Here is a 54,275-nt window from a genome sequence, read left to right as displayed (position 1 = left end):
GATCGGCAAGGGCATGTGGGCCATGCCCGAGCTGATGCACGACATGCTCGAGCAGAAAATCGGCCACCCCAAGGCCGGCGCCAATACCGCCTGGGTGCCCTCGCCCACCGCCGCTACGCTGCACGCGCTGCACTACCATCAGGTAGCAGTCGAGGCCATACAGCGCGAGCTGGAAGGCAAGGGCGAAACCGATCTGCTGGACGACCTGCTCAGCGTGCCGGTGGAAGCCGACCCGAGCTGGGGCGCCGATGCGATCCAGCAGGAGCTGGATAACAACTGCCAGGGCATCCTTGGCTACGTGGTGCGCTGGGTCGAGCACGGCGTCGGCGTTTCCAAGGTGCCGGACATCCACAACGTTGGCCTGATGGAAGACCGCGCCACGCTGCGCATCTCCAGCCAGCACATTGCCAACTGGCTGCACCACGGCATTGCCGATGAAGCCCAGGTCAAGGAGACGCTCGAGCGCATGGCGAAAGTAGTCGACGAGCAGAACGCCGGCGACCCCAACTATACGCCGATGACCTCGCACCTGGACGACTCCACAGCGTTCAAGGCCGCCTCCGACCTGATCTTCAAGGGGCTGAAGCAGCCCTCGGGCTACACCGAGCCGCTGCTCCACGAGTGGCGCCGGGTAGAAAAGACAAAAGCGGATAAGGGCAAAGCGCAGTAAAACGCGCCAACCGCCAAAGCCCCCTCAAGGCCCTGCCTTGAGGGGGCTTTTTTACGGCTGCCGACAGCCGGCTCCGGCCCGCCAGGCCGTCACGCCAAGCGTCAGCCACCCGGCAATCAGCGCAAGGCCGCCCAGCGGCGTCACCAGCCCGACGCCAAACCCACCCAGCGCCATGGCGTACAGCGAGCCCGAAAACGCCGCAACGCCCAGGATCCAAAGCGCCATCACCGGGCGCAGGTTAATCGTCGGCTCGAACCGCTGCCAAACCAGCAGCGCCAACAGCGCCAGGGTGTGCCACATCTGGTAGCGCACCGCGGTATTGACCGCGGCCACCGCTGCCTCGTCGGCCCGGGCGGCCATGCCGTGGGCGGCGTAAGCGCCCAGCGCCACCGCCACGGCGCCGGACAGCGCAAGCGCACCCCCGAGCATTCGGTATCTAGGCGCCCGGCCGGGACTCGGATGGAACGGTTCTGCTGCTGTCGACGGCTGTTTCCTCATAACCGAAGGCTCCCTGGCAGGCCGACTGCCCGCGGCGCGTCGGCTGAATAAAAAGGTGGAAAACGCTATAATAGCGCCACGTTAAGGCAGAGCGCGCGGAAATCCATGATTTTCGCGCGCAGCGCTTGCGACATCCACCCAAGCGGTAGGAAAATGACGGATATGACAGAGTATGCCATTCAGCTCAACGGCGAACCCCACTCCCTGGCGCCCCGGACCAGCGCTGCCGATCTGATCGAGCAGCTGGGACTCGGCGGCCGTCGCATTGCCGTTGAAATCAACGAAGAAATCGTCCCCCGCAGCCAGCTGGCCGAGACGCACCTGGCCAACGGCGACAAGGTCGAGATCGTCCATGCGATTGGCGGCGGCTAGGACGCTATCCAAGGAAGCTTATGACATCATTCCACGACGCTCCGCTGACCGTTGCCGGCCGCGAATTCCATTCTCGCCTGCTGATAGGAACGGGCCGCTACAAAGACTACGATGAGGCCCACGCCGCTATTACCCAGAGCGGTACGGAGGTCGTCACCTTTGCCGTGCGCCGCACCAACCTGGGCCAGGATACCAGCGAAACCAGCCTGCTCGACGTCATTCCCCCCGAGCGCTTCACCCTGCTGCCCAATACCGCCGGCTGCTACAACGCCAAGGATGCCGTGCGTACCTGCAGGCTCGCCCGGGAGCTGCTGGACGGCCATAACCTCGTCAAGCTCGAGGTGCTGGGCGACGACGATACGCTCTACCCCAACGTCACCGAAACGCTCAAGGCCGCGCAGACGCTTCTTGACGAAGGCTTCGACGTCATGGTCTACACCAGCGACGACCCCATCGTTGCCCGGGAGCTTGAAGCCATGGGCTGCGCGGCCATCATGCCGCTGGGCTCGCTGATCGGTTCCGGCCACGGCATCCAGAACCCGCACAACCTGCGCCTGATCGTCGAGCGCAGCCGCGTCCCGGTCCTCGTGGACGCCGGCATCGGCACCGCCTCGGACGCCACCATGGCCATGGAGCTTGGCTGCGACGGCGTGCTGCTCAACTCTGCTATTGCCCACGCCAACGACCCCGTGCGCATGGCCCACGCCATGCAGCAGGCCGTGCGGGCCGGCCGCCACGCTTTTCTGGCGGGACGCATGCCCCGCCGCCAAAGCGCCGACCCCTCCACCCCCTTTGCCGGCCGTATCAACGGCTGATGGATAACCGCCGCCCATGACAGACGCATACTCGCCAGATCAGCCGCCCGACCCGCAAAACGCCGAGGCGCCGCTGCACCGCCCCGGGATCAAGAGCTACGTCATCCGCGCCGGGCGGACCACCCAGGCCCAGACCCGGGGGCTCATGGATATCTGGCCGCGGCTGGGGCTCAACGTTGCCGACGGCCGTCAGGATCTTGATGCCCTGTTTGGCCGCCGCGCCCCCCGGGTGGTGGAAATCGGCTTTGGCATGGGCGGCTCGCTGGTCGAACAGGCCGAAAGCCATCCCGACACCGACTTCATCGGCATCGAGGTGCACGCCCCGGGCGTGGGCAAGCTCCTTGACGAAGCCGACAAGCGTGGCCTTACCAACCTGCGGGTGTACCGCGAAGACGCCCTGACCGTGCTTGAGCAGTGCCTGCCTGCCGACAGCATCGACACCCTGCAGCTATTCTTCCCCGACCCCTGGCCGAAGAAGAAGCACCACAAGCGGCGCATTGTGCAGCCGGCGTTTGTCGAGCTGATACGCTCGCGGCTGGCCGTCGGCGGGCACTTCCACCTGGCAACGGACTGGGAGGCCTACGCCGAGTGGATGGCGGATACCCTGGCGGCGGCCCCGGGGTTTGCCAATACCGCCGGCGCGACCACCGCGCCTTACGTGCCGCGCCCGGCTTTCCGCCCGCTGACCAAGTTTGAAGCCCGCGGGGAAAAGCTTGGCCACGGCGTCTGGGACCTGATCTACCGCCGCGCCGATTGACTTTCTGCCAAAAAAAAGCCGCTCCGGGAGGAGCGGCAGCAAGACCGTGACTAGCAATCTTGAATAGCAATCTTGAATAGCAATGAGAGGGAGAACCATGGCAGTTAACTGGCGGTTGCTGCCATGGCTGCGGCGTCTCATCCAACGCCACGCCTTTAATATAATCATTCTCATTTGCCGCGTCAATACAAATGCGAATATTTTTTGTTTGCTGCCTGTCAGGCAACCAGCCGCAGCCATAGCGGCAGGGTCAGCATCGCCAGCAGCGTCTGCCCGGTGATGATAGCCGCCATCAATTCGGCATCGCCGCCCAGCTGGCGCGCCAGAATATACGCCGAGGTGGCAGTCGGCAGCGCGGCAAACAAAAGCGCCACGTCGCGGCTGACGGGGTCCAGCTGCAGCGTCCAGGCAAGCGCCAGCGCGAGCGCCGGCATCAGCACGAGCTTGATAACCAGCGCCGCCAGAACGCCCAGGTTCAGCCGCATCAGCGCCGACAGGCGCAATGCCACCCCCACGGCCAAAAGCCCCAGGGGCAGCGCCGCGCGCCCCGTCAGCGATACCGCCTCTGCGGTCCAGCCGGGCAGCCCCAGGCCGGCAAGGTTCAGTCCCACGCCCAGCAAACAGGCAATAATCAGCGGGTTTTTCAGCAGCGCCAGCGCGCTTTTCCTGACCCCGCCGGGCCCCAGCGTGCCCGCCGCCACAAACCCCGTCACGCAGATCACGTTGACCGTCGGTACCATCAGCGCCAGCGCCACCGCCGCCACCGTCGCCCCCGGGCCTGCGTGCAGCGCCGCCGCGCCGGCTACGCCCACGTAGCTATTGAAGCGCAGCGCGCCCTGAAACACCGAGGTAAACGCCGCTGCGTCAAGCCCCAGCCGGTGGCGCAGATGCCAGAGCCCCCAGGCAAATATTGCCATCGCCCCCAGCAGCACGACGGCCAGGCGGGCAACGGGAACCCGGCTGATCTCGGCCGTGGCAAGCGTCGCCACCAGCATCGCGGGAAACAGGACGAAATACACCAGCCGCTCCAGCTGCGGCCAAAAGCCGGCCGGCAGAAAACGGCTCCTGCCCAGCACCACCCCCAGGCCAATCAGCGCAAACAGCGGCAGCAGCGCCTCCATGATGCTCGTCATGGGCACCTCCCGTTCGCCTTGGCTCGCCTGTCGCCGGCCGGTGCCCTGCGACATCCCAGCACAGGGGAGCCGGCATAATAGCTGCTACTATGTGGCAATTGATGCTGCCTCCCAGGCGCCACTTTACTTTCCGAGATTTGGGTAGCCGCCAATGTTGAATCCGTCATGAGTTCTGTCACCAACCCTGGCACCAATCCCGCCACGAAAAAGACGCCAGGTCCCGCCGGCAGCCCCCCTTTTCCCGTGCTGACGACGCTGATTCTGGTGACCGGTATCGCGCTGGCGGCGTTTGGCTGGTACGCCCTGTCACACTGGATACGCGGGGGCGACGACGTCACCTGGTATCCGCCGGAGCAGGAATGCAACCTGCACCAGGAGAACTGTACCGCCACCCTTGGCGACCGCGGCAACGTCGCGCTCAAGGTCGATACCGACGGGCGCATCGAGGCGCTCGAACCGCTGCCGCTGGAAGTCGCCGTAAAGGGCATCGACGCCCGCAGCGCCACGGTGGATTTTATCGGCCGGGGCATGGACATGGGGCTTAACCGCTTTGCGCTGGAGGCAGACGGCCCCGATCGCTTCAGCGGCCTGGGGCAGCTCGGCGTCTGCACCCAGGACGTCATGCCCTGGCGCGCCCGGATCATTCTGGAAACGCCCAGCGGGCGCATCGGCAGCTGGTTCGACTTTGACGTGGCGCGAAGCTAAGGCGTCAGCGCCGGTCGGCGTCGGGCGCCTTTTGCAGGCGATCGAGCATCTTGAGCAGCGCACCGGCCTGGGTGCCGTCCCGGGTATCGTGGAGCGGGTATAGCTGCCAGGAGCTTTCGGCAAAGCCCCACCAGTCCCAGCAGCCCCGGGGGTTGGCAAGCGTGCTTTCGGCCTGGGGGTAAAGCACCACCTCGTCGTGGGCAGCCGCCCAGGCGTTAAGCCCGCTCTTCCGGGCAAAGGCGTCGTCTAGCACCTCGGCCCCCATGCGGCAGCCGTGCAGGGCAAGCGTTGTCCCGCAGCCGCCGTCGGTGCAGGCGTCGGGGACGTAGACGTAGCCGGTATCGGCCAGACCCCGGGCGTCAAAATCGCTTTGATCAAACTCGCGCAGCTCGCCTGCCGAAGGTTCAGACCGCGACGCCCGCGCCGGGTACAGCCAGTCCATCATGGTCTTGGCCACGTCCTCGCCGCAGGCGAGCAGGCCGGCGTCTCCGCCCTCGTTGGAGCACGAAGCAAGGCGTGACGCTTCATCGGCGCTGCCTGCCGCTACCGGCCAGCCGTGGCCGGCCTCCTCATCGCGCACCGCTCTGAGCGACTCGTCGCCGCCCAGCCAGTCGGCCAGCTGCTCGCCGAGCAAGTCGCCCAGCACCGGGTCGATCACACCATCCTGGCCGCCGTGCCAGACAAAGGCGCGCAGCCGGCCCAGATCGGCATCCTTGCCGACCTGCCCCCGGGACTGATAGTCCGCGCGGCGGGTTTCCAGCGCGGTCAGGGACGGCTCGCCGCGCCGGGTCATCATGCACTGGTTGAGCGCCAGGCTAAGCTTGCCCTGGGCGCAGCCCCAGGGGCCGGCGGCCAGCACGCCCAGGCCGTGAAAGCGCTCGGGCCAGGCCACCGCCAGCTGGGTGGCCATATAGCCGCCGGACGACACGCCCACCACGCTTGCCCGGTCATCCGCCGCGCCCAGCGCCGGCAGCGAATCGGGCGGGGCGACGTCATCCGCCACGCCGGCCAGCGGCACGGCAAGGCCTGCCGCCAGCAGCAGCCGGGCTAGCATGGCTTACTCGACGTCCAGCAGTTCAACGCGGAAGGTAAGCACTTCATTGGGGCCGATGGGGCCCTGGCCGCGCTCGCCGTAGGCCAGATCCGCGGGGATGTAGAGCTTCCACACGTCGCCTTCGCTCATCAGCTCAAGCGCTTCCTGCCAGCCTTCGATCACCTGATTGACCTTGAAGCTGACCGGCTCGCCGCGCTCGATTGAGCTGTCAAAGACGGTGCCGTCGCGCAGCGTGCCTTCGTAGTCCACCTTGACGGTGTCATCGGCTGCCGGCGTTTCGCCGTCGCCGGATTCAAGCTCTTCATACTGCAGGCCGGACTCGGTAACGGTCACTTCATCGCGCTCGGCGTTGTCTGCCAGAAACGTCTCGCCCTGCTCGAGATTTTCCTCAGCAAGCTCGGCGGCCTCCGCTTCGCGCTCTGCCATGGCGTTTTGCTGGAACGCTGCCAGCGCTTCAGCCATTTCCTCCTCGCTCAGAGCCAGCTCGTCTTTCTCGAACACGTCGCGCATGCCCCGGGTAAAGGTATCGATATCCAGCTCTTCGATATCGGCGTGCATGCTTTCGCCAAGGGTAACACCCAGGCTGTACGCCAGGCGCTCGTCTTCGGTTTCCGGCGCGGCAAAGGCCAGCGGTGCAGCCACCAGGGCAGCCAGCGGAACAGCGGTCAGCAGTGTTTTCATCGAAGGTACCTTTTCATCGCAACGTTGTGGTCGACAACACGGAAATACGCGCATCGCGCTACCATAACAGGGCCGGCGTTCAGGCGCACCCAAGTACCCGACTTAACGGCGAAAGCCCAAGGCTTCAACCTTGACATGTCGCAACGAATCCTCTTCTCTAAGGATGACACTACAAAAAGGAGAGCATAATGAAACTGCATAAACTGGTTGTCGGCATTACCGCATGCGGCCTGCTCAGCGCCGCCGCTACGGCGAACGCAGAAACCTGGCGTTTCGGCCTCGAGGAAATCGAAGGCAGCGTGCAGCACGGTTATGCTGAGGAATTCAAGAAGCTCGTCGAAGAAAAGACCGACGGCGACGTCACCGTCGAGCTACTGCCCTACGGCACTTGGGGGTCCACGTACTCCTCTCTTTATGATGCCGTTCAAAGCGGCTCCATTCCGCTGGGCTTTGGCTCCGGCGCCCTGGGCGGCACCGTGCCGGAAAGCCAGCTGCTGAGCCTCAACTTCGTCATGCCGGCGGACCAGATGGAAACGGCGAAGGTGCTCAACTCCGATGAGTTCCTGAAAAGCGACGCCTGGCAGGAGTCCTTCCGCCAGCGCGGGCTGGTACCGATCGCCGAGCTTGCCGAAGGCTATCAGGTATGGACGTCCAGCAAGGCGATCCACGAGCCCAAGGACATGAAAGGCCTGAAAATCCGCGTGATGGACAACAGCCTGCTGCGCGAAGGCTATAAGGCCTACGGCGCCTCCCCCATCTCGATTGCCTACGGCGAGCTTTACAGCGCCCTGCAGCAGGGTCAGGCGGACGCCAACATCCAGCCGGTCTTCGCCCACGAGGAAATGGGCTTCTACGAAGTTCAGGACTACATGATCTTTGCCAAGCAGGCGCAGTTCGTAGCCACGCTCATGGCCAACGAAGACTGGTACGAAGACCTGAGCGACGACCAGCAGAGCATGCTTGACGCCGTGACTGAGGAGCTCGTCGAGAAGGGCTACAGCATCCAGGACGAGTTCAACACCGAGCGCCTGGAAACCATCAAGGAAAAGAGCAACATCGAAATCATCGAGCTTGATGACGAGCAGCGCGACAAGTTCCGCGAGCTGGCCAAGCCGGTACGCGAAAGCTTCGTCGATGACGTAGGCGAGCGCGGCGGCGAAGCGCTGGATATCCTGCTGTCAGCCTTTGATAAGACAGACGGCGACAGCGCCGATGACGCAAGCGCGGACGAAGACGAAGAGAAATAACGCGTCGTCATCAGCCGCAACAGCCTAAAGCAAAGCCGAGTGGTTTTTACCACTCGGCTTTTTTATCGCCGGCTGATGGCTCTCAGGCGGTATCGCCAAGCGAGGGTAGCAGCAGCGAGATCTGCGGGAAGAGGATAAGCAGCACCGTTGCCAGCAGCAGGATGGCGATGAACGGTGGCGTACCGCGTATTACGTCCATGTAGGGCCGGCGGAACACGGCAATGGCGGTAAAGATGTCGCAGCCGAAGGGCGGCGTGGCCGAACCGATGGCCGCCTGCAGCGTGACGATGACGCCGACGTGGACCGGATCAAGACCGGTGGACATGATCAGCGGCTTGAAAATCGGCACCAGGATCAGGATAACCACGATGGGGTCAACAAACATGCAGCCGACAAAGAACGCCGCCGCAATCAGCGCCAGGGCCAGTATCTGGCTGTCGCCAATGCTGTCGATCAGCGGCCCCAGCACCTGCTCGGGCACGCCGGCCGTCCCCAGCGTTTGCGAAAACGCCGCGCCGATGGCTACCAGGATGAATACCACCGCGGTGATCATCCCGGTCGACAGCGCCAACCCACCCAGGTCGCGGATCGAGACCTGGCGGTAGATCACCACTTCCAGAATCAGCGCGTAGGCCACGGCCACCGCCGAGGCTTCTACCGCGCTGAAAAAGCCGCCGTAGATGCCGCCGACCACCAGCACCGGAAAGCCCATCGGCAAAATCACCTTGCGCACGGCCCGGGCACGCTCACCCCAGGTGGAGCGCGGCTCGGGCTCGATGCCCTTGATGCGCGCATCGATATAGCAGTAGATGGCAAACAGCATCAAAATCATCACCCCGGGCAGGACACCCGCGAGGAACAGATCGCCGATGGACTCCTTCATCACCACGCCGTAGATGATGAAGCCGATGCTCGGCGGAATCAGCAGCGCGATATCGCTGGCGTTGATGATCAACGCCAGGGTAAAGCTGTCGGTATAGCCCTTGGCCAGCAGCCGCGGGCGCATGGGGCCGCCCATGGCCACCACCGTCGCCTGGGTAGAGCCCGATACCGCGCCGAACAGCGCACAGGAGGCCGCCGTGGTAATCGGCAGGCCGCCGCGGATATGCCGGGTGAAGGCATCCACCACGTCGAGCAGTCGGTTGGCCGTATGCCCCTTGGTCAGGATATCGGCGGCAAAAATGAACATGGGCACCGCCGCCAGCACCCAGCTGCCGACGCCGTTGATCATCCAGCTTATCGCCTGATCCGGGCCGAAAAAGGTCATGTCGGCGAACATCATGTAGAACGTGCCCACTGCCAGCGGCACCATCATGGGGAACCCCATCAGCAGCAGCACCAGCATTAAAATACCGAGTCCGGCTAGCATGCGCTTATCCTCAGTGTTGTTATTGGGTCAAGTATCCATCGGGGCGTGCGCCGGGGCAGACGCCGCCGGCGCATGACGGCACCGTCATTGTTCGTCGGGCACATCGGAAAACTCTTCTTTCTCCCGGAAGTTGCGATAGAGCTCCTTGCTGATCATGTTGCGCACGGCCGTCAGCACGTACTGCACGCCGGCCAGGGTAAAGCCGACCGGTAGCGACGTGTATACGATCCATAGCGGAATGTGTAGCGACGAGCTGGTGCGCCCCCGGCTATATATCGTATCCACATAGCCCAGGGAGAGATAAGCGAAGTAGAACATCAGCGCCGCGCTGCCCAGGCACAGGAGGATTAACATCCCCTTGCGCAGCCGGCCGCCGACCTGCTCATAAATGGCCGACATGCTGATATGGCGAGCGTGTCGCGCCGCATAGCTTACCCCCACGAAGGTGATCACCACGATCAGCATTTCGGTGACCTCATAGGTGCCGGGGATGCCTCGGTTGAACACCAGGCTGCTGACCACGTGGGCACTCATCAAAAGGGCCATACCCAGAATGCTGACGGTAATAATCCACTTTTCGATAGCGCCCAGGGCCGAGTCAAACGCGCTGAGCGCGCGCAACAGGCCGTTTTTTTGCGGCTGCTTGGTTAAAGGCTTGTCAGTCATAAGAGAGTTACCTTGTGCCGTGCCGCCAAAGCGCGGCGGCGATATCAAGCCGATGCCCGGAATACAGCGGCAACCGGACAACGGAAAGGCGCGCTGCTAGCGCTTGCATTATTGTGGATCCCCGCCGGTCCGCAGCTACCGGGCCTCCAGGCCAGCACTACCGGGCACGCGGCAAACGCAGATAATTCATCATACTGCACTTTTCACGTTAGCGTACTGGGGAAAGCGCTTCAACGCGACCCGGCGGCGCCGGCCGGAAGCTCCGCCCGCAGCGCGGCCAGCGTCGCCGCCTGGTCTGCCGTCGGCCGCAAGGCGGGCTCACCGGCCAAGGTGACCCTGGCGCCGGCAGGCAGCGGCGCCACCCGCCCTGCCCGGCGGGAAAGCGCTTCCAGCTTCGCCAGCGCGGTCTTTTCCGCCAGCAGCTCGGCGTCCTTGAGGGTCTGGCGCAGCCGGGCCAGCTCGGGGTCGCAAGCCGCCGCCGGCTTGAGCCAGCGCCGCCTTTCGCGCAGCGGCCAGGTATAGTCGCGCTGCCAGTCGGCCACCTCGCCAAGGGCCTGCTCGGCGCTCGGCGTCGGCGCCAGGCCAAGATGGCCAAGCCACAGGCGCCACAGCAGCACGCACACGTCCATGCCGGCCTCGTCCTGCAGGAAAAGCAGCCGCCGGGCCACGCCGGGGCGGCCATAAAAATCCAGAGCAAAGTCCCAAAGCGAACCCTGCTGAACGGCGGCCAATGGGGTAGAATCGCGCATCACACTGCCTAACGGTTACGGGAGAACGCATGATCGCACTGCGCGAAGTCGCGCTGCAACGCGGCACGCAAACGCTCTTGCAAAGCGCCGACCTGACCCTGCACGACGGCGTCAAGGCCGGCATCATCGGCGCCAACGGCACGGGTAAAACGAGCCTTTTCAAACTGCTGCTCGGTGAGATCGGCGCCGACGCAGGCAGCGTCGAAATGAGCGGCGGCCAGCGCATCGCCCACATGGATCAGGAAATCCAGGCGCTTAAGTGCTCGATTCTCAACTACGTGCTCGACGGCGACCGCGCCCTGCGCCAGGCCGAGGCCGACCTTGAAGCGGCGCAGCGGGCCGACGACGCCCACCGCGAAGCCGAGCTGCACGGGCTCATCGACACCCTGGACGGCTACACCGCCGAGGCTAGAGCCGCCCAGCTGCTGGTCGGGCTGGGGTTTGTCCAGGCCGATCTGGACCGACCGCTGTCGGATTTTTCCGGCGGCTGGCGGATGCGCGTCAACCTCGCCCGCACGCTGTTCATGCCGTCCGACCTTTTGCTGCTCGACGAGCCCACCAACCACCTGGATCTGGACGCCCTTTTGTGGCTCGAGCAGTGGCTCAAGCGCTACCCCGGTACCCTACTGCTGATTTCCCACGACCGCGACTTTCTCGACGCGGTGTGCGACCACATCGTCCACATGCACCACCAGACCGTGGAGCTTTACCGCGGCAACTACTCGCGCTTTGAGCGTACGCGGGCGGAAAAACTCGCCCTGCAGCAGGCCGAAGCCGCCAAGCAGCAGGCCCGGCGCGAAGAGATCGAGCGCTTCATCACCCGCTTCAAGGCCAAGGCCACCAAGGCCCGCCAGGCCCAGAGCCGGGTGAAGATGCTTGAGCGCATGGAAGAGATCGCCGTGGCCCACGTGGACTCACCCTTCCACTTTTCGCTTCCCGCCGCGGACAAGACCTCGCACCCACTGCTGGTGCTAGACCAGGCCCGGCTTGGCTACGCAGCCGACTCAGGCGAGCGCACCCAGCTCGACCACGTCAACCTGACGCTTCTGCCCGGCAGCCGCATCGGCCTTCTCGGCCCCAACGGCGCGGGCAAATCGACGCTGATCAAGTCGCTCACCGGCGAACTTGACCTGCTCGGCGGCGAGCGCGTACCCGGCGAGCACCTGTCCATCGGCTACTTCGCCCAGCACCAGCTCGAAGGGCTGGATACCAGCGCTACGCCGTTCCTTCACGTGCAGCGGCTGTCGCCCAACGCAAGCGATCAGGCAATCCGCAACTTCATCGGCGGCTTCGGCTTCAAGGGCGACAACGCCTTTGCCACGGTGGCGAACTTTTCCGGCGGCGAAAAGGCCCGGCTGGCGCTTGCGCTGATCGCCTGGCAAAAGCCCAATCTTCTGCTGCTGGACGAGCCCACCAACCACCTGGACCTGGAAATGCGCGAGGCGCTGACCCAGGCCATCGCCGGCTTTGACGGCACCGTGATCATCGTCTCCCACGACCGTCACCTGCTGCGCGCCAGCGTCGATGATTTCTGGGTTGTGGCCGATCAGCGAGTCGAGCCCTTCGACGGCGACCTGGACGACTATCACGCCTGGCTGAAGCAGCGCCTGGACGCCCAGCGCCGGGAGAGCAAGCGCAAAAGCCAGGGCGACAGCGCCCCACAGGACCCGGTAACCGCCCCCCAGGCGCCTTCCGCCGGCAGCAGCAAGGGCCAGGGCGCCACCGCCGACGAGCGCAAGGCCGCGCGCAAGGCCGCCGCCGAGGCGCGCGAAAAACTCCGCCCGCTGAAAAAACAGCGCGACCGAGCGGAAAAGACCATGGAAAAAGAGCAGCAGGCGCTTGAAGCGCTGGAGGCGACGCTTGCCGACCCCGAGCTTTACACCGACGCCGCGCGCAAGGACGAGCTTGACCGCACCCTGGGCCAGCAGGCCGACGCCCAGACCCGGCTGAACGCCGCCGAGCAGGCGTGGCTGGAGGCCGAAGAAGCGCTGGAAGGCAGCGGCGCGTAACGCTCAGCTTTCGAGCAGAAACGTCACCGGCCCGTCGTTGACCAGCGCCACCTGCATGTCGGCGCCGAACTCGCCGGTCGCCACCGGCAGCGGATGGCGGCGCGCCTGCGCCACCAGATAATGGAACAGCCGCTCGCCGTCGGCGGGCGGCGCGGCGCTTGAGAAGCTCGGGCGCAGCCCCTTGCGGGTATCCGCTGCCAGGGTGAACTGCGACACCAGCAAAAGCCCGCCGTCGGCCTGCTGGACGTTTTCGTTCATCTTGCCCTCGGCATCGGCGAACACGCGGTAGTGCAACAGCTTGTGCAGTAACTTATCGGCGCTTTTTTCGTCGTCGCCCTTCTCCACGCCGACCAGCGCCAGCAGGCCTGAATCGATGGCGCCCGCCGTGCGGCGACCGGCCTCATCGTCAACCTCCACGCTTGCCCGGCGCACGCGCTGAATCAGTGCTTTCATGACGTTACCCCTTCGTCGCGATCTACCACCAGGCGTGAAAATGATGCACCGGGCCGCAGCCCTGGCCTACGTCCAGCCGATCGCTTGCCTCAAGCGCCGTGTGCAGCCAGCGCTTGGCCTCGGCGATGGCGCTGACGGCGTCGGCATCAACGCTTGGGTCACCGAGGTGGGCAAGCGTCGCGGCGATGGCCGACGACAGCGAACAGCCGGTGCCGTGGAGGTTGTGCGTGGCAATCCGCGGCGCGGAAATCCACTCGTGGCGCTCGGGGGTCGCCAACAGGTCCGGACACTCAGCCCCATCGAGATGCCCGCCCTTGAGCAGCGCATAGGGCGCCCCCAGCCGCGTGAGCCGGGGCACCAGCGCCTCCATGTCCGCCATAGTGGCAGGCGTTGGCGCGTCCAGCAGCACCGCGGCTTCGGGCAGGTTGGGGGTAATCACGTCGGCCAGCGGCACCAGCACGTCGCGCACCGCGCGGATACCGGCGTCGTCCACCAGCACGTCGCCGCTCTTGGCCACCATCACCGGGTCGAGCACGACCCAGCGCGGCCGCCGCGCGGCGAGCGCTCGGGCAATCACCTCGGCCACCTCGAGGCTTGCCACCATGCCGATCTTCACCGCATCGAGGGGGATGTCGTCGAGCACGGCGTCCAGCTGTTCGGCGATAAAGCCGGCCGACACTGGCTCAACGCCGCGCACGCCCTGGGTATTTTGCGCGGTCAGCGCGGTAATCACGCTGGCCCCGTAGCAGGAAAGCGCCGAAAACGTCTTCAGATCGGCCTGGATGCCGGCACCGCCGGACGGATCGGACCCGGCAATGGTCAGCACGCGGGGGATGGAAGAGGGGCTAGACATGACGCTCCTTGTAGGCAAATGATGAAGGGGCCGGCCCTAGCCGAACTGCGCCGGCAGCCAGGTAGCAAGCGTGGGAAACAGCGCCAGCAGCAAAAGCATGGCCAGCTGGATCAGAATGAACGGCGCCACCCCGCGATAGATCGACGCCGTGGTCACCGAGGCCGGCGCCACCCCGCGCAGATAGAACAGCGCAAAGCCGAACGGCGGGGTGAGAAACGAGGTCTGCAGGTTGATGGCGATCATGATGCCAAGCCAGATCGGGTCAAGCCCCATGGCCAGAAGGATCGGCCCGACAATGGGCACCACCACGAAGGTGATTTCGATAAAGTCGAGAATAAAGCCGAGCAGAAAGATCGTCAGCATCACGATCAGCGTCGCGCCGACCACGCCGCCGGGCATCTGCTCAAATAGCCCGGTGACCATGTCTTCTCCGCCGTAGGCGCGAAACACCAGCGAGAACAACGCCGCGCCGATCAGGATCAAAAACACCATGCTGGTCACCCGGGTGGTCGAGCGCAGCACTTCCCTCAGCGTTGCCAGGCTCAGCCGGCGGTAGACCAGCGCCAGCACCAGCGCGCCAAACGCGCCCACGGCGGAGGCCTCGGTGGGCGTGGCGATGCCGGAAAGAATCGAGCCCAGCACCATGACGATCAGCGCCACCGGCGGCACCAGGCCCTTGAGCAGCAGCGTGGCAAGCCCGCCGCGGTGGCCAAGCTCCTCGGTCAGCACCTCCCGGGGCACCGGCGGCGCGGCGTCCGGCCGGCGCCAGGCGGTAAACGCCACGTAGAGCATATAAAGCCCCACCAGCATCAGCCCCGGCACCAGCGCGCCCATGAACAGATCTCCCACCGAGACCGTCTTGGGACTGAATATCCCCATGGACAGCTGCGCCTGCTGGTAGGCCGACGACAGCACGTCGCCCAGCAGCACCAGCGCGATGGACGGCGGAATAATCTGGCCCAGGGTGCCGGTGGCGCAGATGGTGCCGGTGGCCAAAGACGGCGAATAGCCGCGTTTGAGCATGGTCGGCAGCGACATCAGCCCCATGGTCACCACCGTGGCGCCGACGATACCGGTGGACGCCGCCATCAGCATCCCCACCAGCGTCACCGCAATGCCCAGCCCGCCGCTGCGGGTACCGAATACCAGCGCCATGGCGTCGAGCAGGGTTTCCGCCACCCGGGATTTTTCCAGCAGCACGCCCATGAGCACAAACAGCGGCACCGCGAGCAGGGTGGTGTTGGTCATGATGCCGTAAAGGCGGTTGGGATAGGCGGAGAGATAGCCGGCGTTGAAGTTGGCATCGATGCCCAGCGACTCAAGCCCCAGGCCCAGCCCGGCAAAGGCCAGCGCAGTGCCGGCAAGCGACAGCGCCACGGGGAACCCCAGCATCAGCACCGCGCACACGGCCACAAACAGCACCAGCGGCATGAACTCAAGCATCGGGCGGCTCCCGGCGGGTGTTATCCGGCATGGCTGCGCCAATGGGCCCGGCCACGATGTAGGCGTTGCGCGCAAACTCGACGGCGCCCTGCAAGAGCATCAGCCCGGCAAACACCGGGATCAGCGTCTTCAGCACGAACACCCCGGGGATGCCGCCGTAGTTGGACGAGCCTTCAAAAATCTTCCACGACGACGCCACGTAGCCCGCGCTGGCGGCGATGATGAAGAGCATCACCGGGGCCAGCAGAAAGACGACGCCCAGCATGTTGATCAGCGCCTGGCGCCGAGGCGACAGCCGGCGGTAGACGATGTCCACCCGCACGTGGCCGTTCTCGCGCAGGGTGTAGCCGGCGGCGAGCATAAACAGGGTGGCGTGCATGTACATCACCATTTCCTGCATGAAGGTGCTGTTGATGCCCGCCGCGTAGCGCAGTACTACCACCGCGAATTCGATCAGCAGCATGGCAAGCATCAGCCAGGAAAGTGCGTGGCCCAGGCGCTGCGAGGCGCGGTCCAGGGTGCCAAGCCAGCGGGGCAGGGTCGGTGTCGACATGGTGGCGTCTCGTTGCGTCGTCGTTGGGCTAGCCCTGGGCGTTGCGTATCGTGTCCAGGCACTCAAGCGGCAGCGGCAGGTCCACGGCAATGGGCAAATGGTCGGAAAACAGGTGATCCAGCACCTGCACCTCGGCCGCCGCCATGCTCCGGGACACCAGAATATGGTCCAGCGCCCGGCGCGGCTGCCAGGCCGGGTAGCTCAGCAGTGGCCTGACCGGCTGCAGGTCAAGGGAAGTGCGAAAGCGCTCGTGGGCGTGGATCTGCTCGGGGGTGGTGTTCAGATCCCCCATTACCACCACGTGGCGCAGCGGCTTGATGATCTCGCTCAGGTAGTCGAACTGGCGGCTGCGCCCGCGCTGGCTGAGCGCCAGGTGGGCGACAAAGATATGCAGCGCCTCTGGCCCTGAGCCAAAGCGCGCGTGTATCGCCCCGCGCCCGGGCAGCATGCCCGGCAGGCGGTACTGCTCCACGGCGTCCGGCGCCAGCCGCGAGAGCAGCCCGTTGCTGTGCTGGGCCACGCGCCCCAGGTTGCGGTTGAGCTGCTGGTAATGGTGGGGAAACCCCGCCTGGGCGGCGAGGTATTCCACCTGGTTGACGCTATTGGAGCGAAAGCTGCCGCCGTCGGCCTCCTGAAGCCCCACCACGTCGTAGCGGCTCAGCACCCGGCTCATCAGCGCCAGCCGGCGGATGCGGTGCGGATGCGGCAGCAGATGCTGCCAGCCGCGCGTAAAGTAGTGATGATACGCCGAGGTCTGGATACCCACCTGGAGATTGAACGTCAGGATACGCAGGTGGCCGCTGCTCAAAAGCGACGATGAGGGATCTGCCAAACTCATGAACCCGTCTCCCTGCCAGGAGCGCTGAACGAGCCCTGTCGGCGGCCGGCGCTGTGCCACATGTGCCGTTTACTCCGTCTGCTCGTCGCGCACGCGCTCGACCAGGGTCGCGGCGATCTTGGGCATGTTGTCCAGGCTGCCCGCGCTTTGCGGGGTTATCAGGTAGCGGCCGTCGACCATCAGCGCCGGCACACCCTTCAGGCGCATGTTGCGAAGCCGCGCGTGGGCCTTGTTGACCTGGGACTTCACGCCGAAGGAGCCCAGCGCCTCGCGGGCCTCGTCTTCGCTGACGCCGTAGTCGGCGAAAAACGCCGCCAGCTCGTCGGTGTCGGTAAGCTCGCGACCGTCCTTGTGGATGGCGTCGAAGAAGTCCTCGTGTAGATCCTCTTCAATGCCCAGCTCCCGGGCGGCGTAAAAGGCCGCCGCGTGGACGTTCCACGCGCCGCCCATGGTGGCCGGCTGGTGCACCACGCTTACGTCTTCGGGCAGGGTGTCATACCACTCGGTGACGGCGGGCTGCAGGCGGTAGCAGTGCGGGCAGCCAAACCAGAACACCTCGGTTACCTCGATCTGGCCGTCGTCCACCCGGGTATCCACCGGCGTTTCCAGCTGTTCGTAGTCTTCCCCTTCGGTCAGGGTCTGGGCGCTGACCGCTGCCGACAGGCCAAGCCCGGCAAGGGCTACGATAACGGATTTAAACATGGGCCGTTGCTCCATCAATAAGCGTTCAAGGCCCGCCCGGCGCCCCTTCCTGGCAGAGCACGCCCGGGCAAGCCCGAATAGTCCTCGGGAAGCCGCCTGGCCACCGGCGGTTTAGTGCAGCCCCAGTATATAGTTGGCCACGGCTTCCATGTCGCTGTCGCGCATCTTGTCAGCGATATCGCGCATCACCGCACCGGGGTCGTTGGAGCGTTCACCGGCGGCAAAGTCGCCAAGGGTCGAGACCACGTACTCCGGGTGCTGGCCGGAAAGGGCCGGGTACTCGGCGCTGCCGATGCCCTCGCCGGTAGGCGTGTGGCAGGCGGCGCAGGCCGGAATGCCCTGGGTCAGGTCGCCGGCGCGATAAAGGGCTTCACCGCGCTCCAGCGCTTCGACGTCTTCATCGTCAGCCTGGCCCTTGTTGGCCTCAAGCTCAGCATAGTAGGCGGCAACGTCCCAGGCATCCTGGTCGGAAAAATCGTCGACCTGACCGGCCATCTGCGGCACCGGGCGGGTTCCGTCGCGGATCTCCATGATCTGCTTGGCCGTGTATGACGCCTGCTGGCCGGCGAGGTTGGGGAAGGTGCCCATCTGGCTGACGCCGTCATCCCCGTGGCAGGCCGCGCACGCCTGCGCCATTTCCTCGCCCGCCGCGGCGTCGGCATTGGCGGAAAGCTCTGCCGACTGTGCGTGTGCGGTGCCTGCAGCACCCATGATAATTGCCAGGCTTGCCAGTAACTTTCTCATTGCAGTTCCATTATCCCGTTGTGTAATCCCGTTGATCGGTGGCGGCTATGCCCCCCTGGGCGCTTTGGGGTCAGCGGGCTTCAAGGCTGTCGCCGATGGTCAACGCACAATGCTAGACTAGCGCCCCGGGTCGCCGGTATAAACCCGACCGAGTATAACGAATCCCCCAGGCTGCGGGAATGCGCGTTCACGCTGCCTTGGCGGCTATTTCCCCGGAACTTGCCGGAAGTCATGTTCTCTCCGGCAGGCTTACGGCCAGCAGCCCGCCCTTCGTCCCAACCGCTGGCAGGCACCCGCCTGCCAGGCACCGTTTCCAGGACCATGCCATGCCCGCATTCCCCCAGGCGCTGAATTACGCCACCGCACGCTTTATGAAAAGCGCCCCGACCCTGGCCCAGTGCCCGCCGGACAGCGGCGCCGAGGTCGCCTTTGCCGGGCGCTCCAACGCCGGAAAGTCCAGCGCCATCAACGCTCTGACCCGGCAAAAAGCGCTGGCGCGCACCTCGCGCACGCCGGGGCGCACCCAGCTGATCAACAGCTTCAGCCTCATGGGCAACGAGGCCCTGCGGCTAATTGACCTGCCCGGCTACGGCTATGCCAAGGTGCCCGACGCGGTCAAGCGCGAATGGCAGGCGCACCTGTCCGACTATCTCTACCAGCGCCAGAGCCTTCGCGGGCTGGTACTGATGATGGACGTGCGCCACCCGCTTACCGAATTTGACCAGCTGCTGCTGGGCTTTGCCGACGAGCGCGACCTGCCGGTGCACATTCTTCTGACCAAGGCCGACAAGCTGAAAAAAGGCCCCGCCAACGCCTCGCTGCAGAAAGTCCGCCATCAGCTGGTCGAATGGGAAGACCTGGTCACGGTGCAGCTGTTCTCGGCGCTGAAAAAGGACGGCCTAAGTACGCTCTCCGACCGGCTGGACGGCTGGCTGGCGTAGAACCCCTCTTCGACCTGTCTCCGGCTCCTCTGGACATATCCAGCCGCGATCGTCCTGGTTACCCCTTCCGCTATATTGACGAACCTGGGCCCCTGTCCGACTCTGACAGGCTAAGCGAACCTCGGGCGATAACGCCCGTTATCACCGGGCGAGCCTCGCCGACCTATCCTCCCCAGCGAGGCCAAGGAGCACCGTATGACACCCCAACAAGAAAACGCGGTACGCAAACCCCATATCCTCGAAGTGGGCGTGCTGCTCGTCTGCTTTCTGGCCATTGCCTTTTCCTTTACCGGCATTTTCGACCTGAGCATTCAGCTGGCGCTTTTCATTGCCCTGTTCATGGCGATTCTGCTGGGCTTAAGGCTCGGTTACACCTACGACAGCCTTCAGGAAGCGCTGAAGGAAGGCATCTATAACGGCCTCGAGGCGGTCCTCATCCTGATTTCCGTGGGCGCGCTGATCGGTACCTGGATCGCCGGCGGCGTGGTGCCCAGCATTATCTATTACGGCCTCGAATTTATTCATCCCAGCATATTTTTGCTAGGGGGCGTTAACAATTAGGCCAGCCATATGGCGGCTGACACGAGGCAGAGGAGTGACTGGTAGTTTCTTGCCAGTCGCTCATAGCGTGTAGATAACCGCCGGAACTTCTTGATTTTCTGAAAGAACCTCTCCACCCCCAGTGTCAGGATGAGTGTCGTACCCTCTGATACCCTGTTCTTATAAACCGACCAGGGGGCGAAAGGAGACACTCATGCCTCGTTACTCCGAGGAGCGCCGGCAAGCCGTCGTGACTAAGCTGCTGCCTCCCCACAACCTCTCCCCGCAGGTGATCGCGGAGCAGGAGGGGATCTCGCTGGGCACCGTCTACAAGTGGCGCAAGGAAGCCCGCGCCGAGGGGCGTTGCCTGCCGGATGCTCTGGGCAAGGGCGCCGATGGCTGGTCGTCCAAGGACAAGTTCAGCGCCGTGATCGAGACCGCCTCGATGAACGCCCAGGAAACTGCGGAATACTGCCGCCGCCGAGGGATTTATCCCGAGCAGCTGGAGCGGTGGCGCCACGACTGCGAGCAGGCCGCCAGCCTCTCCCACTCGGAACGCCAACGTGAGGCCGACGAGGCCAGACAGCAGCGTAAGCGCATCAAAGTCCTGGAGAAGGAGCTCGCCCGCAAGAACGAGGCCCTGGCAGAAACCGCAGCGTTACTGGCCCTAAGAAAAAAGGCGAAGGCGATCTGGGGGGACGAGGACGCATGATCAGCACCCCAGATCGCCAACGCGCCATCGCGCTGATCGAAGAAGCCCGGGCCCAAGGGGCCCGCCTGGAGGCCGCCTGCCGCGAGTTGGGCATCACCGCCAGAACGTACCAGCGCTGGACGCGCGACGGCGAGCTGCGCGAGGACCAGCGCCCTTTGGTCGACCGGCCGGTGCCGGCTAACGCGCTGACACCGGCCGAAGAGCAGGAGATTCTCGACGTGTGCCACCGCCCCGAGTACGCGAGCTTGCCACCGGAGCAGATCGTGGTGCGCTTGTTCGATGAGGAGCAGCGCTATCTGGCGTCACCCTCGTCGTTCTACCGGGTGATGCGCAAGCACCGGGAGGTGGTGCACCGGGGCCGTGCCAAGCCACCTCAACGCCGCACCAAGCCCACGACCTACCAGGCCACTGCGCCGAATCAGGTGTGGTCGTGGGATTGCACGTGGCGTGTGCCTCGACCCTGAAGGCAGCAGGAAGTAGCTGAATGGGCACGAGCATGACTGGAATACCTTCATGACGAGCAGGATGCTCCTAGTGAAGGGCTGCCCTCTGCTGTGAGAGGGCATGAGCCGAAGCGGCAGTGACCTGCAGTGCACTGGCAGGGTGATGTAACCCGTGGGAAACGGGGTGTGAGGCGAAGCCGTTACGCCAAGATGCACCTCTAGGCTAAGTATGGAAAGGTTGAGGAACACGAACCGATTAATCCGCGTCTGTGGGCTGAACGTGTCGCCACCTCCTACACGGCTTATTGGAGGTGTGTACCCCAGCAGTGAGTACAGGTACGGCTCACTTCTGCTGCGGGCAACGAATAGCCAAGTCGTTGCCAACAGAGGTATGGACAGTGCGCAGCTAATCCGTACCGGGTACACCAACTTGCAGCATGCAAGGGTAAAGATTGCGATCGGCAACCTCCTCCATACGCTTGAGTCCAGCATGTAAACGAGGGAAGGCTTGTATGGGATGGTAAGGGAGTGCGACCCCGATGCCCAACAAGCTGGCGGAGCCTCCGTAGTAGTCCGAGGTGGGGAAAGCCCACCACATGGCGAAGGGAGGCAGTTCAAGTGGCTTGTTCCACTAATTACCTGACTGAGAGAGGTGAAGACCTTTGATAATCAGGGAAATGCAGAGCAAGCTAGCAACATGGTCAACAGAAGATCCGAATCGTAGGATTGATCGACTGTTGAGGCTGATTGCAGGGCGCGATTGGCTCCTGGATGCTGCGTGGAAAACACTGGCATCAAAGGGGGCCAAGACTGCTGGGGTAGACGGTGAGACTCGACGAGTAGTAGAGCAGGATATTAGCCACTATGTGGATGATATTCGCTCAGAGCTGCTGGCTGGAACCTATCAGCCTCAGCCTGCTCGTCGTATCTATATTCCGAAGGCCAACGGCAAGAAGCGTCCACTGGGGATACCAACACTGCGAGATAGGATTGTACAACGTGCGATGCTGATGGCAATGGAGCCCATATGGGAAAGCGACTTCCATCGCTTATCCTACGGCTTCCGCCCCGAAAGAAGCGTGCACCATGCTATCCGAACCGTGAAATTGCAGCTTACGGATAGTGGAGAAACAAAGGGCCGCTGGGTCATAGAAGGCGACTTGGCAAGCTACTTTGATACTGTCCACCACCGAAAGCTGATGCGGTGCGTTCGCAGGCGGATTTGTGACAGTCGTTTCCTAGACCTCCTCTGGAAATTCATCAAAGCGGGCCATGTCGACAAAGGGCTGTTTCATGCTGCTCACGACGGCGTTCCGCAAGGTGGTGTGCTTTCACCATTACTGTCGAATATCATGCTGAATGAATTCGACCAATGGCTTGAGAAACGCTATCTTGGCAAGAAGGCTCGCAAAGATCGTTGGTACTGGAACTCTAGCATCCAACGAGAATTTCCAATCGCCATGCGAGAAAGACGACATTGGCGACCAGCGGTAGCTTACTGTCGCTACGCTGATGATTTCGTCTTCCCGGCCTATTCATGAGGCCGGCCTGAAAACGAAGATAGCGGATGGTATTCTCTTGAAAATTCAATGTGTTCCGCCAAGAACCTGAACCAAGAGAGCCATCCGCTATGGGTGAAAGCCTATCTACCTGGACGCCCTCGTGCAACGGCTCCGTCCGTGTCGAGCTGAGCGGCCACCGCACCACCAGTGACAGCGGCGCTCTGCTGCTGCGTGAAGCCCTCGACAACAGCGGTGTGATCGAGGCGCTCGAAGACAATCTGGTCGATCAACGCCACCCGCTACGCATCCGCCACTCGCTGGCCAGCCAGCTGCGAACCCTGGTGCTGCAGCGCGCGATGGGCTGGATCGACCTCAGCGATACCGACACGTTGCGGCGTGATCCCCTCTGGCAGCTGGCCTGCAGCGATGCGCGTGGAATGACGCCACTGGCCCAGGACCGGCCGTCTCAAGCCACGCTGTCGCGGCTGCTGACTTGCCTTGGACGCAACGACAACATCGATGCCGTGCATGAAGGCCTGCTGCGACTGGTAGTCTGGCGCCTGACCTCGCTGAAGAACGGCGAGCGACCCAAGCAGTTGACCCTCGACATCGACGGCCTGCCGATCGAGGTCCACGGTCACCAAGGTGGCTCGGCCTATCATGGCCTTTACGGGGTCCGCATCTACTCGCCGCTGGTCGCCTCGCTGGCCGAAACCGGTGACATGGTGGGCGGCCTACTACGCGAAGGCAACGCCGGCCCGGCCGAGAACGCCGATACCTGGATCCCGCACCTGGTGAAGCGGCTCAACGAAAGCACCGGCGCCCAGGTTCGGGTGCGTATCGACGCCGGGTTCACCGACAACGACACGCTGGAGGCGTTGGAAGATCGCGGCATCGAGTACCTGGGCCGGCTGCGCAGTCACACGGGGCTGCAGACACTGGCGGCGCCGTACCTGAAGCGGCCCCGAGGTCGGCCGCCCGAGCAGCCACGGGAATGGTGTCATGACCTGGAGTACCAGGCCGGCACCTGGCCTGAACCACGGCGCGTGGTACTGGTCGTGCAAGAGCGACCCGATGACCTGCTGTTGCATGCCTTCTTCCTGGTCACCAACCTCAACAAGTTCGACTGGCCGCCGGAGAAGGTCCTGGCACTGTACCGCAAGCGCGGTAGCGCCGAAGCGCACATGGGCGAGGTGAAATCAGCGCTCGACGTACACCTCTCGTCGACGGATCGTGGCGCCTCCACGGTTCAGGACGTGATGGCGCGTAACGAGGTGAGCCTGCTACTCAGCCTCTATGCTTACCAGGTCCTGCATGGTCTGCGTTGCCTGCTGGAGCGGCAGACTCGGCAAGGCTGGAGCCTGAGTCGGATGCGCGAGCAGGTGCTTAAGGTCGCCGCCACACTGAAGCTGCATGCCCGGCGGATCACCCTTCATCTGGGTGCCGCCGCCGATAAGTGGTGGCCGACGTTGCTGAAGGGGCTGCCGAAGCTGACGGCGCTGAGTTGACGCCCGGCGAGACGGCTTCAGGACCTGAAATCGAGCGACCGCTGCAGCGGCCGGCGGTCACGGCTGCTTTGACGGTCGCAATGGATTCCCAAGAGCTATAAGAAACCGGGAAGAAAGCCATGTTCGGGCATTACTCAGCGGCCTCTCGCGTCGGAGAGGCCGATCCTGATGAGCGACGCCGCCAGCCAGCCTCTTCACGCCGCCCAGTCAGCGTCTTCGTGAATAAGGCGGGGTCTTGGTTGTTAAAGGAAACAAGGCTCATGCTGAGGCTATCCGCGAGGAGTGCCGACTGTTCCTTAAGGACGACCTCTCATTAACTCTGAATATGGATAAGACCCATGTTACACATGTGAATGATGGGTTCATTTTCCTGGGTCATAGAGTAGTCCGTAAACGCGGTCCCAATGGCACAATGCGCCCGGTCACGTCCATCCCCCGTGAAAAGGCAAAGAATTTCGCTGCATCACTGGCGAAAGAATTGTCTAGCAATCATAGCGCGAATAGGATTGACATGGTGGACCGCCTGAATCGCCGACTGGCGGGATGGGCAAATTTCTACCAGCATACCGACTACACCGCGATCACTTACAGGAAGATAGATGGCATTGTCTTCTGGCGATTTGGCCACTGGCTATCAAGGAAGTATCGCGCATCGATAAAGTCCATGATGCGAAAACACTTCCTGAGACCAACAGAGAAACAAGCCAAGACATGGAAATTCTTTGGCCCAAATGGCAGAGGTGTTTTCTGCGTAACGAGCCTGAGACGTCTGGTAACCAGTCGAAAGATGACCTTCCGATGGCGGCTTCCTGAGGCAAATCCCTATCTGCCACAGGAAGAGGTACGCAACACCGTCACTTCGCGCTACCGAGATGTTGCCATGGCTTTGAGCCACACTTGAATGGAGAGCCGTATGCGCTGAGAGGTGCACGTACGGTTCGGGGAGGAGAAGTAGGGAAATAGCTCGACTACGCCCTGCTTCTTACTCCACTGGGCGGTCCGATCAAGGGGCAGTACTACTACCTGGTGATGATGATCGACATCTTCAGCCGCAAGATCACCGGCTGGGAGGTATTCCTGGCCGAGTCGGCCCACAACTCCCGCAGCGTGCTGGAACGGGCGGTGCTGGCCGAGCAGATCATTGACAAGCCGCTGGTACTGCACGCGGACAATGGTAGCCCCTTCAAGGGCGCCACGTTGCTGGAGAAGCTGCATGAGCTCGGCATCACGCCGTCCTTCAGCCGGCCGCGGGTCAGCAACGACAACCCCTACTCGGAGGCACTGTTCCGGACCTGCAAGTACCGGCCCTGCTACCCCGTCGACGGGTTCGCCACGCTCGACGATGCCCGCGAGTGGGTGGCTGGCTTCGTGCAGTGGTACAACCACGAGCATCGCCACAGCGGGATCCGCCTGGTGACACCGGCACAACGACATGCTGGGGAGGATACCGAGGTGCTGGCCAAGCGCCATGCCATCAATCAGGCGGCCCGGGAGGCCAACCCCGCCCGTTGGAGCGGTAAGACGCGCAACTGGACGCCCATCGGTACCGTGTCGCTCAACCCCGAGCGGGAGCTTCAGGTCACCGTTGTCGAACCGGAAAAACAGGTAGCCTAAATGACCTCAGAGGCGACATATTCCTTGACAACTACCGTCCACCAGATTGCGATCTTGGTAACAGTGCCAGTCTACTTCAATGCGCGCCAAACGATTCTTTTTCGGAGGAATCACCGGCTCGGCACCTGCGGCCTGAATCATGTCCCGCAGAGCAGTGGAGTCATACCCCTTGTCGCCCAGCACCGCTTGCGGGGAAAAACCTTCCAGTAGAGCGGGAGCAGCACCATACTCCGACGCCTGGCCCGGTGTGAGAACCAATCGTACTGGGTTACCTAACGCATCGACTGCGGCATGAATTTTGGTGCTCAATCCGCCTCGAGATTTGCCCATGGCTTCGACGTCTTGCGTGTTTTTTTTGACGCTCCATGCTGGTGCACCCTGACGATGCTACCGTCGATCATCAGCTGCTCTAGATCGGGATCGTCGGCTACTGTGTCAAAAATACGCTGCCAAACGCCCTTTCGTGACCAACGGTTATACCGCATGTAGACGGTGTGCCAGCGCCCAAAAGATTCGGGAAGATCACGCCACGGGGCGCCGGTCCGAGCGATCCAGAGCACGGCTTCCACGAACAGGCGATTGTCCTTGGCAGTTACCCCACAGTCTGAGGCTTTGCCGGGGAGCAGGTGCTCGATTCGCTCCCACTGATCATCGCGTAACTTCAACCGACTCATGGCCCACCAAAATCTATGAATACTAAATCAGTTTAAACGAAACTAATGATTGTTAACACACCCTAGCGACGGTCATTCTCTGCGCCATCACCTCGCTTGCCACCGGGACCTCCTGGGGCACGGCGGGCACCGCCGGCATTGCCATGGTCGGCGTGGGCGAAGGCCTGGGCATCCCCCTGCCGCTGGTTGTGGGGGCCGTTCTTTCGGGCGCCTACTTCGGCGACAAGCTGTCGCCGCTTTCCGACAGCACCGTGCTCACGGCGTCCATGTCCAAGGTCAACATCGTCGAGCACATCAAGTCACTGCTGTACGTCAGCATTCCGGCGCTTGTCATCAGCGGCATCGCCTTTACCGTGGTCGGGTTTAACTACACCTCGGAAAGCATCGACCTCAGCCGGGTGGACTCCATCATGGGTGCCATCAGCGACACCTTCAGCGTCAGCTGGATCATGCTCCTGCCGGCGGCTATCGTCATCGGCCTGCTGGCGATGAAAAAGCCGCCGGTGCCGACCATCGCCTTCGGCTCGCTGCTGGGCATCCTCTGGGCCTTTTTCTTCCAGGGCACCGACTTCATCACGGCGCTGGGCACCGCCTACGGCGGGTTCAACCTCGACTCGGGCAATACGTTCATGGATGACTTGCTCAACCGGGGCGGCATCACCAGCATGACCGGCTCGGTGATGGTGATCATCCTGGGTCTGGGTTTTGGCGGGTTGCTCAACTACACCGGCGTTCTGCAGGTGCTGGTGGACTCCTTCACGCGCTTTATCAATAACGTCGGCCAGCTGTCCGTCGCTACTCTCTTGACCGGCTTTTTCTCCAACGTCTTTGGCTGCGCCATGTATGTCTCGCTCATCCTCACGCCCAAGATCATGGAGAAGAACTACGACCGCCTGAAGGTCGACCGGCGCGTGCTCTCGCGCAACACCGAGGTGGGCGGCACGCTAACCTCGGGCATGGTGCCCTGGTCGGATAACGGCATCTTCATGGCGTCGATGTTCGGGGTGCCGGTGCTGCAATACCTGCCGTTTCTGTGGCTTAACTTTGCCGCCATCGGGCTCGTTATCCTCTACGGCTACACCAACACCTTTATCTGGCGCACCGACGAGGCGTAGGCGAAACCCGGCGCCCCGGTGGGCGCCGCTACTCCCGCTTCTCCAGCCATTGGAGCAGCTCGGGGAGCTCTTTCACGTGGCCGATGCGCTGTACGCCGGCGGGCAGCGGGCGGTCATGGCGCTCGGCGACCCAGGCGGCATGCATGCCCAGCTCTCGGGCGGGAAGGATGTCCTCTTCCCAGGAGTCGCCCACGTGCAGGGCGCGCGCGGGTGCGGCATCGAGGCGCGCAAGCGCGGTGAGAAACGCCGTGGTATCGGGCTTGGGGGCAAACATCTCCCCGGCAGCGATGGCCACGGGAAAATGATGCGCCAGCGGCTGGCGTGCCAGACGGATATTGCCGTTGGTAATCGCCGCCAGCCGGTAGCGCCGGCCCAGCGCTTCCAGCAGGGCGTCGGCTTCGGGGTGCGGGGTCACTTTCAGGCGCAGGCGGTGAAACTCGTTCATCGCCGCCGCCGCCCACATCAGCGCGGCGCTGCGGTTGAGCCCCCAGGCTTCCAGCTGCTCTTCCAGCGCGCGCAGGCGCAGCCAGGTAAAGTCCCCCCGGCGCTCGCGCACCTCCCGAGCCAGGCGCCGGCGGCGCTCGACGTAGTCCGCCAGGCCGTCTTCGTAGCCGGGCAGGCCCGGCTCCCAAGGCGGCTCGCCGCGCGCCTCGCGCCAGGCGGCAAGGCCCTCGCGCAGCCAGCGGTAATGGCCGTGCTCAGTGCGCTCCATCACGCCGGCGTTGTCCCAGAGAGTATCGTCCAGATCAAAGGTAATTGCGTGCAGCATGAGAAAGCCTCTTACTCCGAGTGGCGCCGCTTGGCGCGCGGGTGAGCGGCGTCGTAGCTTGCGGCCAGATGCTGCCAGTCGAGCCGAGTATAGACCTGGGTCGTGGACAGGTTGGCATGGCCGAGAAGCTCCTGCACCGCGCGCAGATCCTGGCTGGATTCCAGCAAATGGCTGGCGAAGGAATGGCGCAGCCGGTGCGGGTGAAGGTGCTCGGGCAGGCCCCGCTCAAGGGCGAGCTTCGCCAGGCGCTTTTGAATCGCCCGGTGGCCAAGGCGGGCGCCGCGCTGGCCGACGAACAGCGCCGGCTCGCCATCGCCGGCAAGCGCCTCGCGCGCCGGGTACCAGCTTGTCAGGGCCTCGGCGGCGCGCCGGCCCACCGGCATCTGCCGGGGCTTGCCGCCCTTGCCGATAACCCGCACCCGGGTAGCCGTCACGTCGGCAAGGTTCAGCGCGGCAAGCTCGGCCAGGCGCAGGCCGGCGGTGTAGAAAAGCTCCAGCATGGCCTGGTCGCGCCACCCGAGCGGCGTGTCGTCGTGGGGCGCATCCAGAAACTGCGCGAGCACGTCGACGTCCACCGGCCGCGGCAGGTGATCGGGCTGTTTGGGCGTGCGCAAAAGCGCCACCGGGTTATCGCTCAGCCAGCCTTCGGCGACGGCGTAGTCGCAAAACCGCGACAGCGCCGCCCGGCGGCGGGCCAGGCTGCGCGGCGCCAGGCCGCGGCTGCGCTCGGCCCCCAAAAACCCCCGGGCGAGCGGCGTATCCACGCGGCGGGCATCGTCAACGCCGCGCCGGGCGGCGAAGGTCGCAAAAGCCGCCAGATCGCGCCGGTAGGCGTCTACGGTGGCGGGGCTTGAATGCTGCCCCAGGGCGCCGAGAAACGCCTCGATCTGCCGGCCAAGAACGGCGTCACTCATGGGGCGCCAGCCGTAGCAGCAACCGCGCGACGACGTCGCCGAGGTATTCGGTGAACTGGGTATCCATGCTCGCCCGGTACTGCTCGGGGTCGGGGCTTGCCAGCAGCAGGTAGCCCAGCGTCTCCCCGGCAGCCAGCCGCGTCACCGCGCAAGAGCCGGGCTTTTGCGGTACCGGCGCGTGGGGCACCAGGCACTTCCAGTCGCTCAGGCCAAGCCTTGCGCAGCGGCTGGTGCGGCCGTCCAGCAGCGCGGCCAGCCGCGCGCCGGCGTGGTGGCTGAGCACTTGGCGCGGCGGCTGGGGCGGCGCGGCCTCCTGATCGCTGAGCTCAGGGGCGCACCACAGCGCCACCGCCGGCGTGGCAAAGCGTTCGCTCATTTGCGTCGCCAGCGCCTGGGCCAGGGCGTCGCGGTCCGGCGCCTCTACCAGCGCCAGCAGGGTATCGCGTAGCCGGCGATACTGGGCTTCGGTATGGCGGGCCGTGCCCAGCAGATGGTCAAGCCGGCCTTCGGCGGCTTCGGTCCGGGTGCGCAGGTCCAGCACCAGCCGCTCCAAAAGCGATACCGCGCCGTCGATATGCGGATGCGGCACCTTGAGCTGCTGCAAAAGCCCTTCGCGGCCGACAAAGAAGTCGGGATGGCGCGCCAGCCAGAATGCCACCTGGTCGGGGTCGAGCGTCTTGCGGGGTTCGGGGGCATCGGACATCGCCATACTCTCCTTAAAGGCCCTTCCTGGAAGGGCCTTTCCTGAAACGTGAAAGCCGCTGCCGCGGGCCCCGGTGCCGGCTCAGATCAGCGCCACGCGGCCGTCGAACACGCGTTCGGCGGGGCCCACCATGATCAGCGGTGCTTCGGGGCCGGGCCATTCCACGGTCAGCTCGCCGCCGGGCAGCGCGACCGTCACCGGGCTTTTCAGCAGCCCCTGGCGGATGCCGGTGGCCACCGCCGCGCAGGCGCCGGTGCCGCAGGCCAGGGTTTCGCCAACGCCGCGCTCGAACACCCGCAGGCGGATCCTGCCGGGGGCTACCACTTCCATGAACCCGACGTTGGTCTGGCGGGCAAAGCGCGAATGGTTGGCAACCAGCGGGCCAAGCCTTGCCACCGGCGCGCTTTTCGCCTCCGCCACCTGCAGCACCGCGTGGGGGTTGCCCACGGACACCACGCCCAGCTCAAGCGTCTCGCCGCCGCCCTCGAGGCCGACCTTGAGAGCGTGGAGCGGCCGGTCGCCATCGGCGTCGAAGGGCAGCGCCGCGGGGGTGAAGCGCGGCCGGCCCATGTCGACCCGCACCTGGCCGTCGTGCTGCACGGCAAGCGTCAGCGGCCCGCCGGCGGTTTCCACGCGGATCTCGCGCTTGTGGGTCAGCCGCTGGTCGCGCACGAAGCGGGCAAAGCAGCGCGCGCCGTTGCCGCAGTTTTCCACTTCGCGACCGTCGGCGTTGTAGATGCGGTAGCGGAAATCCATGTCGGGATCCCGGGGCGGCTCAACCGTCAGCAGCTGGTCAAAGCCGATGCCGAAGCGCCGCTCGGCCAGGGCACGCACCTGCTCGGCATGCAGGCGGGCGCGCTGGGTGACCAGGTCGACCATCATGAAGTCGTTGCCCAGCCCGTGCATCTTGGTGAAATGCAGCAGCATCAGCGCGGCGCCTCGTCGCCGGGCACAAGCGCCTCGCCGGCCCAGAGGTCCTCGAGCCGCTCGCGGCGGCGCACCAGGTGGCTGGCGTCGCCGTCGACCATGACCTCCGCCGGGCGCGGGCGGCTGTTGTAGTTCGACGCCATGACAAAACCGTAGGCCCCTGCTGAGCGCACCGCCAGCAGGTCCCCGGCGGCCACGGCAAGCTTGCGGTCCTTGCCGAGAAAATCGCCGGTTTCGCACACCGGGCCGACCACGTCGTACACCGCCGCCTCACGCGCTTGCCGGGTATCCACCGGCACAATGGCCTGCCAGGCTTCGTACAGCGCCGGGCGGATCAAGTCGTTCATGGCGGCGTCGACAATGGCGAAGTTCTTGCTTTCGCCGGGTTTCAAAAACTCCACCCGGGTGAGCAGCACGCCGGCGTTGGCGGCGATGGAGCGCCCCGGTTCGAACAGCAGCGGGAGGTTTTCCCCGCCCGGCCAGCTCGCCAGCCGCTCGAGCAGCGCCCGGACGTAGTTGGACGGGTGCGGCGGCGTTTCGTCGCGGTAGGTCACCCCCAGCCCGCCGCCAAGATCCAGGTGCTCAAGCTCGATGCCGCGCTCGCGCAGCCGCTCCATCAGCACCAGCAGCCGATCCAGCGCGTCCAGAAACGGTGCGGTTTCGGTGAGCTGGGAGCCGATGTGGCAGTCAAGCCCCACCACCTTCAGGTGCGGCAGGCCGGCGGCCAGGGCGTACACGTCCAGCGCCTCGTCCACGGGAATGCCGAACTTGTTGTCCTTGAGCCCGGTGGAGATATACGGGTGGGTGCCGGCGTCCACGTCGGGGTTGACCCTGAGCGAAACCGGCGCTGTCACCCCAAGCTTCCCGGCCACGGCGTTGAGCCGCTCAAGCTCCGGGCGCGACTCGACGTTGAAGCACTTGATGCCGACTTCCAGCGCGCGCCTAAGCTCTTCGGCCTGCTTGGCCACGCCGGAGAACACCACCTTGGCCGGGTCGCCGCCGGCCTTGAGCACGCGCTCGAGCTCGCCCACTGATACGATGTCGAACCCCGCGCCGAGCCGCGCCAGCACGTTAAGCACGGCGAGGTTGGAGTTGGCCTTCACCGCATAGCAGATCAGGTGCGGGTGGTCGCCCAGCGCCTCGGTATAGGCGCGGTAATGGCGCTCAAGCGTTGCCCGGGAGTACACGTAGCAGGGCGTGCCGACCTCGGCGGCAATCTGCGTAAGCGGCACGTCCTCGGCAAATAGCTCGCCGTCTCTGGGGTTAAAAAAATCCATGGATTCCTCTTGCTTGCCGGCAGCGCTCGGCCGGCTTTTATTCGCCCGGCTCAGCGGCGCTGCCCTGTTCGTCGGCTGCCGCCGCCGGCTCGGCTACGGATTTGTCAGCGTTTTCCGCCTCCGGCGGGTAAAGCGGCCCTTTCTGGCCGCAGCCGGCCAGCAGCGCAGCGGCCAATAGCGCAGCGGCTATGCCTCGGTAGCCGCCCATCACGGGGTTTCCCCGAGCGCGGCCAGGGCAGCGCGGGCCCGGGCGGCCGCGGCGCGCACCTGGTCCGGCGCGGTGCCGCCGATGTGGTTGCGCGCGGCCACCGAGCCTTCCAGGGTGAGCACCTCGAAAACGTCCTCGTCGATGGCGTCGGAGAAGCGCTTGAGCTCGTCCAGGCTCATTTCTGACAGATCCTTTTCCTGCTGCAGGCCGTAGGCCACCGACTGGCCGACGGTATCGTGGGCGTCGCGGAAGGCCACGCCCTTGCGCACCAGATAGTCGGCAAGGTCGGTGGCGGTAGAAAAGCCCTGGCGCGCGGCCTCGAACATGTGGGCCTTTTTCGGCTCGATGGCCGGCACCATGTCGGCGAAGGCTTTTACGCAGTCGAGCACCGTGGTTACGGTGTCGAAAAGCGGCTCCTTGTCTTCCTGGTTGTCCTTATTGTAGGCCAGCGGCTGGGACTTCATCAGCGTTAACAGGCTCAGCAGGTGGCCGTACACTCGGCCGGTCTTGCCGCGCACCAGCTCGGGCACGTCGGGGTTTTTCTTCTGCGGCATGATCGACGAGCCGGTGCAGAAACGGTCGGGCAGGTCGATAAAGTCGAACTGGGCGCTGCTCCACAGCACAAGCTCTTCGCTCATGCGCGACAGGTGCATCAGCAGCATGCTGGCAAAGCCGGTGAACTCGATGGCGAAGTCGCGATCGCTCACCGCGTCGAGCGAGTTTTCCGCCGGGCGGTCAAAGCCCAGCAGCTCGGCGGTCACATGGCGATCGATGGGATAGGTGGTCCCGGCAAGCGCGGCGGCGCCCAGCGGCAGCACGTTAATGCGCCGGCGGCAGTCGAGTAGGCGCTCGTGGTCCCGGGCGAGCATCTCCTGCCAGGCCAGCAAATGGTGGCCGAAGGTGACCGGCTGGGCGGTCTGCAGGTGGGTAAACCCGGGCATGATGGTGTCGGCCTGGCGGTCGGCAAGCGCAATCATGCCTTCGCGCAGGCGAACAAGCTCGGCGGCCACCTCGTCAACGGCGTCGCGCAGGAAAAGGCGGATGTCGGTAGCCACCTGGTCATTGCGCGAGCGCCCGGTGTGAAGCTTCTTGCCGGTCACGCCGATCTTGTCGGTGAGCCGCGCCTCGATGTTCATGTGCACGTCTTCCAGGGGCACCGACCAGTCGAACTCGCCGCGCTCGATTTCATCGCGAATCTCGTGGAGCCCGGTGATGATGGCGTCGCGCTCGTCGCCGCTCAGCACGCCCACCTGCGCCAGCATGGTGGCGTGGGCGATGGAGCCCCGAATATCCTGACGGGCCAGGCGCTGGTCAAAGCTGACGGAGGCGGTAAAGCGCTCGACGAAGGCGTCGGTGGGCTCGCTGAAGCGGCCGCCCCAGGACTGGTTGGTGGCTTGACTCATGACGGAAAACCCTTAGCTAGGCAGATGGAATCGCTCGACCGGACGCCGCAGCGCTCAAGGACGCCGCCAGCGTAGCCCACGGTCAAAAGCGTACTCTGCGCCGGTATAAAGTTTGCGTGTACCAATGGCTCGAAAGTGTACCAGAGTCGTCGCGGCCTCGCGCACGCCCCGGGGCGCGATTTTTCCTAACTGCTCAGGTGCTTTATGATACGCCTCATCATCGTTTATGCGGCCGCTCAACGGCCCAAGGGAGAATCACGTGCAATCGATTACCAAGCTGCGTATCGCGACGCGCAAAAGCCAACTGGCCATGTGGCAGGCCGAGCACGTGCGCGAGCGTCTGATCGCCACGTATCCGGAGCTGGATGTCGAGCTGGTGGCCATTTCCACCAAGGGCGACAAGATCATCGATACGCCGCTGGCCAAGATTGGCGGCAAGGGGCTCTTTGTCAAAGAGCTGGAAGAAGCCATGCTCGACGGCCGCGCCGACATCGCCGTGCACTCGATGAAAGACGTGCCCATGAGCTTTCCCGAGGGTCTGGGGCTGTCGGTGATTCTGGACGGCTCTGACCCCACCGACGCTTTTGTCTCCAACCACTATCAAGGCGTCGACGAACTGCCCGAGGGCGCCAAGGTCGGCACGGCCAGCCTGCGCCGCGGCCTGCAGCTGCGCGAGGCGCGTCCGGACCTGGAGATTCTCAACCTGCGCGGCAACGTTCAGACCCGCCTTGGCAAGCTCGACGACGGCGAATTCGACGCCATTATCCTGGCGACGTCGGGCCTGATCCGGCTGGGGCTCGAGGCGCGCATTGCCCAGGCGCTGCCGCCTGAGATCTGCCTGCCCGCCTGCGGTCAGGGGGCGCTGGGCATCGAATGCCGCCTGCACGACCCGGAAATGATCAGCCTGCTGACGCCGCTGGACGACCCCGACACCGCCACCCGGGTGCGCGCCGAGCGCGCCATGAACACCCGCCTGGACGGCGGCTGCCAGGTGCCCATCGGCGGCCATGCGATCCTCGACAAGGACGCCGAAACCCTGTGGCTGCGCGGCCTGGTGGGTAACCCGGAAGGCACCGAAGTGCTGCGCGCCGAAAGCCGGGGCTCCATGCACGAACCCGAAGCGCTGGGGATTCGCGTCGCCGAAGAGCTGCTTGAGCAGGGCGCCGGCGAAATTCTCGCCGACGTCTACGGCCGCCAGTAAACGTGCAGCCGGTATTGGTCACCCGCCCCGGCGAGCGCGGCGAAACGCTTGCCGCGACGCTGCGCGAAAGCGGCCATGCGGTGGAGATGCTGCCGATCATGGAGCTTGCCCCGCTCATCGAAACGCCCGGCCAGCGCAGCATTTGGCTGGATATCGACCAGTACGCCAAAATCATCGTGGTAAGCCCCTTTGCCGCCCACTGCCTGGCCGAGGCGCTGGATCGCTACTGGCCACAGCTACCCCTGGGCATCGACTACTACAGCGTCGGCTCGGCCACCGCCGAGGCGCTCCATGCCCGACTCGGCGTCCGCGTGCGCACACCGCCGCCCGACGCCCGCGAAGACACCAGCGAGGCGCTGTTGACGCTGCCCTCGCTACGCCGGCTGGACGGCGAAAAAGTCCTGCTGGTCGCCGGCGAAGGGGGACGCTTATTCATGACCCACACGCTGATGGAGCGCGGCGCCCGGGTCACCCGCAGCGAGATTTACCGCCGCGACTACGTGCTGCCGCCGGCCGCCTCCCGGGCGCGGCTCGAAGCCGGCGATTACCGGGCGCTGATCGTCACCAGCGGCGAAATGCTCCAACATCTGGCAACATGGTGCCCACAAGGCGCCTTGCACCAACCGCTAATCGTGTCCAGCCGGCGTTTGGCTACACTGGCTGAGACGCTGGGCTTTACCGCCACCACGGTGGCCTCGGGGGCCACACCGCCCGCACTGACCGCCGCGCTTGCGCGCGTTTCCTGACCGGGCGCCGATGTCGATCAAGGATCCTAACAAGGGCTAGCCACACATGAACCAACACGACAACGAGCGGAACGACGCGCCCAAGGCAGCCACGGACGCCAAGCGCGACGACACCGCTACCCAGAACGCCGCTTCCGCCGGCCAGGCATCCAGCGATACCGCCAAGGCCACCGGCAAGGGCAAGAACAAGGGTGGCGGCAAGCCGTCCCACGGCACCAGCAAGCCCTCGGGAAGCGAGGGCAAGTCCGCCAAAAACGGGGGCAAGCCCCCGGAAGGCGGAAGCAAACCTGCGCCGAACGGCAGCAGCGGGGGCAGTGGCGGGGCCAGCAAGGCTACGCTTGCCATCGTGCTCGCCGTGATCGTTGCCCTGGCGCTGGCGCTATTCGCCTGGCAGGGCTGGCAGCGGCTGGAAAAACAGCAGCAGCGGCTGGACACGCTGGCGACCCAGGCCGATGACAGCGCCTCCCAGCAGCGCGTTGACGAGCTGGAGTCGCGCCTTGACAGCGGCGAAAAGGACCGCGATCAGGCGCTCGACGATACGCTCGATTCGCTGCGCGGCGAGTTTTCCGACTACCGCCAGAGCGTCGACGAGACCCTCGACAAGGTGCTCACCCAGCTCTCCCGGGAGCAGGACACCGACGAGCGCGACTGGCTCCACGCCGAGGCCGCCTACCTGCTGCGTCTGGCCAACCAGCGCCTGCAGTTTGAAGGCGACGTGCAAGGCTCGGCTGCCCTGCTGCGCTCGGCCGATGCGCGCCTGAAAGACGCCGATAACCCCGCGCTGACCCCGGTACGCCGGCAGATCTCAAGCGAACTTGCCGAGTTGGACGCCGTGCCCAAGGTCGACAGCACCGGGCTTTATCTGGCGCTGGACGCCCAGCAGGAACGCATCCAAACCCTGCGCCTGGATCAGGACGTCGAGGCGCAAAAAGTCGAATCCGGCATGGAGGAGACGCCCACCGGCCCCTTCCAGCGCCAGCTCGCCCGCTTCGGCGACGAGCTCAAGGATCTAGTGGTCATTCGCCAGCACGACGAGGCGCTGGAAACGCTGATCACGCCCAAGCAGGAGTCCTACCTGCGCCAGAGCCTGCGGCTGATGGTCGAGCAGGCCCAGCTGGCGCTGCTCAAGCAGGAAGAGACGCTTTATACCGGCAGCATCGACGACGCCCTGGAGCTTCTCAACGCCTACTTCGATACCGAACGCGCCGACACGCAGAGCGTGATCAGCCGCCTCAAGGAGCTCAAGCAGAAGCAAATCACGCCTGAGCTGCCCGATATCAGCGGCTCTCAGCAGGCGCTTGCCGAATTCATCGACAAGCGTTTTGAAACGCGCCGTAGCGGCGGAGGTGAAGAATGAGAAAACTCATCCTGCTGATCGTTGCCGGGCTTGCCGTCGGCGCGCTGTTCGGCCATCTGATGATGTCGGTGCCCGGCTACTGGCTGATCCGCGTCGGCGACACCTCGGTGCAGACCTCGTTCTGGTTTGGCCTGGTGCTGCTGTTTGCCGCCTTTGTTGCGCTGCACTTCCTGCTGCGCCTGCTCGGCGGCATTCTGCGCCCGATGGGCCGCTTTCGCCGCTGGAGCGGCCGGGCGCGCAACCGCCGGGCCATGAAGCACACCGTGCAGGGCCTGGTGGCCCTCACCGAAGGGCGCTGGAAGAAGGCCGAAAAAACCCTCACTCACGCCGCCGCTGATTCCAGCACGCCGCTGGTCAACTATCTGTCGGCCGCGCTCGCCGCGCACTACCAGGGGCGCTACGAGAAATCCCAGGAGCACCTCAACCAGGCCCAGCTTTCCACCGAGGGCGCCGATGCCGCCATCGGCCTGATGCAGGCCCAGCTGATGATCGACCGCCAGCAGCCCGAAGAGGCACTGGCGATCCTCAACCGTCTGGATAAAAAGCTCGCCAACCATCCCCAGGTGCTCAAGATGCTCAAGCAGGTGCACCTGAGCGTCAACGACTGGGAGGGGCTTCGCCGCCTGATTCCGCGGCTGGCCCGGCAGAAGCTGATATCCGCCACCGAGCGCGAACAGCTGGAAAGCCGCGCCTACCGCGAGCTGATCATCTTTGAGGCCAAAAACCCCGGCGACATCGAGCGCGTGCGCAGCCTCTGGGCCGACATGCCCGACTACCTGCGCGCCAATACCGAGCTGGTCGTGCTGTACACCGAGGCCCTGGTCCAGGCCGGCGAAGACACCATCGCCGAACGCCTGCTCAGCCACTCCCTGGATCACCACTGGGATGCGCGGCTGGTCAAACGCTACGGGCTTCTTAACGTCGACGCCCGCCGCCAGCTGGCCAAGGCCGAAGGCTGGCTCAAGGAGCGTCCCAACGACCCCGAACTGCTGCTAGCCTGCGGGCGGCTGTCGCTGCGCACCGGCGCCTGGACCAAGGCCCAGGAATACTTCGAGGCCAGCCAGCGCCAGCGCCCCAGCGGCGTGGTCTGCGCCGAGCTTGCCCGTCTCTACTCAAGCCTCGGCGAGCACAACAAGAGCCAGCTCTACTACCGCCACAGCGTGGAAATGCTGGCCAAGTCGCTGCCGTCGCTGCCCCAGCCGAGCGACGCCCAGGATAAAGACGGCCTCGCCGACAAGGCCAAGGGCAAGGACAGCGGCAAAAAAAGCGCCTGATGCCGCCCCGCCGGCTTTTCTCCACGTATCTTGACGGGCGCCTGCGGGCGCCCTTTTACGTTCGGCCCCCTACGCCGTTCACCGCTTGCAACGCCAGACAACCGCCGTGCTCACCATGACCCGTACCGCCCAGGCCCTGGGCCTGACCCGCCAAACCGCCGTTTTCGGCGCCAGCACCGCCGCCATGGCGCTGGCCTCCTTTGCCATTGCCTCGCTTTTCCACCTGCCCAACGCCTTCTGGGCGCCCATGGCGGTGTGGATCGTGGCGCAGCCCTCCCGGGGGCTGCTGCTCGAGCGCGGCGTTTATCGCCTGCTGGGTACGCTTGCCGGCGCCGCGGTGGGGTTTGCGCTGCTGGCAGCCCCCCTGCCGCTGCCGCTGGCACTCGTCCTGCTTGCCGGCTGGGCCGGCGGCTGCGCGGCGATCACCCACCTTACCCGGGCCTCGTTCGGCTACGCAGCGCTCATGGCCGGCCTGACGGCAAGCGTGGTGCTGTTGCCAAGCCTCGCCGCCGGCAGCGGCAGCGCAGCTATTGCCATGGCGCGGGTGGTCTGCACGCTGATCGGCGTTGTCTGCGTGATGGCCATGGGCATGGTCCTGCTCCCCGCGCCGCCCCGGCGCGAGCTGCTCGACCGGGTCCGCGGCCTGGGCGGCGAGGCGCTCAGGCAGCTGGCCCGGGACGAGCCCCGGCCGGCAGACGATGAGCTGCTGCTGGCCCTGACTCGGCTTGAGCAGCAGCTGGCCTCCAGCCACGCCGGGCCGCTGCGGGGCTCCTCCGGGGCGCTGGTCAGCGGCGCCTTCGTTGCCGCCACGCTAAGCCTTTTGGCCATGGCCCGGATCACCGGCCGACGCCCGCTGCCGGCCACGCTCAAAGGCGCGCTGGAAAGCGCCGCTGATACCCTCGACAGGCCCGCCCGGCACGCAAGCGCCAGCGCGGCGCTCGAGCATGCCGCCGCTCAGGCCCTAACGTGCTCACCCCGGCTGGCGCGGCTGCTCGACCAGCTCGCCGATGCCGAAACCGCTGCCGCCGCCTGGCTCGAGAAGCACCCGTCGCGCCGCCCGCCCCGTATTACCCTGCCCACGCGCCGGGACACGCCTTCGGCGCTGATTGCCGGCGCTGCCGGCGGCGTGGTCACGCTGCTCGCCGGTCTGCTGGTGGCCTATTCGGGGTGGGACAACGCCTGGCTGCCGGCCATGGGGCTTTGCACCTTCACCATGGTGCTGTCGAGCATGGACGTACCCCAGGCGCTCGCCCCGCGCATGCTCCAGGGCATCATCGTCGGCGTCAGCCTGGCGGCGGCTTTTCGGCTGTGGCTGATGCCCCACGCCGAAGGGCTCGGGGATATCCTGCTGATGCTGGCCCCCTTTATGCTGTTCGGCGGCCTGGCCCGAGCCAGCAGTATCACCAAAGTGCCGGCGCTGGACGGCAACATGTGCTTCATGCTTGCCAGCCAGCCGTTTCTGCAGGCCTCCACCGCCCCGGGAAGCGTGCTTCAGGACGCCGGCTCGCTGATCGCCAGCATTGCTCTGGTGGCGCTGGCCTACCGGCTGCTGCCCCGGGACCCCGGGCGCCGCGCCGGCCACCTTGCGCGGCAGATGCTCCGCGATCTCGAGCGCCTGTGCGGCCGGCACAACAGCCCGCCCCCGGATGATGGCTGGTACGGGCGCATGTATCGCCGCCTGCTGCGCCTGATGATCCACGTGGGGCGGGCACAGGAATCCGGCAGCGCCGACCATGCCGGCACGCTGGGGGTTTTGAACCTGGCCGACGGCGTGATTGCGCTGCGCACGCTTTTACAAACCGCCACGCTCACCGAGGCCGAGCACCGCGCCGCCCGGCAGCTGCTGGAAGCGCTGCGCCGCCTCCGCCGGGCCCCTGACGACGTTGCCCGAGCGCTTGCCGACATGCCCCCGGACGCTAATAACCCCGCTCTGGCGGGCCTTGCTGCCCAGCTGCGCCATGCCTTTAATGACACCGCAGCCCTGCGCCGCCGGGCGCCAGCGCCTAGGGGCTAGGCGCTGGCGTATTCGGCTACCACGGCCTCCAGCGCGGCGTGATAGCCCTGGCTACCCAGCCCCGCGATCACGCCGTCGGCGCGCAACGAGACGTAAGAGTGCCGACGGAACGCCTCGCGCTTGTGCACGTTGGAAAGATGCACCTCGATCACCGTGCCGTTAAAGGCGTTGAGCGCGTCGAGTATCGCCACCGAGGTGTGGGTATAGGCCGCCGGGTTGATGATAATGGCGGCGGTACCGTCGGTGCGGGCCGCCTGAATGGCGTCAATCAACTCACCTTCGTGATTGCTTTGCCGGCAGACAATCGCCACGCCGCCCGCCTCGGCTCGGCGCTCAAGCGCCCGGTTCACATCAACCAGGGTCTCGCTGCCGTAAATTTCCGGCTGCCGGGTGCCCAGCAGATTGAGGTTGGGCCCGTGCAGCACCAGTACTTTCAAGGATTGCGCCACGCTTGGCATGTGCTCGTTTCCTCTGTTGATCGATGATGTCATTCGGGGTAGTCGCCCCCGGCAAGCCACTGCCCGACGCGCGCGGCGGCCAGCCAGCCGACGATGCTGGCCGCCACGTAGCCCGCGGCCAGGGCCGGCTGCTGGCGCTGCCAGAGCATCACCGCCTCAACGCTGAACAGCGAAAAGGTGGTAAAGCCGCCGCAAACGCCCACCGTCCAGAAGCCGTGCCAGCGGGCAAGGCGGCCGCAGGGGGAGTGTGCCGCCCGTGTCGAGTACCAGGCAATCAGCCCGGAGCCAGCCAGATTGGCCCCCAGCGTGCCTGCCCAAAAGGCCGGTCCCATTAGCGTGGCAGCCGCGATCGCCACCAGGTAGCGCAGCCCGGCGCCCAAGGCGCTGCCCAAAGCGACGGCCGAGTAAAACCGTAGTAGCATCATCCGCTACCCCCCACCGCCGTTAGCGCATAGCCAACCGCGGCAAGCGCCACGCCGCCGATAACGCTCAGCGCCATGTACGCCGCGGCCGCTCCCCGCCGCGGCTTTTGCCACAGGCCCAGCGTCTGCAGGGCAAGCGATGACACCGTGGACAGCCCGCCCAGCACCCCGGAGGCGGCAAACGCCCAGGCAAGGCCCAGCTCCCCACCATTAGCCACGGCGCCGGCAAAAGCCCCCAGCGCCAGCGCCGCCGCATAGTTGGCGCCAAGGGTGCCCCAGGGCAGAGCATTCCCCCAGCGCTGCGCGCCGGCCCTGGTGGCAAAGGCACGCAGCACGCCGCCCAGGGCGCCCCCCGCCATGACCGCGGCCAGGGCCGTGATGCTGAACATAGCGTCTCCTCAGGCCGTTCAAGCCCCAGGCCTGTCTTTTACCGACAGGTTATCCACAGGATAAAACAGCCGTTATATTTTGTTGATAACTTCGTGTACAAGCCGCCGGGGCCCGCGATGATGCCGGAATGGCGGTTTTTCAGCCAAGATAGCGCCGTGCCGATCAGATTTGTACAACCCGGCGGAAAAGCCGCTTACACGGGCTTTCCACGCAGGTTCACCTGCCGGGCGCGGCGTGCTGCCGTCTTGACAGCGGGCTTTTCAGCGGTTATTAGGCGCCCTATCGAGCAGGGGCAGCCTGTGGATAGTTCAGGGGACAACCTCTGCCCGCTTTGTGCACAAGGCGCTAAAACGGCGTTTCAACGCGCTTTTACAGCGCTCGGCTGGCACCCGCCGCACTGATCGGATAAATTGCACGGACGTTCGGTAAAAACGCTGGCACGGTGGCGCCGGATATTCGGCGCGTTTGGCGTGCCCGGCATTTCGAAACGATGCGTACGCGCATCCATCCGGCCATCATTGCGATAACACGCTGATAACCGCAATGACATCATTCCATGGCACCCACTCAATTACTATAACGCACTGAATAACAGGTGATGTATGGCAAAACTTGCTCACGCACAGTGGTCATCGCGCATGACCTTTGTGCTTGCGGCTGCGGGATCGGCCGTGGGCCTCGGGAACATTTGGCGCTTCTCTTACATGGTGGGGGAAAACGGCGGCGCGGCTTTTGTGCTGGTCTATCTGGCCTGCGTGGCGCTGGTCGGCCTGCCGATACTGGTCGCGGAATGGATGATCGGCCGCCGCGGGCAGAAAAACCCCATCGACACCATGGCCGACCAGGCGCGCCAGAACGGCCAGCCCAAAGCCTGGCTGGGAATCGGCATCAGCGGCGTGCTCGCCGCCTTTTTGATCCTCTCGTTTTACAGCGTGATCGGCGGCTGGTCGCTCAACTATACCCTGGGCTCGGTCATCGGCAGCTTCAGCGGCGGGGATTCCGATCAGATCGGCGCGCTGTTCAACGGCATGCTGGCAAGCCCCGGCACGCTTCTGCTGTGGCACACCGCCTTCATGGCGCTGGTCGTCGCCATCGTTGCCCGAGGCGTGACCAAGGGGCTTGAAAGCGCGGTGCGCTCGATGATGCCGGCGCTGGTGATCCTCATGCTGATACTGGCCGGCTACGGCATGACCACCGGCCACTTCGGCGAAGCCCTGGCGTTCATGTTCCGCCCGGAATGGAGCGCGCTGGACGGCGGCGTGGTACTGGCCGCCATGGGGCAGGCGTTTTTCACCCTGTCGCTGGGCATGGGCATCATGATGGCCTACGGCTCCTACCTGGGCAAAGACGTCAACCTGATCAGCACCGCACGCACGGTGATTATTCTCGATACCGTGATTGCGCTGCTCGCGGGGCTTGCCATCTTCCCCATCGTCTTTGCCAACGGGCTGAGCCCGGGCGAAGGGCCGGGGCTGATCTTTGTCACCCTGCCGCTGGCGTTCGGCAACATGGCCGGCGGCACCATCCTCGGTCTGATCTTCTTTTTGCTGCTGACCTTTGCCGCGCTGACCTCGGCGATCTCGCTTCTCGAGCCCACGGTGGAGATGCTCGAAGAGCGCACCGCTCTGAGCCGGGTACCCGCCACGCTGATCGGCGGCGTTGCCGTATGGCTTCTGGGCGTAGCCGCGCTGCTGTCGTTCAACGTCTGGTCCGAGGTTAGCCTGCTGGGCCTGAACATCTTCGACTTCCTCGATACGCTGACGGCGAAGTTCCTGCTGCCGCTGACCGGGCTTGGCTCCATTGTGTTCGCCGGCTGGTGCCTGAACCGCAAAAGCGTGGAGCAAGAGCTGGGGCTTTCCGCCACCGGCGTAACCGCCTGGAACGTCATCGCCCGGGTCATCGCCCCCATCGGCGTCGTGGTGGTGTTTGTCACCGGCCTGATGTAACCCGGCACTCGACCAGGGCGCTAGAGACCAAAGCCCCGGCCAGCTTAAGCTGGCCGGGGCTTTTTATGCGCGAACTTCCCCCTGAAACCTCTCCCGCCCCCTTGTTTGATCAGGAAATGCCTCTCGCTTTTAAAAGCATCGCGCTTTGTTATAACAATAACATATAAAAAATATGACGATTGATATCCCAAAACAATATCAATGTTTTTACAAAGGCCCGTCTGCCGGATGGTAGCTTAGAACAAACGTTAACCCCGCTGACCGTGTTCTATAAAAAATCGTTCTATGAAAATCGACCCGAGTAATTCCCCGCTATCGGCCGATCAGGCCAGCGGCCTGAACCGCCTGATGGAAACCCTGGCGCCTCACCAGTTCGACTGGCTGGCCGGCTTTATCGCCGGGCATCAGGCGGCTCAGGCCGGCGCGCCGAGCAGTGCCGCGGCTACCCAGAGCGCCGGCGAGGCGAGCCCGGAAGGCCCGTCGCTCACCGTGCTGTACGGCTCGCAAACCGGCAACGGCGAAGGCCTGGCCGAAACCCTGGGCGAGCAGGCCAACGCCCTGGGCATCGATGCCCGGGTGCTGGACATGGCCGACTACAAGCCGCGCCAGCTGAAAAGCGAATCCTTCGTCGCCGTCATCACCTCGACCCACGGCGAGGGCGAGCCGCCGGACAACGCCCTGGACCTTTACGAGTTTATCCACGGCCGCAAGGCGCCCTCGCTCAAGCACCTCAAGTACGGCGTGCTGGCGCTGGGCGACACCAGCTACGAGCACTACTGCCAGACCGGCAAGGACTTCGACGCCGCCTTTGCCAAGCTCGGCGCCACCGCGCTTGTCGAGCGCGCCGACTGCGACGTCGACTACGACGACGCGGCCGACGCCTGGATCGCCAACCTGCTCGAGCAGCTGCAGCACGAAGCCGGCGCCTCGGGCGTGCCCACCGCCACCAGCCTCGGTGCCGCCCCGGCGGCGGAGGCCACGACCTACACCCGCCGCTATCCGTTCATGGCCGAAGTGCTCGACAACCAGAACCTCAACGGCCGCGGCTCCAGCAAGGAGACCCGCCACGTCGAGTTCTCTCTGGAAGACTCGGGGCTTAGCTATCAGCCCGGGGATTCGCTGGGGCTCTACCCGCAGAACGACCCGGCGCTGGTCGCCGCGATCATCGAGTCGCTTAAGCTCGACCCCGACGCTGCGGTCACCGCCGGCGACATCGACACCACGCTTGCCGGGGCGCTCAAGCATCACCGCGAACTGACGCTTTTGACCCGCCCGGTGGTGGAAAAGTGGGCCGAGCTTTCCGGCAATAAGGCCCTCGCCGAGCGCCTGAGCGACAACAAGGCGCTCACCGAATGGCTCTACGGCCGCGACGTGCTCGATCTCATCGAAGGTTCGCCGGCCGCGGGCATCGACGCCCAGACGCTCATCGACACCCTGCGCAAGCTGCCGCCGCGGCTTTACTCCATCGCCTCAAGCCAGTCCGCGGTGGACGACGAGGTCCACCTGACCGTAGCCGCCGTGCGCTATGAAAACGGCGGCCGCCAGCGCGGCGGCGTGGCCTCTACCTGGCTCACCGACCGCCTCGCCGACGATACCGCCGTGCCGGTTTACATCGAGGCCAACAAGCACTTTCGCCTGCCCGAAGACGACGCCGCGCCGATGATTATGGTTGGCCCGGGCACCGGCATCGCGCCGTTTCGCGCCTTCATGCAGGAGCGCGAGGAGCGCGAAGCCGAAGGCAACAACTGGCTGTTGTTCGGCGACCGCCACTTCCACTCCGACTTTCTCTACCAGAGCGAGTGGCTGGCCTGGCGCCGCCAGGGCGTGGTTGACCGCATCGACGTGGCCTTCTCCCGGGACCAGGGGGAAAAGGTCTACGTCCAGCAGCGCCTGCGCGAAAACGCCGATGAGGTCTGGCGCTGGCTGGAGCGCGGCGCCCACCTCTACGTCTGCGGCGACGCCGAGCGCATGGCCCCCGACGTTCATCAGGCACTGCTTGACGTGATCATGGACGCCGGCGGCAAAAACCTCGAAGACGCCACCGACTACCTGCGGGAGCTAACCCGCCAGAAACGCTACCAGCGGGATATCTACTAATGAGCCATACGTTACCCGAAGCCGAAATCATCAAGCGCGAAAGCAACTACCTTCGCGGCACCATCGCCGAGGGGCTGGGCGACCTGGCCACCGGCGCGATTGCGGACAGCGACAACAAGCTGACCAAGTTCCACGGCACCTACCAGCAGGACGACCGCGACCTGCGCGACGAGCGCCGCCGCCAGCGCCTGGAGCCGCTGCACATGTTCATGGTGCGCCTGCGCCTGCCCGGCGGCGTGCTGAGCCCCGACCAGTGGCTGGGGCTGGATCAGATCGCCGACGACTGCGCCAACCACACCCTGCGCCTGACCACCCGCCAAACGTTCCAGTTTCACGGCGTGTTCAAGCACAGGATGCGGCCGCTGATGCAGGCGATCAGCGCGCTGGGGCTCGACACCAGGGGCGCCTGCGGCGACGTCAACCGTAACGTGGTGTCCAACGTCAACCCGCACCAGTCCCAGGTACACGCCGACATTCACCGCTACTCCGTCGCGATCAGCGAGCGGCTGAAATGGCGCTCCAACGCCTACGCCGAGATCTGGCTGGGCGAAGAGCGGGTGGAAGCCCGGGGCGAAGACCAGCCGGGTCAAGCAGAAAAGGCAGATGAAAAGGAAGAGGAGCCGTTCTACGGCCACTTTTACCTGCCGCGCAAGTTCAAGATTGCGCTGGCCGTACCGCCGGAAAACGACGCCGACGTGCTGTCCAACGACATCGCCCTGATTGCCATTGTCGAAGACGGCGAGCTCAAGGGCTTCAACGTCGGCGTGGGCGGCGGCATGGGCATGACCTACGGCAACGAAGCCACCCACCCGCGTCTGGCCGACGTCGCCGGCTACGTTCCCGCCGACCAGGTGGTCGACGCCTGCGAGGCCATCGCCGCCGTTCAGCGCGACCACGGCTGCCGCACCGAGCGCACCCACGCGCGCTTCAAGTACACCATCGCCGACCACGGCGTTGCGTGGTTCCTCGAGCGCTTTGCCGACTACCACGGCGCGCCCATGGAAGCCGTGCGCGACTACGTCTTCACCCACAACGGCGACCGCTTCGGCTGGGTCGAGGGCGAAAACGGCAACCAGCACCTGACCCTTGCCATCCAAAGCGGGCGCATCGCCGACTTTGACGACGGCTACCGGCTACGCACCGCCCTGCGCGAGATCGCCCGGGTGCACAGCGGCGAGTTTCGCATTACCTGCAACCAGAACCTGATCATCGCCAACGTCGCCCCGGAGCAAAAGGCCGAGATCCAGACGCTGGTCGACCACTACGGGCTGGACGACGGCAGCCGGAGCACGCCCCTGGCGCGCAACGCCATGTCCTGCGTGGCTTTTCCCACCTGCGCGCTGGCCATGGCCGAGTCCGAGCGCTACCTGCCGTCGCTGACGGCTAAGCTTGACGCGCTGATGGACACACACGGCCTTGCCGACACGCCGATCAACGTGCGCGTGACCGGCTGTCCCAACGGCTGCGCCCGGCCCTACCTCGCCGAAATCGGCCTCACTGGCAAGGCGCTGGGCAAATACAACCTCTTTCTCGGCGGCGACGCGCGCGGCGAACGCATGAACCGCCTCTACCGCGAAAACATCGACGAAGCCACTATCCTCGAGCTAATCGACCCCATGCTCGAGCGCTTTGCTGCCGAGCGTAACGACGGCGAAGGCTTTGGCGACTTTCTCATTCGCGTCGAACTCGTCGACGCCGGGCGCGACCCCGAGGTGTTCCACAGAGCCTACGCGGTCTAGCGCCACATCTACTCCGTCAACGAAAACGCCCCGCCGGTGAATCACCGACGGGGCGTTTTTATCTTGCTCAAGGATCGGGCTTAGCTACCCCGAGCCTTGTGATGGCACGGCGAACTTAAGCGATCTTCGCGGTAATGCTCGTTTCCTGGATGCCCAGGCGCTCGCGCACGGCGAGGGGCAGCAGGCGGCGCGAAGAGATGCGGTGGTGGGGCATCTCTACCACGGTTCTTTCGATGCCGTAGAGCTCGACGTACTCGCCATGGTTGTCAAACGCCTGACGATCCACATAGTCGATATAGGTCTCGGCTTCGGCGCCGTTGGCCAGGATCACTTCGTGACCTTCCGTTTCGATGTGGTAATAGGTCGAGGTCTCGGCCAGTTCGCTTTGCGGCACGTAGTCAATGGTATCGTTATTCACCAGCACCGCAGCGTTGATGACCAGGCCATCAATGATCATTCCGTGGTTGGCCGTCACAGTGAGATCACGGTTTGGCACGCCTTCGGCGAGGGCATCCTTCTGAATACGCACCGGCCGGTGGTTATCGGCAAGCAGGTTGGCGAGCGCCTTATTACGAACGGTCTGCCTGCCGACCCACTTGACCTTCACCGAGGCGCCGCTGTCGGTCAGGATCTCATCGCCGATGGACAGGTCCTCAACGGCGACCTCTCCTTGCGGCGTGGCAATCATGGTACCGGCCGCGAAACAGATAGAACTCTCTATGCCGTCTATTGCTGCCTCGACTTCAGAATCATTTCTGATATCCGGATAGTTATTGTCGAGATAGTTTTTGATTTTATCTACGGTTTCCTGAATTCTATAGTTTACATCGTCGCGCTCAGGCGTACCTAGTTCAGTATCCTTATGGGCATCGGGTATCATATCTTGTATTTCTCCCAATGTCTTTACCGTCTCGGGCTGCCCCTCCCCCTCGTCGAATTTTATTTCCAGGAAGTCATTCCACTCACCGTCGAGCTTTTCCTGATAATCATTAGGGTCTGTTGACGTTTCATGGCAGGGGTATTGGCAGGATAGGGGCAAGCTCACAGAATAAAGGTTCCTAAGCCAACAAACTGCAAGCCTGCCATGCCCCGACAAATGCTCACGGATGAACACTGGCCGAAGCTGAAATCTATCCTGCTTCAACAAGGTATTTATGACAAGACCGATCTGCGTACCACGGTGGAAGGCATCCTTTATCGGATGCGAACCGGCTGCCCGTGGCGGGACCTACCGGAGGCGTTTGGCCCCTGGAACACGGTCTACAAGCGCTTCAACGCTGAGGAATCCCCATGAAATGGGTAATAAAATCAGCATGATAGGATTGAAAAAGCCTGCATGAGTCATGCATGTTGTGAGTTACGACACACAACAACATGCGAAGGAGACCCATGCAGGCCCCTCGATTCTTGCATAACTTGCTGACGTCTTCACTCTCCGTGATCCATGCCAAGCGGCTACAGACCGTCCTCGATACCGTTGGCGCTCTGCTGGGCGAGCGACGTCTGGGATTAACGGCCATTGGCCGTGCGTTGCCGAGCTCGACGGATGCCAAGCACGCCATCAAACGAGTCGATCGACTATTAGGCAACCCTCACCTTCATCAGGAACGACCGCTGTTCTATTGGCTCATGGCCTCGCTGCTGATCGGCCATACAACGCGCCCACTGATTCTGGTGGACTGGTCGCCGATTGATGACCGCGGCAGGCATTTCCTGCTGCGTGCGGCGGTGCCCTTCGCCGGGCGATCGCTGCCCATCTTCGAGAAGGTTCATCACAAGGAAGGATGCCCATACTGTGAAGCCTATCTGCTGGATGCGCTGGCAAGGATCCTGCCCGACAAGGCCACGCCGATCCTGGTGACCGATGCCGGCTTTCGTAACCCGTGGTTTCGGGCCGTTGAAGCGCGCGGCTGGTATATCGTTGGACGGGTCCGTCAGCCCGCCCGTTACCAGGCGTCAGGCGAAGCATGGCAACCCGTGAAGACCCTGTTTCAACACGCGACATCGGAACCGCAGGCGTGGGGCTCCGTCCGGATCGCCGAAAACCATCCGTTCCGCGCTCAGATGGTGCTCTATTATCGACCGCCACGGGGACGTAAGCATCGCAATAAACAAGGCCGGATCTCTCGGGACGGCGGCAGCCGGACGATCGCCCGGCGTCAGCAGGAGCCCTGGGTGCTGGTCAGCAATCTGCCGGACCGCTCAACGCTGGCGAATAAAGTGGTAACGATCTACCGACAGCGCATGCAGATTGAGGAAGGGTTCCGCGATGTCAAAAGTCCCTTGTTCGGGCTGGGCTTCGGCATGCATCAGTCTCGCCAGGGCAAGCGCATCGAGGTCCTGCTGCTGATCGCCATGTTGGCGAACGTGGCCATGATGGTGGCCGGCCTGGATGTCCGAGCCCGGGGGCAACAGCGGCGCTATCAGAGCAACAGTATCCGGCACCGGAGCGTGCTTTCCGTGTGGCGCCTGGGCTTGGAATGTCTTCGTCGTCATCAACCCGACGCCGTGCCTTGGCCTGCTTGGACAACCCTCCGAGCACGACTTCGCGAGGAAGTCAGGGAGCAGAGCCTATGCGGCGAGTAGCAACATATTCGTGGGGATTCGTCAGGCTTCAACGCCTGGTCAGCGAGTGGAAAGCTGATGAGGATTTTCATCTCTCTGGTGGAAGATCCTGATGTCGAGTGGCTATTTATTGATGGTTCCTACGTCAAGGCTCACCAAGATAGCACTGGGGCTGCCACGGAAGATGCAGAAGCCATTGGCAAAAGTCGTGCAGGCAATACCAGCAAGATCCACTTGGCCGTGGATGCTTATGGGTTGCCGATCGCCTTCAGAATAACCGGGGGTGAAGTGCACGACAGCACGGAAGCCCAGGCATTGATTGACGGTTTGCCGGCAGGTGACGCGCTGGTGGCTGACAAAGGCTATGACAGTGAACGTATCCGTGAGCAGGTCGAAGCCAAAGGAATGGCTGCCGTCATTCCACGCAGGCGTAACTCGAAAAAAGGAAATGCCAATCTGGACAGAGGGTTATATCGCTACCGGCATCTGGTTGAGAATGCCTTTGCTCGATTGAAACCGTATCGCGCCATTGCGACGCGCTACGATAAGCTCAAACGAAATTACGAAAGCATGGTGGCCTTGGCATGCGGCTTTTTATGGCTACCAATGTGAAACGTCAACAGGCCCTAGGCTTATAGTCTGCCATAATCATGCACCTTTTGCTTATAGTCAGCTAAATTAGTTTTTTGATCGTACTACAAGATATCAGCAAATAACCCGAATGCCCAGCGTAGCAGGCTGGGAGCGACCCGGCCGGCCAACGAAAAACGCCCCGCCGGTGAGTTACCGGCGAGGCGTTTATTATCTCACTCAAGGCTCGAGGCGGATTAGCCCCGGGCCTTGTGATGGTACGGCAAGCTTAGGCGATCTTCGCGGTAATGCTCGTTTCCTGGATGCCCAGATTCGCGCGCACGGCGAGGGGCAGCAGGCGGCGCGAAGAGATGCGGTGGTGGGGCATCTCTACCACGGTCCTTTCGATGCCGTAGAGCTCGACATACTCGCCATGGTTGTCAAACGCCTGACGATCCACATAGTCGATATAGGTCTCGGCTTCGGCGCCGTTGGCCAGGATCACTTCGTGACCTTCCGTTTCGATGTGGTAATAGCTCGAAGATTCGGCCAGTTCGCTCAGCGGCACGTAGTCAATGGTATCGTTATTCACCAGTACCGAGGCGTTGATCACCAGGCCGTCAATGACGATCCCGTGGCTGGACGTGACGGTAAGATCGCAGTTCGGCACGCCTGCAGCCAGGGCATCCTTCTGAATACGCACCGGCCGGGTCGTATCGGCGAGCAGGTTGGCGAGCGCACCATTGTGGACGGTCTGCCTGCCGATCCACTTGACCTTAACCGAGGCGCCGCTGGCGGTCAGAATCTCATCGCCGATGGACAGATCCTCAACGGCGACCTCTCCTTGCGGCGTGGCAATCAGGGTGCCGGCTGCGAAACAGATCAAATCCTGTACACACTGCATTTCCGTTTTGACATCGGCATCATCCAAAACGTCTCCATGACCATTGTCCTGGAGATCCTGTTTAATTTGGTCTAGCTTCTCTCCTGTTACTGCATTGATGTCTTCAAGATTCGCCTCGTTGCCACCGGCATCCTTTTGGGCATCCTTGACCTCTTTACACATTTCTGTAAGTGCTTACGCATAATTAATCGTGTGTTCCGTCCCGTAACCTTTGAGCAGTCGATGGACTTCATCGCAGAGCCGATCAAATGATAGATAGGCACTGAGGGGCAGCCAGTGGTATTTGACCTGCCGCCAAAGGATCTCGATTAAGTTCAGCTCTGGCGAGTAAGCGGATAGGTAAACCAGATGCACGCGATGCGACATCCATTCCAGAATCTTGCGCTTAAACGCTTTGGAGCGATGCATACTGGCATTGTCCAGCACGACGACGGCGAAGGCCTCGGGGTCTTTCTGAGCCACAAATTGATCAAACGCCTCGATGACGGTCTCCGTGGTGACCGACTTGGTGGTCGTATGGTAGACCAGCTTCCCTTTTCGGCTCACAAAGCCCAGCACGTTCAGCCTATGGCTATGTGAGTACGCCGTCACTTCCCATGGCTTGCCGACGGAGCTCCATGCATAAGGTATCGATGACGACTGGGAAAAGCCGGATTCATCGAAGTAGTAAAGCTCGTGTTCGCCTCGATCCTCTTGCTCTTGGAGCACTTTCAGAAGGCCCTGGGTATTGCGAAAATCCGTCTCATCGCGTCGGCCCTTTAGGGTCTGTTGACGTTTCATGGCAGGGGTATTGGCAGGATAGGGGCAAGCTCGCAGAATAAAGGTTCCTACGCCAACAAACTGCAAGCCTGCCATGCCCCGACAAATGCTCACGGATGAACACTGGTCGAAGCTGAAACTTATCCTGCTTCAACAAGGTATTTATGACAAGGCCGACTTGCGTACCACGGTGGAAGGCATCCTTTATCGGATGCGCACTGGCTGCCCGTGGCGAGACCTACCAGAGGTGTTTGGCCTTTGGAACACGGTCTACAAGCGTTTCAACGCCTGGTCAGCGAGTGGAAAGCTGATGAGGATTTTCAGCTCTCTGGTGGAAGATCCTGATGTTGAGTGGCTGTTCATTGATGGCTCCTACGTCAAGGCTCACCAAGACAGCACTGGAGCTGCCACGGAAGACGCAGAAGCCATTGGCAAAAGTCGTGCAGGCAATACCAGCAAGATCCACTTGGCCGTGGATGCTTATGGGTTGCCGATCGCCTTCAGAATAACCGGGGGTGAAGTGCACGACAGCACGGAAGCCCAGGCATTGATTGACGGTTTGCCGGCAGGTGACGCGCTGGTGGCTGACAAAGGCTATGACAGTGAACGTATCCGTGAGCAGGTCGAAGCCAAAGGAATGGCTGCCGTCATTCCACGCAGGCGTAACTCGAAAAAAGGAAATGCCAATCTGGACAGAGGGTTATATCGCTACCGGCATCTGGTTGAGAATGCCTTTGCTCGATTGAAACCGTATCGCGCCATTGCGACGCGCTACGATAAGCTCAAACGAAATTACGAAAGCATGGTGGCCTTGGCATGCGGCTTTTTATGGCTACCAATGTGAAACGTCAACAGGCCCTAGTGAGTGCCGAATGCGCTTGAAGCTATTTTGATTTTTTTTTTCAATGCCCGGCGCAAGGTGTCCGTGCTGAAGGTTTTTCCTGTTTCCTCCTGAAGCCTAGCCTGCAGGGTGCGTAGCTGATGAGGATGCTCCTCCACCAAGGTCTGTAGCCGCTCTCGATCGCTGTCATCAAGAATTGGGGTGCGGCCACTACGGGGCTTATCAACGAGCTCTTCGAGACCGGAGGCTTCCCACTTCTTGAACCAGATCGTCAAGGTATTTCTTCCGACCACTAAAATGTCGCCGATCTGGGCGATGGTGTAGCCTTGGTCGCTCAAGAGGATCGCATGAGCGCGACGGCGCGAGGCGCGTTTCTGCCCGTACTGATGGACATGGGTCAACGCCTGTCGGTCGGTTTCTGTCAGAGGAGAGATGAAGCGCCTTACCATGCTGCCGTCCTAAGCTGATATTATACCGACATTATGCATGAATATATTTGCCTAGGCACTTAAATGTATCTTTGGTACCTTTTACGGGCTCCTTGCCTTCTTGGATAACTTTTTCCTGAAAGTTATCATATATCTTGTTCATTTCTTCCCGTAGATCGCCCGGCTTGTAGTCTGCCATAGTTATGCGCCTTTTTTAGATTAAGCTAAAATTTGTTTTCCCCTCGTAACATAAGGTAGCGGATAGTAACCCGAATTTCCAGCGCCGCAGCCAATTTATTTTCATTTTTTATGGCAGCCGGAGCGGCCCGGGCTTTTCAGGCGAGCGCCGGGCAGCGATGGCGCCAGGGCCGGCCCGACCGGCAAGGCGCCCGGCAAAGGGTTTACCCGGAAAAGAGCTCAGTGCAGGCTGCCTTCCCGCGGGTCGGTGAGTTCGGCAATCTGCCGGGTGAGCGACTGGATTTCGCGGTGCACCTCGATGCCGCGCCGGGCGCGCAGGTGGCGCCTGGCGGAGTGGCGGCGGCGGGTTTCGTGGGCATCTACCTCCATGTCCATGAAAATGTCGAGAAGCTGAGCTCTGACCGAAGTGACACGTTCGACGTTACGCATGATCGACGTTCCTCCCGAAACTTCCTTTATGACGTTTTCCTTTATGAAAACTCCACGATGACTATAGCCCAAATGGCGATACGTGGCCCCGCCTACCGCGCCAAACGTGCGATAATTCCCCAACATGCGACCCGCCGCCCGTAAACGCCGGCACCCTCTGCCACTGCAGCCTTCGCGGCTGCCACAACCCGGGAGCCCGCCGTGAGCCGTGCCCTGTTTGATGAAATGAGACACCGCATGGAGCACCTGCGCCGCTCCGAACAGAAAGTGGCCCGCTTTGTGCTGAGAAACTCCGAAGAAGTCATCCACATGCGCATCGTCGACCTGGCCACCGAGGCCAAGGTCAGCGAGCCCACCGTGGTGCGCTTTTGCCGAG

57 protein-coding genes and 5 pseudogenes (2 of these 62 only partly in view) are annotated in these 54,275 nt (G+C 63.7%); 29 read left to right on the top strand and 33 right to left on the bottom strand.

Going from position 1 to position 54,275, the window contains the following annotated elements:
- Positions 1-670 carry the end of a malate synthase G gene (locus tag ACZ46Y_RS01045; protein WP_311956761.1) on the top strand. The gene continues 1,526 nt to the left of window position 1, outside the view, so only the last 670 of its 2,196 coding nucleotides appear in the window; its start codon lies off the left edge, out of view; the stop codon is at positions 668-670.
- 51 nt (positions 671-721) lie between these two features.
- Here the strand turns inward: ACZ46Y_RS01045 and ACZ46Y_RS01040 are convergent, their stop codons facing one another.
- Positions 722-1,099, bottom strand: a complete 378-nt coding sequence (locus tag ACZ46Y_RS01040; protein WP_311956763.1) for a DUF423 domain-containing protein — start codon at positions 1,097-1,099, stop codon at positions 722-724.
- Positions 1,100-1,330: 231 nt separating this feature from the next.
- On the opposite strand from ACZ46Y_RS01040, the gene thiS reads away from it, so the two are divergent.
- The 3 genes from thiS to trmB are packed head-to-tail and all read left to right on the top strand — an operon-like array spanning position 1,331 to position 3,112.
- Positions 1,331-1,540 carry a sulfur carrier protein ThiS gene (thiS, locus tag ACZ46Y_RS01035; RefSeq protein ID WP_311956765.1) on the top strand — a complete coding sequence of 70 codons (210 nt, stop codon included), beginning with the start codon at positions 1,331-1,333 and terminating at the stop codon, positions 1,538-1,540.
- 20 nt (positions 1,541-1,560) lie between these two features.
- Complete coding sequence (locus tag ACZ46Y_RS01030; protein WP_311956769.1) at positions 1,561-2,355, top strand: thiazole synthase; 795 nt, start codon at positions 1,561-1,563, stop codon at positions 2,353-2,355.
- Between the two features lie 16 nt (positions 2,356-2,371).
- Complete coding sequence (gene trmB, locus ACZ46Y_RS01025; protein ID WP_311956776.1) at positions 2,372-3,112, top strand: tRNA (guanosine(46)-N7)-methyltransferase TrmB; 741 nt, start codon at positions 2,372-2,374, stop codon at positions 3,110-3,112.
- Positions 3,113-3,330: 218 nt separating this feature from the next.
- Here trmB and ACZ46Y_RS01020 read toward each other — a convergent pair whose 3' ends face one another.
- Positions 3,331-4,245: an AEC family transporter gene (locus ACZ46Y_RS01020; RefSeq protein ID WP_311956779.1), complete on the bottom strand. Its 915-nt coding sequence runs from the start codon at positions 4,243-4,245 to the stop codon at positions 3,331-3,333.
- Between the two features lie 165 nt (positions 4,246-4,410).
- On the opposite strand from ACZ46Y_RS01020, the gene ACZ46Y_RS01015 reads away from it, so the two are divergent.
- Positions 4,411-4,950, top strand: a complete 540-nt coding sequence (locus ACZ46Y_RS01015; protein WP_311956782.1) for a hypothetical protein — start codon at positions 4,411-4,413, stop codon at positions 4,948-4,950.
- 4 nt (positions 4,951-4,954) lie between these two features.
- Here the strand turns inward: ACZ46Y_RS01015 and ACZ46Y_RS01010 are convergent, their stop codons facing one another.
- Together ACZ46Y_RS01010 and ACZ46Y_RS01005 are read right to left on the bottom strand one after the other, a co-directional pair.
- Positions 4,955-6,004, bottom strand: a complete 1,050-nt coding sequence (locus tag ACZ46Y_RS01010; protein ID WP_311956785.1) for a poly(3-hydroxybutyrate) depolymerase — start codon at positions 6,002-6,004, stop codon at positions 4,955-4,957.
- A gap of 3 nt (positions 6,005-6,007) precedes the next feature.
- Positions 6,008-6,685, bottom strand: a complete 678-nt coding sequence (locus ACZ46Y_RS01005; protein WP_311956788.1) for an FKBP-type peptidyl-prolyl cis-trans isomerase — start codon at positions 6,683-6,685, stop codon at positions 6,008-6,010.
- A 188-nt stretch (positions 6,686-6,873) separates the two neighbouring features.
- Between ACZ46Y_RS01005 and dctP the strand changes: the two genes are divergently transcribed.
- On the top strand, positions 6,874-7,932 hold the full coding sequence (gene dctP, locus ACZ46Y_RS01000; protein ID WP_311956791.1) for a TRAP transporter substrate-binding protein DctP: 1,059 nt from the start codon (positions 6,874-6,876) through the stop codon (positions 7,930-7,932).
- Between the two features lie 82 nt (positions 7,933-8,014).
- Here the strand turns inward: dctP and ACZ46Y_RS00995 are convergent, their stop codons facing one another.
- From ACZ46Y_RS00995 to ACZ46Y_RS00985, 3 genes are all read right to left on the bottom strand, one after another.
- Complete coding sequence (locus tag ACZ46Y_RS00995; protein ID WP_311956793.1) at positions 8,015-9,301, bottom strand: TRAP transporter large permease; 1,287 nt, start codon at positions 9,299-9,301, stop codon at positions 8,015-8,017.
- Between the two features lie 84 nt (positions 9,302-9,385).
- Positions 9,386-9,967: a TRAP transporter small permease gene (locus ACZ46Y_RS00990; protein ID WP_311956794.1), complete on the bottom strand. Its 582-nt coding sequence runs from the start codon at positions 9,965-9,967 to the stop codon at positions 9,386-9,388.
- A 230-nt stretch (positions 9,968-10,197) separates the two neighbouring features.
- A complete protein-coding gene (locus tag ACZ46Y_RS00985; protein WP_311956796.1) occupies positions 10,198-10,716 on the bottom strand; it encodes a TIGR02444 family protein in 519 nt (172 codons plus the stop codon).
- 29 nt (positions 10,717-10,745) lie between these two features.
- Here ACZ46Y_RS00985 and ACZ46Y_RS00980 point away from each other — a divergent pair, with 29 nt between their 5' ends.
- A complete protein-coding gene (locus tag ACZ46Y_RS00980; RefSeq protein WP_311956798.1) occupies positions 10,746-12,725 on the top strand; it encodes an ATP-binding cassette domain-containing protein in 1,980 nt (659 codons plus the stop codon).
- Between the two features lie 3 nt (positions 12,726-12,728).
- Here ACZ46Y_RS00980 and dtd read toward each other — a convergent pair whose 3' ends face one another.
- From dtd to ACZ46Y_RS00945, 7 genes are all read right to left on the bottom strand, one after another.
- A complete protein-coding gene (gene dtd / locus ACZ46Y_RS00975; protein WP_311956799.1) occupies positions 12,729-13,178 on the bottom strand; it encodes a D-aminoacyl-tRNA deacylase in 450 nt (149 codons plus the stop codon).
- A 22-nt stretch (positions 13,179-13,200) separates the two neighbouring features.
- Positions 13,201-14,031: a bifunctional hydroxymethylpyrimidine kinase/phosphomethylpyrimidine kinase gene (gene thiD, locus ACZ46Y_RS00970; RefSeq protein WP_311956801.1), complete on the bottom strand. Its 831-nt coding sequence runs from the start codon at positions 14,029-14,031 to the stop codon at positions 13,201-13,203.
- Between the two features lie 36 nt (positions 14,032-14,067).
- A complete protein-coding gene (locus tag ACZ46Y_RS00965; protein WP_311956802.1) occupies positions 14,068-15,474 on the bottom strand; it encodes a TRAP transporter large permease in 1,407 nt (468 codons plus the stop codon).
- Positions 15,467-16,027 (bottom strand): TRAP transporter small permease subunit, encoded by a 561-nt coding sequence (locus tag ACZ46Y_RS00960; protein ID WP_311956803.1) that lies wholly within the window; start codon positions 16,025-16,027, stop codon positions 15,467-15,469. The genes ACZ46Y_RS00965 and ACZ46Y_RS00960 overlap by 8 nt, the downstream gene beginning before the upstream one ends.
- A gap of 28 nt (positions 16,028-16,055) precedes the next feature.
- Positions 16,056-16,865, bottom strand: a complete 810-nt coding sequence (locus ACZ46Y_RS00955) for an endonuclease/exonuclease/phosphatase family protein (protein ID WP_311956805.1) — start codon at positions 16,863-16,865, stop codon at positions 16,056-16,058.
- A gap of 69 nt (positions 16,866-16,934) precedes the next feature.
- On the bottom strand, positions 16,935-17,567 hold the full coding sequence (locus ACZ46Y_RS00950) for a thiol:disulfide interchange protein DsbA/DsbL (protein WP_311956807.1): 633 nt from the start codon (positions 17,565-17,567) through the stop codon (positions 16,935-16,937).
- Positions 17,568-17,678: 111 nt separating this feature from the next.
- On the bottom strand, positions 17,679-18,311 hold the full coding sequence (locus tag ACZ46Y_RS00945; RefSeq protein ID WP_311956809.1) for a c-type cytochrome: 633 nt from the start codon (positions 18,309-18,311) through the stop codon (positions 17,679-17,681).
- Positions 18,312-18,637: 326 nt separating this feature from the next.
- Between ACZ46Y_RS00945 and yihA the strand changes: the two genes are divergently transcribed.
- Both yihA and ACZ46Y_RS00935 read left to right on the top strand, forming a co-directional pair.
- Entirely contained in the window at positions 18,638-19,252 is a 615-nt protein-coding gene (yihA, locus tag ACZ46Y_RS00940; protein WP_311956811.1) for a ribosome biogenesis GTP-binding protein YihA/YsxC, read from the top strand.
- 195 nt (positions 19,253-19,447) lie between these two features.
- Positions 19,448-19,813 (top strand): hypothetical protein, encoded by a 366-nt coding sequence (locus tag ACZ46Y_RS00935; protein WP_311956812.1) that lies wholly within the window; start codon positions 19,448-19,450, stop codon positions 19,811-19,813.
- Here the strand turns inward: ACZ46Y_RS00935 and ACZ46Y_RS00930 are convergent.
- A complete protein-coding gene (locus tag ACZ46Y_RS00930; protein ID WP_464380064.1) occupies positions 19,810-20,004 on the bottom strand; it encodes a hypothetical protein in 195 nt (64 codons plus the stop codon). The two genes, ACZ46Y_RS00935 and ACZ46Y_RS00930, sit on opposite strands and share 4 nt — an antisense overlap.
- A gap of 2 nt (positions 20,005-20,006) precedes the next feature.
- On the opposite strand from ACZ46Y_RS00930, the gene ACZ46Y_RS00925 reads away from it, so the two are divergent.
- The 6 genes and pseudogenes from ACZ46Y_RS00925 to ACZ46Y_RS00900 form a co-directional block, all read left to right on the top strand.
- Positions 20,007-20,504 carry a helix-turn-helix domain-containing protein gene (locus ACZ46Y_RS00925; protein ID WP_311957767.1) on the top strand — a complete coding sequence of 166 codons (498 nt, stop codon included), beginning with the start codon at positions 20,007-20,009 and terminating at the stop codon, positions 20,502-20,504.
- Positions 20,501-20,968 (top strand): transposase family protein, encoded by a 468-nt coding sequence (locus tag ACZ46Y_RS00920; protein WP_464380063.1) that lies wholly within the window; start codon positions 20,501-20,503, stop codon positions 20,966-20,968. The genes ACZ46Y_RS00925 and ACZ46Y_RS00920 overlap by 4 nt, the downstream gene beginning before the upstream one ends.
- Positions 20,969-21,684: 716 nt before the next feature.
- Positions 21,685-22,488: a reverse transcriptase domain-containing protein gene (locus ACZ46Y_RS00915; protein WP_464380062.1), complete on the top strand. Its 804-nt coding sequence runs from the start codon at positions 21,685-21,687 to the stop codon at positions 22,486-22,488.
- Positions 22,489-22,577: 89 nt separating this feature from the next.
- On the top strand, positions 22,578-23,957 hold the full coding sequence (locus tag ACZ46Y_RS00910) for an IS1380 family transposase (protein WP_376717491.1): 1,380 nt from the start codon (positions 22,578-22,580) through the stop codon (positions 23,955-23,957).
- Positions 23,958-24,192: 235 nt separating this feature from the next.
- Positions 24,193-24,858, top strand: a complete 666-nt coding sequence (locus tag ACZ46Y_RS00905) for a group II intron maturase-specific domain-containing protein (RefSeq protein WP_464380061.1) — start codon at positions 24,193-24,195, stop codon at positions 24,856-24,858.
- 80 nt (positions 24,859-24,938) lie between these two features.
- Positions 24,939-25,571, top strand: a pseudogene (locus tag ACZ46Y_RS00900) (transposase); the annotation flags it as partial.
- A 6-nt stretch (positions 25,572-25,577) separates the two neighbouring features.
- Here ACZ46Y_RS00900 and ACZ46Y_RS00895 read toward each other — a convergent pair.
- Complete coding sequence (locus ACZ46Y_RS00895) at positions 25,578-25,901, bottom strand: transposase (RefSeq protein ID WP_464380060.1); 324 nt, start codon at positions 25,899-25,901, stop codon at positions 25,578-25,580.
- A complete protein-coding gene (locus ACZ46Y_RS00890) occupies positions 25,877-26,245 on the bottom strand; it encodes an IS5 family transposase (protein ID WP_311882093.1) in 369 nt (122 codons plus the stop codon). The genes ACZ46Y_RS00895 and ACZ46Y_RS00890 overlap by 25 nt, the downstream gene beginning before the upstream one ends.
- Before the next feature lie 74 nt (positions 26,246-26,319).
- On the opposite strand from ACZ46Y_RS00890, the gene nhaC reads away from it, so the two are divergent.
- Positions 26,320-27,360: a Na+/H+ antiporter NhaC gene (gene nhaC, locus ACZ46Y_RS00885; protein WP_311957321.1), complete on the top strand. Its 1,041-nt coding sequence runs from the start codon at positions 26,320-26,322 to the stop codon at positions 27,358-27,360.
- A 28-nt stretch (positions 27,361-27,388) separates the two neighbouring features.
- Here the strand turns inward: nhaC and ACZ46Y_RS00880 are convergent, their stop codons facing one another.
- From ACZ46Y_RS00880 to argH, 7 genes are all read right to left on the bottom strand, one after another.
- A complete protein-coding gene (locus ACZ46Y_RS00880) occupies positions 27,389-28,129 on the bottom strand; it encodes an HAD family hydrolase (protein ID WP_311957319.1) in 741 nt (246 codons plus the stop codon).
- Positions 28,130-28,140: 11 nt separating this feature from the next.
- On the bottom strand, positions 28,141-29,043 hold the full coding sequence (locus ACZ46Y_RS00875) for a tyrosine recombinase XerC (RefSeq protein WP_311946396.1): 903 nt from the start codon (positions 29,041-29,043) through the stop codon (positions 28,141-28,143).
- Entirely contained in the window at positions 29,036-29,746 is a 711-nt protein-coding gene (locus ACZ46Y_RS00870; protein ID WP_311946394.1) for a DUF484 family protein, read from the bottom strand. Before ACZ46Y_RS00870 ends, ACZ46Y_RS00875 begins: the two co-directional genes overlap by 8 nt.
- Before the next feature lie 81 nt (positions 29,747-29,827).
- The gene (gene dapF, locus ACZ46Y_RS00865; RefSeq protein ID WP_311946391.1) at positions 29,828-30,673 is read right to left on the bottom strand and encodes a diaminopimelate epimerase; all 846 of its coding nucleotides are present in this window, start codon (positions 30,671-30,673) and stop codon (positions 29,828-29,830) included.
- On the bottom strand, positions 30,673-31,950 hold the full coding sequence (lysA, locus tag ACZ46Y_RS00860) for a diaminopimelate decarboxylase (RefSeq protein WP_311957318.1): 1,278 nt from the start codon (positions 31,948-31,950) through the stop codon (positions 30,673-30,675). The genes dapF and lysA overlap by 1 nt, the downstream gene beginning before the upstream one ends.
- Positions 31,951-31,987: 37 nt before the next feature.
- Positions 31,988-32,158: an LPS translocon maturation chaperone LptM gene (gene lptM, locus ACZ46Y_RS00855; protein ID WP_311946387.1), complete on the bottom strand. Its 171-nt coding sequence runs from the start codon at positions 32,156-32,158 to the stop codon at positions 31,988-31,990.
- Entirely contained in the window at positions 32,158-33,561 is a 1,404-nt protein-coding gene (gene argH / locus ACZ46Y_RS00850) for an argininosuccinate lyase (RefSeq protein ID WP_311957316.1), read from the bottom strand. The genes lptM and argH overlap by 1 nt, the downstream gene beginning before the upstream one ends.
- Positions 33,562-33,820: 259 nt before the next feature.
- Between argH and hemC the strand changes: the two genes are divergently transcribed.
- The 5 genes from hemC (at position 33,821) to ACZ46Y_RS00825 (ending at position 40,153) form a co-directional block, all read left to right on the top strand.
- Complete coding sequence (gene hemC / locus ACZ46Y_RS00845; RefSeq protein WP_311957314.1) at positions 33,821-34,762, top strand: hydroxymethylbilane synthase; 942 nt, start codon at positions 33,821-33,823, stop codon at positions 34,760-34,762.
- Positions 34,763-34,764: 2 nt separating this feature from the next.
- Positions 34,765-35,508, top strand: a complete 744-nt coding sequence (locus tag ACZ46Y_RS00840) for a uroporphyrinogen-III synthase (protein ID WP_311957312.1) — start codon at positions 34,765-34,767, stop codon at positions 35,506-35,508.
- Between the two features lie 46 nt (positions 35,509-35,554).
- Positions 35,555-36,865 (top strand): uroporphyrinogen-III C-methyltransferase, encoded by a 1,311-nt coding sequence (locus tag ACZ46Y_RS00835; RefSeq protein ID WP_311957308.1) that lies wholly within the window; start codon positions 35,555-35,557, stop codon positions 36,863-36,865.
- Positions 36,862-38,139 carry a heme biosynthesis HemY N-terminal domain-containing protein gene (locus ACZ46Y_RS00830; protein WP_311957306.1) on the top strand — a complete coding sequence of 426 codons (1,278 nt, stop codon included), beginning with the start codon at positions 36,862-36,864 and terminating at the stop codon, positions 38,137-38,139. The genes ACZ46Y_RS00835 and ACZ46Y_RS00830 overlap by 4 nt, the downstream gene beginning before the upstream one ends.
- A gap of 115 nt (positions 38,140-38,254) precedes the next feature.
- The gene (locus ACZ46Y_RS00825; RefSeq protein ID WP_311957303.1) at positions 38,255-40,153 is read left to right on the top strand and encodes an FUSC family protein; all 1,899 of its coding nucleotides are present in this window, start codon (positions 38,255-38,257) and stop codon (positions 40,151-40,153) included.
- Here the strand turns inward: ACZ46Y_RS00825 and aroQ are convergent.
- From aroQ to ACZ46Y_RS00810, 3 genes are read right to left on the bottom strand one after another with little or no spacing between them, the layout of a single operon-like run.
- Positions 40,150-40,602, bottom strand: coding sequence for a type II 3-dehydroquinate dehydratase (aroQ, locus tag ACZ46Y_RS00820; protein WP_311957302.1), 453 nt, complete (start codon positions 40,600-40,602; stop codon positions 40,150-40,152). The genes ACZ46Y_RS00825 and aroQ overlap by 4 nt on opposite strands.
- Before the next feature lie 38 nt (positions 40,603-40,640).
- A complete protein-coding gene (locus ACZ46Y_RS00815) occupies positions 40,641-41,036 on the bottom strand; it encodes a fluoride efflux transporter FluC (RefSeq protein ID WP_311957301.1) in 396 nt (131 codons plus the stop codon).
- Positions 41,033-41,422 carry a fluoride efflux transporter FluC gene (locus ACZ46Y_RS00810; protein ID WP_311957299.1) on the bottom strand — a complete coding sequence of 130 codons (390 nt, stop codon included), beginning with the start codon at positions 41,420-41,422 and terminating at the stop codon, positions 41,033-41,035. The genes ACZ46Y_RS00815 and ACZ46Y_RS00810 overlap by 4 nt, the downstream gene beginning before the upstream one ends.
- Before the next feature lie 603 nt (positions 41,423-42,025).
- On the opposite strand from ACZ46Y_RS00810, the gene ACZ46Y_RS00805 reads away from it, so the two are divergent.
- The 3 genes from ACZ46Y_RS00805 (at position 42,026) to ACZ46Y_RS00795 (ending at position 47,205) form a co-directional block, all read left to right on the top strand.
- Complete coding sequence (locus ACZ46Y_RS00805) at positions 42,026-43,369, top strand: sodium-dependent transporter (protein ID WP_311957297.1); 1,344 nt, start codon at positions 42,026-42,028, stop codon at positions 43,367-43,369.
- A 285-nt stretch (positions 43,370-43,654) separates the two neighbouring features.
- Positions 43,655-45,466, top strand: a complete 1,812-nt coding sequence (locus tag ACZ46Y_RS00800) for an assimilatory sulfite reductase (NADPH) flavoprotein subunit (protein ID WP_311957295.1) — start codon at positions 43,655-43,657, stop codon at positions 45,464-45,466.
- On the top strand, positions 45,466-47,205 hold the full coding sequence (locus ACZ46Y_RS00795; protein WP_311957294.1) for an NADPH-dependent assimilatory sulfite reductase hemoprotein subunit: 1,740 nt from the start codon (positions 45,466-45,468) through the stop codon (positions 47,203-47,205). Before ACZ46Y_RS00800 ends, ACZ46Y_RS00795 begins: the two co-directional genes overlap by 1 nt.
- 115 nt (positions 47,206-47,320) lie before the next feature.
- On the opposite strand, the gene ACZ46Y_RS00790 is transcribed toward ACZ46Y_RS00795, so the two are convergent.
- On the bottom strand, positions 47,321-48,250 hold the full coding sequence (locus tag ACZ46Y_RS00790; protein ID WP_311957293.1) for a Hint domain-containing protein: 930 nt from the start codon (positions 48,248-48,250) through the stop codon (positions 47,321-47,323).
- Positions 48,251-48,289: 39 nt separating this feature from the next.
- On the opposite strand from ACZ46Y_RS00790, the pseudogene ACZ46Y_RS00785 reads away from it, so the two are divergent.
- The 3 genes and pseudogenes from ACZ46Y_RS00785 to ACZ46Y_RS00775 form a co-directional block, all read left to right on the top strand.
- Positions 48,290-48,481 (top strand): annotated as a pseudogene (locus ACZ46Y_RS00785) (transposase); the annotation flags it as partial.
- 113 nt (positions 48,482-48,594) lie between these two features.
- Positions 48,595-49,791, top strand: coding sequence for an IS4 family transposase (locus ACZ46Y_RS00780; RefSeq protein WP_311882096.1), 1,197 nt, complete (start codon positions 48,595-48,597; stop codon positions 49,789-49,791).
- A gap of 27 nt (positions 49,792-49,818) precedes the next feature.
- Positions 49,819-50,382: pseudogene (locus ACZ46Y_RS00775) on the top strand (IS5 family transposase); the annotation flags it as partial.
- 247 nt (positions 50,383-50,629) lie between these two features.
- Here ACZ46Y_RS00775 and ACZ46Y_RS00770 read toward each other — a convergent pair.
- Together ACZ46Y_RS00770 and ACZ46Y_RS00765 are read right to left on the bottom strand one after the other, a co-directional pair.
- On the bottom strand, positions 50,630-51,406 hold the full coding sequence (locus ACZ46Y_RS00770; RefSeq protein WP_311957750.1) for a Hint domain-containing protein: 777 nt from the start codon (positions 51,404-51,406) through the stop codon (positions 50,630-50,632).
- Positions 51,407-51,418: 12 nt separating this feature from the next.
- Positions 51,419-52,075: pseudogene (locus ACZ46Y_RS00765) on the bottom strand (IS630 family transposase); the annotation flags it as partial.
- Between the two features lie 22 nt (positions 52,076-52,097).
- Here ACZ46Y_RS00765 and ACZ46Y_RS00760 point away from each other — a divergent pair.
- A complete protein-coding gene (locus tag ACZ46Y_RS00760; protein WP_464380033.1) occupies positions 52,098-52,847 on the top strand; it encodes an IS5 family transposase in 750 nt (249 codons plus the stop codon).
- Positions 52,848-52,862: 15 nt separating this feature from the next.
- Here ACZ46Y_RS00760 and ACZ46Y_RS00755 read toward each other — a convergent pair.
- The 3 genes and pseudogenes from ACZ46Y_RS00755 to ACZ46Y_RS00745 all read right to left on the bottom strand — a co-directional run.
- Positions 52,863-53,293 (bottom strand): annotated as a pseudogene (locus tag ACZ46Y_RS00755) (helix-turn-helix domain-containing protein); the annotation flags it as partial.
- Between the two features lie 31 nt (positions 53,294-53,324).
- Entirely contained in the window at positions 53,325-53,471 is a 147-nt protein-coding gene (locus ACZ46Y_RS00750) for a hypothetical protein (RefSeq protein ID WP_311956238.1), read from the bottom strand.
- A gap of 218 nt (positions 53,472-53,689) precedes the next feature.
- Entirely contained in the window at positions 53,690-53,899 is a 210-nt protein-coding gene (locus ACZ46Y_RS00745; RefSeq protein WP_311956237.1) for a PA3496 family putative envelope integrity protein, read from the bottom strand.
- A gap of 201 nt (positions 53,900-54,100) precedes the next feature.
- Here ACZ46Y_RS00745 and hexR point away from each other — a divergent pair, with 201 nt between their 5' ends.
- Positions 54,101-54,275, top strand: partial view of a transcriptional regulator HexR gene (hexR, locus tag ACZ46Y_RS00740; RefSeq protein ID WP_311956236.1) — the beginning only. Its footprint extends 689 nt past the window's final position; only the first 175 of its 864 coding nucleotides appear in the window; its start codon is at positions 54,101-54,103; its stop codon lies beyond the right edge, outside the window.

This window comes from Halomonas garicola (assembly GCF_055382465.1).
The sequence above is the reverse complement of the archived record's forward strand: the minus strand, read 5'-3'. Positions and strand labels throughout refer to the sequence as shown.

Coding starts and splice junctions, on each gene's coding strand:
- ACZ46Y_RS00830 (WP_311957306.1), top strand. CDS start 36,862: ATGAGAAAACTCATCCTGCTGATCGTTGCCGGGCTTGCCGTCGGCGCG.
- yihA (WP_311956811.1), top strand. CDS start 18,638: ATGCCCGCATTCCCCCAGGCGCTGAATTACGCCACCGCACGCTTTATG.
- ACZ46Y_RS00960 (WP_311956803.1), bottom strand. CDS start 16,027: ATGTCGACACCGACCCTGCCCCGCTGGCTTGGCACCCTGGACCGCGCC.
- lptM (WP_311946387.1), bottom strand. CDS start 32,158: ATGGGCGGCTACCGAGGCATAGCCGCTGCGCTATTGGCCGCTGCGCTG.
- lysA (WP_311957318.1), bottom strand. CDS start 31,950: ATGGATTTTTTTAACCCCAGAGACGGCGAGCTATTTGCCGAGGACGTG.
- ACZ46Y_RS00780 (WP_311882096.1), top strand. CDS start 48,595: ATGCAGGCCCCTCGATTCTTGCATAACTTGCTGACGTCTTCACTCTCC.
- ACZ46Y_RS00815 (WP_311957301.1), bottom strand. CDS start 41,036: ATGATGCTACTACGGTTTTACTCGGCCGTCGCTTTGGGCAGCGCCTTG.
- ACZ46Y_RS00925 (WP_311957767.1), top strand. CDS start 20,007: ATGCCTCGTTACTCCGAGGAGCGCCGGCAAGCCGTCGTGACTAAGCTG.
- ACZ46Y_RS00955 (WP_311956805.1), bottom strand. CDS start 16,865: ATGAGTTTGGCAGATCCCTCATCGTCGCTTTTGAGCAGCGGCCACCTG.
- ACZ46Y_RS00750 (WP_311956238.1), bottom strand. CDS start 53,471: ATGGCAGACTACAAGCCGGGCGATCTACGGGAAGAAATGAACAAGATA.
- ACZ46Y_RS00935 (WP_311956812.1), top strand. CDS start 19,448: ATGACACCCCAACAAGAAAACGCGGTACGCAAACCCCATATCCTCGAA.
- ACZ46Y_RS00985 (WP_311956796.1), bottom strand. CDS start 10,716: ATGCGCGATTCTACCCCATTGGCCGCCGTTCAGCAGGGTTCGCTTTGG.
- ACZ46Y_RS00875 (WP_311946396.1), bottom strand. CDS start 29,043: ATGAGTGACGCCGTTCTTGGCCGGCAGATCGAGGCGTTTCTCGGCGCC.
- ACZ46Y_RS01030 (WP_311956769.1), top strand. CDS start 1,561: ATGACATCATTCCACGACGCTCCGCTGACCGTTGCCGGCCGCGAATTC.
- ACZ46Y_RS00965 (WP_311956802.1), bottom strand. CDS start 15,474: ATGCTTGAGTTCATGCCGCTGGTGCTGTTTGTGGCCGTGTGCGCGGTG.
- ACZ46Y_RS00825 (WP_311957303.1), top strand. CDS start 38,255: ATGACCCGTACCGCCCAGGCCCTGGGCCTGACCCGCCAAACCGCCGTT.
- argH (WP_311957316.1), bottom strand. CDS start 33,561: ATGAGTCAAGCCACCAACCAGTCCTGGGGCGGCCGCTTCAGCGAGCCC.
- ACZ46Y_RS00835 (WP_311957308.1), top strand. CDS start 35,555: ATGAACCAACACGACAACGAGCGGAACGACGCGCCCAAGGCAGCCACG.
- ACZ46Y_RS00795 (WP_311957294.1), top strand. CDS start 45,466: ATGAGCCATACGTTACCCGAAGCCGAAATCATCAAGCGCGAAAGCAAC.
- ACZ46Y_RS00770 (WP_311957750.1), bottom strand. CDS start 51,406: ATGTGTAAAGAGGTCAAGGATGCCCAAAAGGATGCCGGTGGCAACGAG.
- ACZ46Y_RS00990 (WP_311956794.1), bottom strand. CDS start 9,967: ATGACTGACAAGCCTTTAACCAAGCAGCCGCAAAAAAACGGCCTGTTG.
- ACZ46Y_RS01020 (WP_311956779.1), bottom strand. CDS start 4,245: ATGACGAGCATCATGGAGGCGCTGCTGCCGCTGTTTGCGCTGATTGGC.
- ACZ46Y_RS00895 (WP_464380060.1), bottom strand. CDS start 25,901: ATGGGCAAATCTCGAGGCGGATTGAGCACCAAAATTCATGCCGCAGTC.
- ACZ46Y_RS00945 (WP_311956809.1), bottom strand. CDS start 18,311: ATGAGAAAGTTACTGGCAAGCCTGGCAATTATCATGGGTGCTGCAGGC.
- ACZ46Y_RS01005 (WP_311956788.1), bottom strand. CDS start 6,685: ATGAAAACACTGCTGACCGCTGTTCCGCTGGCTGCCCTGGTGGCTGCA.
- dapF (WP_311946391.1), bottom strand. CDS start 30,673: ATGCTGCTGCATTTCACCAAGATGCACGGGCTGGGCAACGACTTCATG.
- ACZ46Y_RS00890 (WP_311882093.1), bottom strand. CDS start 26,245: ATGAGTCGGTTGAAGTTACGCGATGATCAGTGGGAGCGAATCGAGCAC.
- ACZ46Y_RS00870 (WP_311946394.1), bottom strand. CDS start 29,746: ATGTCCGATGCCCCCGAACCCCGCAAGACGCTCGACCCCGACCAGGTG.
- ACZ46Y_RS00800 (WP_311957295.1), top strand. CDS start 43,655: ATGAAAATCGACCCGAGTAATTCCCCGCTATCGGCCGATCAGGCCAGC.
- ACZ46Y_RS00980 (WP_311956798.1), top strand. CDS start 10,746: ATGATCGCACTGCGCGAAGTCGCGCTGCAACGCGGCACGCAAACGCTC.
- thiD (WP_311956801.1), bottom strand. CDS start 14,031: ATGTCTAGCCCCTCTTCCATCCCCCGCGTGCTGACCATTGCCGGGTCC.
- dtd (WP_311956799.1), bottom strand. CDS start 13,178: ATGAAAGCACTGATTCAGCGCGTGCGCCGGGCAAGCGTGGAGGTTGAC.
- ACZ46Y_RS00745 (WP_311956237.1), bottom strand. CDS start 53,899: ATGCGTAACGTCGAACGTGTCACTTCGGTCAGAGCTCAGCTTCTCGAC.
- ACZ46Y_RS00760 (WP_464380033.1), top strand. CDS start 52,098: ATGCCCCGACAAATGCTCACGGATGAACACTGGTCGAAGCTGAAACTT.
- ACZ46Y_RS01040 (WP_311956763.1), bottom strand. CDS start 1,099: ATGCTCGGGGGTGCGCTTGCGCTGTCCGGCGCCGTGGCGGTGGCGCTG.
- ACZ46Y_RS01010 (WP_311956785.1), bottom strand. CDS start 6,004: ATGCTAGCCCGGCTGCTGCTGGCGGCAGGCCTTGCCGTGCCGCTGGCC.
- ACZ46Y_RS00920 (WP_464380063.1), top strand. CDS start 20,501: ATGATCAGCACCCCAGATCGCCAACGCGCCATCGCGCTGATCGAAGAA.
- ACZ46Y_RS00810 (WP_311957299.1), bottom strand. CDS start 41,422: ATGTTCAGCATCACGGCCCTGGCCGCGGTCATGGCGGGGGGCGCCCTG.
- ACZ46Y_RS00805 (WP_311957297.1), top strand. CDS start 42,026: ATGGCAAAACTTGCTCACGCACAGTGGTCATCGCGCATGACCTTTGTG.
- ACZ46Y_RS00950 (WP_311956807.1), bottom strand. CDS start 17,567: ATGTTTAAATCCGTTATCGTAGCCCTTGCCGGGCTTGGCCTGTCGGCA.
- ACZ46Y_RS00880 (WP_311957319.1), bottom strand. CDS start 28,129: ATGCTGCACGCAATTACCTTTGATCTGGACGATACTCTCTGGGACAAC.
- ACZ46Y_RS00995 (WP_311956793.1), bottom strand. CDS start 9,301: ATGCTAGCCGGACTCGGTATTTTAATGCTGGTGCTGCTGCTGATGGGG.
- ACZ46Y_RS01015 (WP_311956782.1), top strand. CDS start 4,411: ATGAGTTCTGTCACCAACCCTGGCACCAATCCCGCCACGAAAAAGACG.
- trmB (WP_311956776.1), top strand. CDS start 2,372: ATGACAGACGCATACTCGCCAGATCAGCCGCCCGACCCGCAAAACGCC.
- dctP (WP_311956791.1), top strand. CDS start 6,874: ATGAAACTGCATAAACTGGTTGTCGGCATTACCGCATGCGGCCTGCTC.
- thiS (WP_311956765.1), top strand. CDS start 1,331: ATGACAGAGTATGCCATTCAGCTCAACGGCGAACCCCACTCCCTGGCG.
- ACZ46Y_RS00910 (WP_376717491.1), top strand. CDS start 22,578: ATGGGTGAAAGCCTATCTACCTGGACGCCCTCGTGCAACGGCTCCGTC.